This is a genomic window from Streptomyces sp. NPDC054757, from assembly GCF_053612185.1.
On record NZ_JBSHBW010000015.1, the window covers coordinates 113,393 to 168,855 of the forward strand.

The following is a 55,463-nucleotide window of genomic DNA, read 5'->3' on the forward strand; positions in this document are numbered from 1 at the left end:
GTTGGCGAACGCGGCCACCAGCACCGCGCCCAGCAGATGCGCGAGCTTCCAGCGCCTGCCGTAGCCCAGCGGACCCGGCTCGGCGTGCCCCGCGTCCAGGCAGACCTGGATGGAGGCCGAACCGCACATCATCGAGCGGCCGGCTGTCCCGTGCCGGTCGAGATACGTCTCCATCGCGTCGTAGCGCGGTTCGCGCAGCAGCCTGCGCGGCGGATGCCAGGGGTCCTGTCCGAGGCCGGTGAGCACCAGCCCCTCACCGCGCAGCGCCGCACGCACCGCGGCCAGGTCGGCCGAGACCGAGTCGACGCACTCGGTCAGTGACGCGGCGGGCTGCGAGCTGAGCTCCAGTTGCCCGCCGGGTTCGAAGGTGAGCGCGGAGACGAGCGGCAGGGCGCGCACCACCGTCTGCGCCTGCCCGATCCGGTCCTCGGAGACCGGCGAATCGGGGCGGTGCACATCGTGCACGAGCCATTCGAGTTCGACACCGACCGTACGGGGCGGTCCGGTCTTGAAGCAGATACATCGGAGCAGGTGCTCCGCGTCCACCTCGGTCAGCAGCGGCATGGTCATGATCGGCTCCTCGTGGTGAAGATACCTTCAGCCCTTGTCGGGTGCCTTTCGGAAAGCGCTCCGTACCACCTAAGCCACTGCACCCGCCGGGCACAAGAGCGCCCCGGGCGGCCCGGATCGCCGCGGCCCGCGGGGGATTTTCCAGGGCCTCGTCCGGCGGGGCCGCATCCGCCGTACGCGGCTCGGCCGGACGAGGCGAGTCCGTCATGAGCCGGGCCGGCCGCTGTCGTCACCCTGATACGCCGTCATCCGGGTCATCGAGGACCTGGACGGACCAGCCCGCGGGGCGGGACCCTGTAACCGGCGCCACCCTCTGCCCATGATCACTGCGCGTGCCTCCCGCACGGCCCGTTCGGCGACGGGCCTCGTCTGCGCCCTCGCCCTGGCGCTCCCCACGACCGCGGCCGCCGCGAGCCCGCACGCTTCTCCGGACACCGGCGGCCCCCACCGCACCGCTTCGGCCTGGCTGCCCTACTGGGACCAGGAGGCCGGTTACCAGGACGCCCTGCGCCACGCCGGTCAGCTGCACACCGTCAGCCCCTTCTGGTACAAGGCCGCGGCGGCGGACCGTACCGAAGGGCACCCCGGCGCGGGCGACACCCGCATCATCGGCGGACTGCACAGGGCCGGGATCAAGGTCGTCCCCACGGTCATGGACATGGACACCATGAAGGCAGGGGAACTGGCGGACATCCTCACCACACCCGCCCTGCGCGCCGCGCACACCGCCGCCCTGGTCCGGCTCGCCCGCGGCCACGGCTACGACGGCATCGACCTCGACTACGAGACGATCACCACCACCCCCACCGCGCGGTACCGGAGAGTGCGCTCCGCCTACGCGGCCTTCGTCACCGGCCTCTGCGCGAAGCTGCACGCCGTGCGGAAGCAGTGCGTCGTCACCGTCTCGCCCCAGACGGCCAGCACGGGCCGTATCTGGGACTACGCGGCGATCGGCCGGGCCGCCGACCGGATGCGCATCATGGCGTACGACCTGCACTGGTCAGGCGGCCCGCCGGGACCGCTCTCCAGCACGGCCTGGTACGACGAGATCCTGCGCCGGGCGACCGCACTGGTCCCCGCCGCCAAGATCGAGACGGCGCTGCCCGGTTACGGCTGGGACTGGCCGGCCGACGGCAGCCGGGCGGCCCGGCACGTGACCTGGAAGCAGGCGGAGGCGCTGCGCCGCAAGGTGGGCGCGCCCTACGCCCTCGACCCGGATTCGGGCACCCCGCACTTCACGTACCGGGACGGGAAGGAGCTCAGGACCGTCTGGTACCAGGACGCGCGGGGGGCTGCCGTGCAGCTGGCCGCCGTGCGCAGGTACGGGGTGCGCGGCACCTCGCTCTGGGCACTCGGCTTCGAGGACCCGGGCCTCTGGAAGGTGTTCGCGGGGCAGTGAGCGCCAACGGGCGTTGACAGGGCGGGAAGGCGGACAGAGACTCGGGCGGTAACCCGTCTTGAACGATCGTTCACCTGGCGAACGACCGGGTGGCTGGGAGTGGTCCGATGAGCATCCGCGACGTCTACATCGTCGACGCAGTCCGCACCCCGGTCGGGAAGTTCGCGGGGGCACTGGCCGGGGTGCGCCCCGACGACCTTGCGGCCCACGTGGTCAGGTCGCTCGTGGAACGCGCGCCGGACCTCGACCCCTCCCGTATCGACGACGTGTACTTCGGTGACGCCAACGGCGCGGGCGAGGACAACCGCGATGTGGCCAGAATGGCCGTGCTGCTGGCGGGGCTTCCGGTCTCCGTCCCCGGCGTCACCGTCAACCGGCTCTGCGGCTCCGGACTCGAAGCCGTCATCCAGGCCGCCCGCGCCATCGCGGTGGGCGACGCGTCGGTGGCCGTCGCGGGCGGGGTCGAGTCGATGTCGAGGGCCCCCTGGGTGCTGCAGAAACCCGAACGGGCCTTTCCGGCCGGGCACCAGCAGTTGCACTCCACGACGCTCGGCTGGCGGATGACCAACCCGCGGATGCCGGACGAGTGGACCGTCCCGCTCGGTGAGGGCGCCGAACTCATCGCCGACAAGCACGGCATCACCCGGGAGCAGCAGGACGCCTTCGCGCTGGCCAGCCACGCCAAGGCGGCCGCGGCCTGGAACGCGGGCCGCTACGAGGCGGAGGTCGTCCCGTACGAGGGCACCGACCTCGTACGGGACGAGTGCGTTCGCGCCGGGTCCAGCATGGAGGCGCTCGCCCGGCTCAAGCCGGCCTTCCGCACGGACGGCACCGTCACGGCGGGCAACGCGTCGCCGCTCAACGACGGTGCTGCCGCCCTGCTGCTGGTCGACGACGAGGGGCTGCGCGCCACCGGCCGGGAACCGCTCGCGCGCATCCGCGCGTCCGCGGTGACCGGTGTCGAGCCGCAGCTCTTCGGACTCGGCCCGGTCGAGGCGGTCCGCCGGGCCCTCGCCAAGGCGGACAGGGGATTCGGCGACCTCACCACCTTCGAGCTGAACGAGGCGTTCGCCGCCCAGTCGCTCGGCTGTCTGGCCGCCTGGCCGGAACTCGACCCGTCCGTCGTGAACCCGCTCGGCGGCGCCCTCGCGATCGGCCACCCGCTCGGCGCGTCGGGGGCCCGGATCGCCGGGTCGGTCGCACACCAGCTGGCCGCTGCGGGCTCGGGCACCGGCCTCGCGGCCCTGTGCATCGGCGTCGGCCAGGGGCTCGCGCTCGTACTCGAACGCTGAGCCTGCGCCGAGAGGCGCAGACGGCGCCGGGCGGGGCGAGGCACGGAGGGCGCCGGGCGGGGCGAGGCACGGAGGGCGCCGGGCGGGGCGAAGCGCAGACGGCGCCGGGCGGGACGAGGCACGGACGGCGTCAGGAGGAGCGAGCCACGGACGGCGTCGGGCCCGGGTTCCACCGGAACCCGGGCCCGACCAGTCCTTCCGACCGGGACGAGAGGCGTTACGCCTCGTTCTCCTTGGCGTCCTCCACCGACTTGCGGACCTCGTCCATGTCCAGTGCGCGGGCCTGCCCGATCACATCCTCCAGAGCGGCCTCCGGCAGAGCGCCGGGCTGCGAGAAGACCGCGACGTTGTCACGGACGATCATCAGGGTCGGGATGGAAGTGATCTCGAAGGCCGAGGCCAGTTCCTGCTGGGCCTCCGTGTCGACCTTCGCGAAGACGAGATCGTCGTGCCGCTCGGACGCGCCCTCGTAGACCGGGGCGAACTGACGGCACGGTCCGCACCAAGAAGCCCAGAAGTCGATCAGGATGAAGTCGTTCTCGGTCACGACGTCGTCGAAGTTTTCCTTCGTGAGCTCGACCGTGCTCATGCTGTGCCCGCCTTTCGTGGCTGACCGGTGTGTTCGCCCGCGTCAACCGTGATGTTCACTGTCGTATTCCGACTGCCCATGTGGCCGCACGCCACACCCCGTACCAGACTGGCTCCCATGACCGATGGCATGGAGAACACGGTGTACGACGTGGTAGTACTCGGAGCGGGCCCGGTCGGCGAGAACGTGGCGGACCGCGCCCGTGCCGGAGGCCTGAGCGCGGCGGTGGTCGAGAGCGAGCTGGTCGGCGGCGAGTGCTCGTACTGGGCATGCATGCCGAGCAAGGCCCTGCTGCGTCCGGTGACGGCGCGCGCCGACGCCCGCAGGGTCCCCGGGCTGCGCGGGGCGGTGCAGGGGCCCCTCGACGTGGCGGAGGTACTCGCCCACCGGGACGAGTACACCTCGCACTGGAAGGACGAGGGCCAGGTCAGCTGGTTGGAGAGCGTCGGGGTGGACCTCTACCGCGGCCAGGGGCGGCTGACCGGCCGCAGGACGGTCTCGGTGACGGGTCCCGGGGGCGAGCAGCGGCAGCTGACCGCACGGCACGCCGTCGCCGTGTGCACGGGGACCCGCGCCGTCGTCCCCGACATTCCCGGACTGGCCGCCGCCCGGCCCTGGACCAGCCGCGAGGCCACCAGCGCCCGCGCCGTGCCGGGACGGCTGGTGATCGTCGGCGGGGGAGTGGTGGCCACCGAGATGGCCACCGTCTGGCAGGCACTCGGCTCACGCGTGACGATGCTGGTACGCGGCGGCGGGCTGCTGCCGAGGATGGAGCCGTTCGCCGGCGAGCTGGTCGCATCGGCCCTCGGGGAGGCCGGGGCGGACATCCGGTTCCACACGTCCGCCGTCTCGGTCGAGCGCGGTGACGGGCCGGTGGCCGTGGACCTGGAGGACGGCGGGCGGATCGAGGCCGACGAGATCCTCGTCGCGACCGGCCGCGCCCCTCGCACCGATGACATCGGCCTGGACACGGTGGGGCTGGACGCGGGCTCCTGGCTGTCCGTGGACGACAGCTGCCGGGTCGATGGCACCGACTGGCTCTACGCCGTCGGAGACGTCAACCACCGGGCCCTGCTGACCCACCAGGGCAAGTACCAGGCCCGTATCGCGGGCGCCGCGATCACCGCACGCGCCCAGGGCGTCCCCCTGCTCGAAACCGACCGCTGGGGCGCCCACGCCGCGACCGCCGACCACGCTGCGGTCTCCCAGGTGGTCTTCACGGACCCGGAGGCGGCGTCCGCGGGACTCACACTCGCCGAGGCGGAGAGCGCCGGGTACCGGGTCAGGGCGGTGGACTACGACATGGCGGGCGTCGCGGGAGCCGGGCTCTACGCCGATGGGTACAAGGGCCAGGCCCGTATGGTCGTCGACCTCGACCGCGAGGTACTCGTCGGCGCCACGTTCGTGGGCCCCGCCGTCAGCGAACTGCTCCACTCGGCGTCGGTGGCGATCGCCGGGGAGGTGCCCATCGAACGGCTGTGGCACGCGGTCCCGGCGTATCCGACGATCAGCGAGGTGTGGCTGCGGCTGCTTGAGACGTATCGGGGTTAGGGGCGTGCAGATCTTTGACCTGTCTCCATGCGGGAAAGCCGTGGGTGCCGACCCGAACCGGCTCGGCCCCCGGCTCCCACTCGCTCTGGTGGCCGGGAGTTCGTTCGTTGAGTAGCGGAACCGTACGAGCCGCCGCCGATCGCTGCATCTGGTTGGTGATCACCGCCCACAGCCGACTCCGCCTCGCCCCTTGTCCGGATGGCGGATCCGGCCCCCACGCGGGCATGAACTGCACGAGGCCCTCAGTCGGCCGTCACAGTTCTCTGGGGCCTCGTGTCCCGAACGAGCTGATCCTCGCTGTTTGAAGGCGGCCTTGAGGGGCGCATGCGGACGAAGAGGCTGGTGGGGTGTCGGCCGACTGGTCGTATCTCCGTCAGCACGATCAGAAGCATGCTTGCCAAGCACTGGTCATCCAGTACCTCTTGGTGAGATCGCTGAAGTGCGGTCCGCGCTGTAGTGCGGACCGCCAGAGCAGCGGTATGCGCCTCATGGCGGCCGTAACCAAGGTGACGCCGCAGGTGAGGGAGTGCGTGCCTGGGAACGCGGCCTGTCCGGCCCGTGTTTGATGGCTGTCCATTCGGGGATGCGGTTGCGGTCCCCTGGACGGTCCTGCTGTCCCCGGTCCGATCATGCGGGGGAACCAGGTGCGGTGCGTGGATCCTCTACACGGATCAAACGTCAACATGGCCTATCCAGCCATGAGAGACCACTCTCCCTGTGGAGACTCCCGCAACTACGGGCCGGCGCTTGCTGACAGCCGGCAACCCTGCGAGCAGGGAAAACGCTTACTGCGGGAGTCGTCCGGTCTCGTACGGATGAGGCGGCAATGAAACATTGGTGCAGTTACCAAGCGGGTGTTTGACGCGGCTTAAAATCGCATGCCTTTGAGTGGCTAAATCTTGCTAGCGTGATCCGGGTCGATTATTGAAGCGACATGCGGCGCTCAGTGACGGCGAGTTTCCGCCACTGGGTGATGACAGGTCCGCTGGCCCATGCGCGTACGAGGGGGCCCGAATTGTGCGCGAGAAAGTAATCACGTCGGGAAACACACCTTCGTAGTCCGCTGCCGAGGCTCCGGAATTCCTCAATATCCGGTGCTATGACGCGCTGCTTTGCCTGCATCCTGCCGGATTCTCCGGCGGATCACTCGTGCACTCGTTCAAGTCATCTCTAGGAGCGAAGAATATGGCCGAGCTTGCTATCGTCGGAAGCCAGGATGTCGATGCCCGCGAATGGCTCGACAACGCCAGGGAAGTCCAACTGCCGACGCGCGACAGTTCGGTGAAGGCAACTGTCGGAACGCTGAACGGGTATGAGTTGATCGTGATGCCCCGCAACAGTTCCGGGCGGCCGGTTCCTCCGCACGCGATTGACTACCGGGCCAACATGGACGCCTTGTCCCGGGCCGGCGTTCGGATGGTGCTCACTACCGCCATGGTCGGCACGCTACGGCACTCGCTCCCGACCGGGAGCATGCTCGTCCTGGACCAGTTCATCGACTTCACGAGGGACCGGCAGTTCACGTTCTTCGAGGACGACCGGTTCGGCTTCGCCGACATGACCGAGCCGTACTGCCCGAACCTTCGCGCCCACATGATTCGTGCAGGAAAAGCCCTGGGTATGCACATAGCCCCGCAGGGCTGCTGCGTGTGTGTTCCTGGGCCGCGGTTCGAAACCCGGGCCGAGGTAAGGATGTTCGCGCAGCTCGGCGGTGACGTCATCGGCCACACCAACGGGACCGACTGCATCATGGCGCGCGAGGCCGGCATGTGTTTCGCGACCTTCGCCGGCGTCATCACGCTGGGTGCCGGCCTGTCGGACCATGACATGAATGCCCACGACTGGCACGAGCCGCGCAGGCAACATGCCGCCCGCTTCAGGCAGATCGTGGGCGAGATGACCCGGTCGCTGTGCGACGGCGGCTCCGAAGCCCATGTCGACTGCCGATGCGCGACGGCTGCGCCGATCGAGAAGTAGCCCTGAGCCAGTCGATCGGTCAGGAACTGTCCCAGGGCCTGGAGTAACGGCTCCAGGCCCTGCCCGGCCCGTTGGTGAATTTCATGCACAAGGAATAGAAATGACAAGTAATCCTCATATCGTGTGGGACTGGAACGGGACCCTGCTCGGTGACGGCCGCATCATGATGCGATCGGTTATCGCGGCTTTCGCTGTTGCGGGTCTCCCCGAGATCACCATCGAGGACCACCGAAAGCACTTCACGCGACCCATATCTTCCTTCTTCGAGAAACTGGCGAAGCGCTCGCTGAGTGCGGCCGATTACGGTGTCCTCCGGCAGTCCTTCGAGGCCGCCTACCGAGGGCTGGCAGTCAATTTGGCTCTGACGTCCCATGCCGACGCCGTACTCAGAAGGTGGGCCGTGGCCGGACGGACTCAGTCGCTGCTTTCCATGCACCCCCATGAGAAGCTGGTCCCGGAGATCAAAAAATACGGGATCGCAGACCTTTTCTTACGCGCCGATGGTTATAAGGGCTCGGGGGCGGACACAAAGGCAGAACACCTCAAGGCTCATCTTGCCGCTCTCGGGGGACCCTCTCCCGATGATGTGATCTTGATCGGTGATACCGTGGACGATGCACTGGCTGCGCAGGATGTGGGGCTGAGGTGCGTCATATTCCATGACGCACGCAATGCCTTGCAGGATCTGGGTCACTTCGATCATCTCATGGTGCCTGTCGTCCGGACTCTCCCGGAGATATTCCGTTATATCGAGTAGCGGAGATGAGTGATCTCGGCCTGTCAGAGATGTAGAGAATTCACCAGGTTCTACGGCATGGGGGCGGAACTTCAGTGGTTGCGAATGCTGGTCCAGTGAACGGTGATAATGGCAGGCGGTCCGCTACGAACTCGGTCGTAGCCGCTGGGTTCGAACCTGAATCTCACCCCCCGTCGAAGCTCTACGTGGGGCAGATCCAAGCCGCGGTGGAACGGATCGCCCTCCGCCAGGGCCACGGAGCCGGCCCTCTTCCCGCGGCCTTCCACCTCCTTGATCTGTGCTCCAACCTGGAGACCGCCGTCGAGCACGGCGACCTGCCAAGCGTGGGCTTATCGGTCGCCGGTCTCTACGCCACGAGCTCATGGATAGCAGACATCTACGGGGTGACCCTCAAGAAGTCATATCAGGACCTCGGCCACAATGCGACCATCAGCAAACTCATCGAAGACCGGCGTGCGACAGGAAGGCGCCGGGAAGTCAGAGAGGCCCTGGCGCTCAGCAGGACATCATTGACTGACATCATGCGAAACATCGCGCTCTACAGCCACGCCTATGGGAGCGGCAGCGAGGACACCCTCAGGCCTCTGTCAGAAGTCATAGCAGAATTCCAGATATCTCTACTGGATCTGGGCGTCTGCCTCAAACTGGATCTCGTGGAAGTCCTTGAGAACGGATTCCACGACCGAGCCCTCGACGCATTCTCTGGTGGAGACCACAATCCCAGGCAGGCTGCGGCTGTCAAGCAATTCACCCCGGTCGCCAGGCGAACCTACTGCCCTTTCGCTGCCGCGGCCAATCTGTGGGGTGCCCCTGAATATGATCCGTCCTTGTCCATCGCGGAGCACATAAGGTCTTCGGTCGGGCTGCTCCATCACTTCAGTCGCGCCGCTCTCCGTGAGACCATGGACGGGTTTATTTACTCGTTCCCCGCCAGTGAATTCGGCCGGGATACGGCGCATCTTGGCAGTCTGCTCCGCACTCTGATTGAAACCCTGATGCAGTGCGACGATGCCGAAGCCCGCCCCTTTCGGGAGGAAGACCTATTGGACGAGAAATGGCGCTTCTCCTTCGATGGTGAGGACTACTTCGTTCCCGTTTTCGCGCCTCTCTACGGCCCTGGCCACAACCGGTTCACCTACGAGGTGCGGGACCGGGTCTTCATCCTCCTGCAACCTAACAGTTCCTTTCACCGCAGGATGGGGGTAAAAGGCCGGGAAATCAGAAGTCAGATACGGCAGAGATTCCGTGACGGATTTCAGCCGTACGACAATTCCAAAGAATTGGAACCCGGGAGATTCCTGCAGGCCGAGGATATTCGCACCGGATCCCCGAAATGGTACCGAAAAGACAAAGCATAGTGAGGAACGCTGCCGCAGTGCGAAAAATTATCTTCGCGAGCACGAACCCCATCAAGCTGGAAGAGGCAAAACAGATCATCCCTGAGATTCAAGGGATACGGGTCGACATGGACGAAATCCAGTCCCCGGCCCCGGAGGTCGTCGTCAGAAACAAGTTGGAGCAGGTCGTCAAACTTTCCTGGGACGATCCGGTGATCGTCGAGGACACGGGACTTGAGATCGATTCCTGGAACTCTCTTCCAGGTGCACTTGTGAAATGGTTTGTCGACGGTATGGGTGCCCAGGAAATAGCACACATTACTGCGCTCAAGGGGGAACGCCGTGGAGCAGACGCGGTGAGTTCGGTCGGTATCGCCTACAAAGGCGAGATCAAGGTATGGACCGACCGCATTCGGGGGAAGATCGTTGCACCGCGCGGAGAATTGGGCGGCTGGACCCCCATATTCGAGGTCGAAGGATCAGGGAAAACGCTCGCGGAGATGAGCTTGACCGAAAGAATGTCAGTGACCATGCGCAGACGGCCGCTGGAGAATGCGAACGCCTGGCTGAACCAGAGGCCCGTAGCCTCGGCCGGCAGCTGCCGCCCGGCAACCCCGGGGAAACCTCACGGGCATCAACCCCGGCTGGATGGAGAAACCCAGTGACTTCCGAGCGCGTCCCCCTCGTGATAGACACCGACCCCGGCATAGACGATGCCTTCGCCATCACTCTCGCTGCCCGCAGTCCCCACGTGGACCTCCGCGCGATCACCACCGTGTTCGGGAACGCAGCCGTAGAGCAGACAACCCTCAACGCGCTCAGGGTGCTCGCGATGTGCGACCGCGACGACGTACGGGTAGCCAGGGGTGCCGAACGCCCACTCGTCTACCCACACCCCCACCGCGCCGAATACGCCCATGGCAAGGACGGCCTCGGCGGAGCGTCAGGCTCGCTTCCTGCTCCACTGGGGAGCGAACAGCCGCGCCCGGCCGTTGAAGTACTGGCCGACGTCCTGAGAACCGCACAGACGCCCGTGACGATCGCGGCGATCGGCCCCATGACCAATGTCGCACTGCTCCTGGCCGTCTACCCCGAACTCCGCTCTCGCATCGGCCGCCTGGTGGTGATGGGCGGGGCGGCATCAGGTGGCAACGTCACCGCGACTGCCGAATTCAATGTGTGGAGCGACCCGGAGGCAGCTCGACGCGTCCTCGTCGATTCCGACGTGCCGACGACGCTGGTTCCCGTCGACCTGACTCATCGGGCCTGGGTGAGTGACGAGTGGCTCAAGACCCTCGCAGCTTCCGGCCCGGTCGGAGCCTCCCTGGCCTCCGTCTGTGCCCCCTATCGTGCCCATTATCAGCGGGAACTCGGAGTGGACGGCCTTGTCCTGCATGATGCGGTGGCCGTCGCCGAGGCGATCTGGCCCGGCATACTGAAGTGCCGGCGACTGGCAGTCGATGTGGTGTGCGACTCCACGTCGGCACGCGGCGCGACTCTCATCGACACCCGCTCGGGATATGACGACGCACGGGTCGGACGCGAGATCGACGTGGCCCTCGACGCGGACATCGACGCTCTGCGCGACCTCCTGCTCGACAAGCTGAGCGGCCGCTCATGATCCCGGCCCATCCCGCGCGCTGAGCCGGTCTTCCAGGGACGGCGGTCCGAGCCCCGCACCCGCTGCCTCGTTGTTCCAGCCGCTTTGGTCAAGGGATCTGTACAGCCCTCAGCCGTCTCCGCTACGTTGACGACCAGAATCGGGCTCGTCGACGCGTTGGTGGCTGGGTGGCGCGTCCCCTTGACGCGCCCGACGGAGATCTCGTGTCCTACCGCTCCCTGCTGCATGTCGCAGGCGTCGGCTTCTTCCCTCTGGGATTCCTGGCCCGCCTGCCATACGCCACCTCAGCCCTTTCCACGCTCATTCTGCTCCAGGCCTCGACTCACAGCTACGCCTTCGCCGGGCTCGCCAGCGCGGCCCAGAGCATCGCCATCGCCATCGGCGGCCCCCTGGTCGGAGCTCTGGCCGACCGGTACGGCCACCGGACCGTCGGAGTGGCCGCAGCGATCGCCAACTTTGCGGCCTGGGCAGCAGCCCTGCTGGCCGCCGGCCACGGCAGCCGGGCGAGCATGTTCGCCGCCGCCGCGCTGGTGGGCCTGACCCAGCCTCAGGTCGGCCCCCTCGTACGGGTGCACTGGTCACGATTGGTTCAATCCCGCAATGAGCGCCACCTGCTGCCTACGGCGCTGTCCTACGAGGCGTCCGCCGATGAGCTGAGCTTCGTCACCGGCCCCGCGTTCGTCGGGCTGCTCGCATCCCTCAGCCCCCTCGCGCCCGCTGTCGCGACGATGGCTCTGATCGCAGCAACCACCCTCCCCTTTGCCCTGACCTACGCTCACCGCAGCACGCACCAGCGGCCGTCAGGTCGGCAGGAGAAGCCGCACCTGCCCCGCCGTCCCCTGGCCGTCATGTTCTTGGCGATGGTCGCGATGGGGGCGATCTTCGGCGCGGTCCAGACAGCCGTCACCGTCTACGCCAACATGATCGACAAGCCCGGTGCTTCCGGACTCGTGTACGCCGAGTTCGGCATCGGCAGCGCCCTTGCAGGCGCCGCCTGCGCTTGGCTCCCGCAGAAGTTCTCTCTTCGCGCCCGATACGTGTCGTTCGCCGCGATCCTCTGCGCGGGCATGCTGGTCCTCTTCGTCGGCGCCCAACTGGTGTCCGTCCCCGCCGCGGTCGCGGTCGCGAGCTTCACCGTCGCGCCCTACATGATCAGCCTGTACGCGCTGACCGAACGCCTCGCCCCAGTCGAACGGGCTGCGGTCGCCATGACCATCCTGTGCGCCGGCGGCCCCCTCGGCACGGCTGCCGGACAAGCCGTCTCCGGCAGTCTCGCAGACGCTCACGGTGTCAACGGCGCACTCCTGGTCGCCCTTGTCGTGGCAGCGGGGGCACTTCTCCTCGCACTCTCGGCATTCCTGGCCGACCGACAGCGCAACATCTGGATCATCGATGCTCCGGCCGTGAAGCCTCCGGTGGTCCAGGAGCTTTCCGGCACATCCACAGAACTCCATTGAGATCTGACCGGGTGTTGGCCTGGTGGCCGGCCATGAGCCGGGCGCCAGGTGTCGCGCCAGTTGAAAGCGGCTTCGCCGGTCGGAGCCGTGCACGTGGCCTGAACGCTGACCGCTGACTGCCTGGTCCGCCCGTCCGGTGGGGCGCGCGGACCAGGCACTGTGGTCGATACCTCTCATGTCGGCGGCAGGAGAGGATCCCGCAAGCTGAACCAAGTCAGCCGACTGCCAAGGTTATTGACGACGGTAATGGATCCATTGTCGCCCCATGGGAACGTGGTGGCGGCCACCCCTGGTCGCTCCGGAAAGTCTGTACCTGAAGGCGGCTCCCGGAGACCTGCCGCGGTTGACGGTGCGGACGTCCCCCTGGTGCGTCAGCAGCCGACCCGTCGGCCGGGAAGCGTGTGCAGGACGCGGGTGAAGTGCAGATAGAGGCTGACGCGGTGCTGCATCTGGGCGGGGTTGCCGCCGTCGCACTCGGCGGTTCCGTTGAGGCTGCGGATGGTCTCGCCGAATCCCGCGTGGCGCACCATGGCCTGGTGGCCGGTCATGGTGCCGGGCCCGTCCTGGGTGTTCCAGTACCAGAGTGCGGTGGCCCAGGCGACGGCCGGGTCCCGCTCGACCAGCCAGGGATCGTCCAGCAGGTCGAGCCCGAGTGCGTCACCGGCGGCCTTGTAGTTGAAGTTCCAGCTGAGCATGATCGCACCGCGCCCGTAGTACGCGTCCTGCCCGGCGGGACAGCCGTACGGCTGGGTCGTGTCGCAGAAGACCGGGTAGGTCGACTCGTCCTGGGCGACCTTGTAGTGGAGCCCGCCGGTCTCATGGCTGACGTTGGCGAGGAAGGCCGCCGCCTCCTGCCGCCGCACCAGCAGGCTCCCCGTGCGGGCGAACCCGGGATAGGAATGTGTTGCCTCGACGAGTCCGTCGTAGGTGAAGAAGGGGTCCCGGTCGGGGAACATCCGCTCGAACTGGCTCTCGCTCACGACGAACGGCGTGGGGCGCCGCCCCTCGTGCGCGCCCGCCGCGGGAGCCACGAGCCCCAGACACGCCAGCGCCATCGCGGGGGCCAGCAGGGCCCGCAGACCTCGTCGGAACATTCGCTGCCACTCTCCGTCCGTGGGGGTGGGCCGGGCACCGGGGGAGGCGCCCCTGCTCTGGTGCGGGGCCCGGCCGGAGGTACCGCACGCCCCGCGCGCGGGGCCCCGGCCGGAGGCACCGCACGCGTCCCGCGCGCGGTGGGGCCCCGGACCGTTTCGGTGAGGGACCCACCGCGCGCGACCGGCCGTGCGGAGCCGGTGCGGTACCCGTGTCAGCCGACGTTCACGTCGATGCACGTGTAGAAGGCGTTGCTGGTGTCCGCGATGTTCCACACGGCGAGGACCTTCTGCTTGCCCTTGAGGCCGCCGAAGTTCACCGAGTGGGTGACCGTGGCGCCCGGCTTCGCGCCGTGGTCGTCGAACTCGGCGATCTTCTGGCCGCCGACGAAGTACTGCCAGGTGCTGGTGGCGTGCTGTGCCGTCAGCGTCCACTTGAACTCCGTGGTGGAGCCCACCGGTGTGACGGCCCAGCCCTTGGAGTCGTCGTCCAGCTCGGCGTACTGGGAGTTGCCGCCGCTGCAGCTCTGGAGACCCTTGGGGCCCTCCACGCTCTGCGGCTCATAGGTGATGGCACCGCAGCTGACGGTGTGTGCCGCGCACTGAGCCTGCCGACTGGGAGGCGATGAGACATATCCGTGGGCGCCGGCCGACGCGGCGGGCAGGCTGATCGCGAGTACCGGAGCGAGGAACGCGCCGAGGATGGCGGCGGTCTTCCTTTTCGCGTGCATGGAGAACTCCTTCACATCAGGTCTTCCTGCGTGCGACCGGCCTGTGGGGAGACAAGGCCGCGGCAGGTCGGCCTCTCGCGGGTGGGGCCGAGAGGCGCGAAGGCGGGCGGTACGGACCTCTTCCGTCCGCTTCCGTATCACTCCGTCTCCGGTCCGTGTCCGGGGAACGGAGCGAGCGCGGCAACGGCATCAGCGGTCTGCACCGAGTTGGTCCAGACCATTTCAGCTCGACGTGTCCGCGTCAAGGGTGGGGTGAAAGGCCGGTGACGGGGCCCGGTGGCACCCGGTCGCCCGCCACAGCTTGCGCTGGTGCGTCGCTGCACGTCGTATGGGTATGCCGGTGCGTGTCTTTCGGCCTACGGTGCGTCAGCCTGTCGCCCGCCGCCGATCCGTGCCGCCGGCCGTACGTCTCAGCCCGGACCGTCTGGAGGCAGGTGTCCATGTCAAAAGGCACAAAGAGAACGGGCCTGTTGGCTGAACTGTCCGCCGAGTTCTCCGGCACCCTCATCCTCATCCTGTTCGGGGCCGGGGTGGTGGCGCAGGTGGCGGCCGCGGGTCTCGGCGACCACGACAGCATCGCCTGGGCCTGGGGATTCGGCGTCACGCTGGGGGTGTATGTCGCCGGCCGGATCAGCGGGGCCCACATCAACCCGGCGGTTACGCTCGCCTTCGCCCTCTTCAGGGGCTTCTCCTGGGCGAAGGTCGTCCCCTATGTCGTGGCACAGACCGCCGGTGCCTTCGTCGCCGCGCTGCTGGTCCGATGGAACTACACGGAGATCCTGGCCAAGTTCGACCCCGGCCACACGTTCAAGTCCCAGTTCGTCTTCTCGACGCTGCCCGGCAACGGAACCTTTCCGGTCAGTGAGTGGGGAGCCCTGCGCGACCAGATCCTCGGTACCGCGATCCTGCTCTTCGTGCTGTTCGCGCTCACCGATCTGCTCAACGACCCGCCCGGCGCCAACATGGGGCCGCTGCTCATCGGTCTGCTCATCGTGGCCATCGGTATGGCCTTCGGTGCCGACGCCGGGTACGCCATCAACCCCGCACGTGACTTCGGGCCCCGGCTGGCGAGTTTCATCACCGGTTATCACACGGCCTGGCGAGATCAGTACGGCAACCTCTACTTCTGGGTGCCGATCGTCGGACCGCTGATCGGTGGTGCGCTCGGTGCAGGGCTGTACAAGCTGATGATCGGGCGTCATCTGCCGATGCTCGGCAAACAGGAGGCGGGGAGGATTCCCGCGGCGGACTGACCGTTGGCCCGGAGAGCCCGGAGAGCCCGGAGAGCCCGGAGAGCCCGGAGAGCCCGGCGGGCCGGCTGAACCGGTGGTGGGGCCCATGTGTGCCATGGGCCCCACCACCGGTTCAGTGCGTCTGCCATCGGTTCGGCGCGTCTTTTGCCGGTTCGGCCGGTCTGCCGCCGGGCCGGGATGGACTTTCCGCAGGGACGGATGGACTCTTCTCATCCAACTCACCGGTAGGACAACAAAATTGAGAGCCTGGGCTCCGCAGAACATCGGATGAATGGACGAAGGTGTGGTCCCGCATACCCCACCCGAACCCCCTGACACCGAAGGACGTGCCCATGGCTCTCAGCCGCCGCCTCTTCGTCACCGCGCTCGCCGCCGCCACCGCATCCACCGGCTCGCCCCTGCTCGCCACGGACGCGCTGGCCGCGCCGGCCGGCCGATCCTCCGTACCCACGGGGCCCGGCCGCCCCTCCCTGCCCGTCGAACCCGGCTACCGTATCGCCATCAGCCCGGACGACACCCCCGGCGAACTGGTCGCCAAGGCCGCCCGGCTGCGCCCCACCGAGCGCCAGATAGCCTGGCAGCGGCTGGAGAAGACGGCCTTCCTGCACTTCGGCGTCAACACCTTCACCGGCCTGGAGTGGGGTACGGGAGACGAAAACCCCGACGTCTTCCAGCCGACCGGCCTCGACACCGACCAGTGGGCGCGGGCGCTGCGGGACGGCGGCTTCGAACTCGCCATCCTCACGGTCAAGCACCACGACGGCTTTGTGCTGTACCCCTCCCGCTACACGGACCACAGCGTCGCCTCCAGCAGCTGGGCGGACGGCCGGGGCGACGTGCTGCGCTCGTTCGCCGACTCGATGCGCGCCCACGGGATCAAGGTGGGCGTCTACATCTCTCCGGCCGACGAGAACCAGTATCTGCATGGGGTCTACGCCAACGGCAGCGCCCGTACCACCCGCACGGTGCCCGCACTCGTCCACGGCGACGACCGGGCCGGAAGGAGACCGCGCACCTTCCGGCTCCAGGCCACCGACTACGGCGCCCATATGCTCAACCAGCTCTACGAAGTGCTCACCGAATACGGGCCGGTGGACGAGGTGTGGTTCGACGGCGCCCAGGGCCGCATCCCCCCGGAGAAGGTCGAGCACTACGACTGGGACAGCTGGTACGAGATCGTCCGCGCCCTCGCGCCCGGCGCCTCCATCGCGGTGTCGGGCCCCGACGTGCGCTGGGTCGGCAACGAGGGCGGGCTGGCCCGGGAGGACGAGTGGAGCGCCGTCCCGGTCGCCGCCGCGGAGTACGGGCGTACCGACTACGCGCTGCCCTACGACGCCCCCGACCAGGGCAGCCGCGAGGCGCTTGCCGCCTCCCGGACGGTCGCCCAGTACCTCCAGTGGTGGCCCGCCGAGTGCGATGTCTCCATCAGGCCCGGCTGGTTCTACCACGCGGACCAGCAGCCCAAGACCGTCGACGAACTCACCGACATCTATCTGCGGTCGGTCGGGCGCAACTCCGTACTGCTGCTGAACATCCCGCCGGACCAGCAGGGGCGGCTCCCCGCGGCGGATGTCGCCGTGCTCCGCGCTTTCGACGAGCGCATCGGCAGTGAGCTGCCGATGAACCTCGCCCGTACGGCGCGGACCTGGGGCGACGGCCACCATTCGGACCTCGCGGTCGACGGCGACCCGGACACCGCGTGGACCGCGCCCGCGGCGTCGAAGGGCACCCTGTACGTCGACTTCGGCCGCCCGCGCGAGGTGGACCGGATCCGGCTCGCCGAGGACATCCGCCACGGCCAGCAGGTCGAACTGGTCGTCGTGGAGGCCCGTACGGAGAAGGGCTGGACGGAGGTGGCGAAGGCGGGGACCGTCGGCGCGAGCCGGATCGTCGTGCTGCCCGCCGCGGTGGCCGCACGGCAGTGGCGGCTGCGGGTGCTCGGCTCCCGCCGCCCGGCGCGCATCGCCGAGTTCGGCCTCTACCACTCGCTGAGCTGAACCGCGGGGCCCGCCCGGCGGCGGGCGGGCCCCGCGGGCAGGCTGGTCCTGCCGGTCGGCCCGGCTCTGCCGTCGGCGAATCTGCTGCGGGCCGAGAAAGCCCGGCAGGGCACCCGGCCGGGCCGACAGTGGGGGAAGAGCGCGGATCCCGCGTCCGCGCCCCGACAAGGAGGACCGATGCCAACTCCCCCCAGCGGCTGGGGCACCGCCCTCGCCCCCCGGGCGTCCGACGACGACAGCACCCCCGCCACCCCCTTCGACGACCATCTGGCCGCCCAGCTCCTGATGCAGCGCATCGTCCTGCTCGGCACCCAGGTGGACGACGTCTCTGCCAACCGGGTCTGTGCCCAGCTGCTCCTGCTGTCGGCCGAGGACCCGAAGACCGACATCAGTCTGTACATCAACAGCCCCGGCGGCTCGGTGACGGCCGGGCTCGCGATCTACGACACCATGCAGCTCATCCCGAACGACGTCGCCACCCTCGCGATGGGGTTCGCCGCCAGCATGGGCCAGTTCCTGCTGACGGTCGGAGAGCGCGGCAAGCGCTTCGCGCTGCCGAACGCGCGGATCATGATGCACCAGCCGTCGGCCGGTATCGGCGGGACCGCGGCCGACATCGCGATCCAGGCGGAGAACCTCGAATTCACCAAGAAGGCCATCGAGCGGATCACCGCGGACCACACCGGCCAGAGCGAGGAGACGATCTCCCGGGACGGCGACCGCGACCGCTGGTTCACCGCGGCGCAGGCCAAGGAGTACGGCATGGTCGACCGGGTCGTGGAGTCGCTGGACGACGTCCGCCCGGCCGGCCCGCGGCGACGGACGGGGCTCTGAGATGGACCACTACCCGGTGAACATGGGCCAGTACACGATCCCGAACGTCGTCGAGCGCACCCCGCACGGGGAGCGTTCCTACGACGTCTTCAGCCGGCTGCTCTCCGAGCGCATCATCTTCATCGGTACGGAGATCGACGACGGCGTGGCCAACGTCGTCATCGCGCAGCTGCTGCACCTGGAGTCGGCGAGCCAGCAGACCGAGATCTCCGTCTATCTCAACTCGCCCGGCGGATCGGTCACTTCGCTGATGGCCATCTACGACACGATGACCTTCGTCAGCTCACCCGTTTCGACCTTCTGTGTCGGCCAGGCGGCCTCGACCGCCGCGGTGCTGCTCGCGGGCGGAGACCCGGGCCGAAGGTTCGTACTGGACCACGCACGGGTCCTGCTCGGCCAGCCCGCGACCGGTGGCCGGCAGGGCACGGTCTCCGATCTCAGCCTGCAGGCCAAGGAGATGCTCCGGTTCCGCTCGGAGGTCGAAGAGGTGCTCTCCCGGCACACGCACCACGAGATCTCCGAACTCCGCGCCGACATGGACCGCGACAAGGTCTTCACCGCGCGGGAGGCGGTCGCGTACGGACTCGCCGACCAGGTGCTCAGCCGCCGGAACGTACCCGTGTAACGCATTCGCGCGGGAGAGCCGGGAACGAGACCGGCCCCCGGCACGGAACCGAGGGGGCGGAGGGCAGGACGGGCGCACCCGCCCTGCCCTCCCGCAGGCCCGACGCTCAGGCCGCCAGGCGCACTTCACCCTGGCGCGAGACCGGCGGAGCGACCGGCGGCACGACCGGGTCGGCCACCGCACGGCGGGAACTCAGCTCCGTCACGACGGTCATCGCGGTGCCGTCGTCGGCGCGGGCGTGCGGCCGCCCGGAGCCCAGAGCGTGCGCCGTGGGCGCGGGAGCGGTACGGGACCCGGCGGGGCCCGTACGGGTGAGACGGGCGACTTCGCGCTGGCCCAGAGCGAGCAGATCCCCGAGGCCGAGACCGAGCGCACGGGCGGCAGCCGCGAGGACCTCGGACGAGGCTTCCTTGCGGCCCCGCTCCAGCTCGGAGAGGTAGGGCATCGAGATTCTGGCCGTGTCGGCCACATCCTTCAGGGTGCGCTCCTGCGCGAGGCGTTCACGGCGCAGGACATCACCCACGACGTCCCGCCACAGGGGCTCTTTCGTCTCGGCCTGCGGGACCGGCGCAGCAGCGGCTGCGACCGGGCGCAGGGGAAGGGCGCGGGCTTGGTTCGGCGGGTGGCTGCTCACTCCTTCACCCTAGAAGCCCCGCGCCCGGCAGGCTGCCGGTGGCGTTCTGCCCTCGGCGAATTCCCCTGTGCCCGGCGGCGCGTGTGCCCGGTGGCGTACCGCTCAGACCAGGGGCAGCCCGGTGTAGTTCTCGGCCAGCGAGGCCGACGCCGCTTCCGACGAGACGAGGTACCGCAGATGGGAGAGCTGGAGACGGCGCTCGAAGCCGGTGGCCGCGGGGTCGGTGTGCAGCAGGGTGGTCATCGTGTACGAGAAGTGCTCGGCCCGCCAGACGCGGCGCAGCGCGGTGTCGGAGTACGCGTCGAGCAGCGACTCGTCCTGGTGGCTGTGCCAGTGCGTGAGGGCCCGCGCCAGCAGGGTGACGTCGGCGACGGCGAGGTTGAGACCCTTGGCCCCGGTGGGCGGAACGATATGGGCCGCGTCACCGGCCAGGAAGAGGCGGCCGTGGCGCATGGGTTCCGCCACGAAGCTGCGCATCGGGGTGATGGTCTTCTCGGTGATCGGGCCGCGCCGGAGCTGCCAGTCGCCTTCGGTCTCGAAGCGGGCGTCGAGTTCGCTCCAGATCCGCTCGTCCGGCCAGCTCTCGGTGCTGTCCGAGGGATCGACCTGCAGATAGAGGCGGCTGACCTGCGGGGAGCGCATGCTGTGCAGCGCGAAGCCGCGCTCGTGGTGGGCGTAGACCACCTCGTCGCAGGAGGGCGGCACATCGGCCAGGATGCCCAACCAGGCGAAGGGATAGGTGCGCTCCGATACCGTGAGCAGACCCTCGGGCACCGAGCGGCGCCCGACGCCGTGAAAGCCGTCGCAGGCGACGACGACATCACAGTCCAGAGTCTCTTCGGCCCCCTGGTGGCGGTAGCGGACCGCCGGAGCCCCGGTGCCGGTTCCCTCGACGGAGACCGCCTCGGCCCCGAAGAGCACGGCGCCGCCGTCCCGTTCGCGCAGTGCGATGAGGTCCTTCACCATCTCGGTCTGCGCGTACACCATCACCGACCGCCCACCGGTGCCCGCGCCGAGGTCGATGCGGTGCGGGCGGCGGTCGAATCTCAGCTCGACGCCCCGGTGCGGGATGCCCTCCCGGTCCATCCGCTCCCCGGCCCCGGAGGCTCGCAGGACCTCGACGGTGCCGTGTTCGAGAATGCCGGCGCGCTGACGGTGTTCGACGTGCTCACGCGTGCGGAGTTCCAGGACGACACTGGCGATGCCCTGGCGGTGGAGCAGATGGGACAGCAGCAGGCCGGCCGGGCCCGCGCCGATGATGCCGACGCATGTGCGCATGGTGCTCCTGGGACGGAGGGGTGCGAGGGGAGGGCGGGGCGGCGGGGTCAGCCGGACCCGTCGAGTCCGGCCAGCACCCGCTGGGCGGTGGCGAAGGCCGCGTTGGCCGCCGGGACACCGCAGTAGACGGCGCTCTGGAGCAGCACCTCCTCGATCTCGTCACGGGTGAGCCCGTTGCGGACCGCGGCGCCGATGTGCAGGGCCAGCTCGTCGAGGTGGCCCTGGGCGACCAGCGCCGTGAGGGTGACGCAGCTGCGCGTACGGCGGTCAAGACCGGGACGGGTCCAGATCTCGCCCCAGGCGTAGCGGGTGATGAGGTCCTGGAAGGCGGCGGTGAACGGTGTACGGCGTTCGGCGGCCCGGTCCACATGGGCATCCCCCAGTACGGCACGGCGTACAGCCGACCCGGCGGTGCGGCGCGAGGCGTCGTCGGAGGCCGGGACGGCGAAGTGCGCCCGGAGCGCGGTGAGTACGGGCCGTGGCTGCTCGACCGGAGCGAGATGGGAGGCACCGGGCAGTTCGACCAGGGCGGAGCCCGGGATGCCGTCGGCGAGTTCCCGGGCGTGCGCCGGGGGAGTCGCCCGGTCCTCGCGCCCGGCGATCACCAGAGCGGGTGCCCGGATGCGGTGGAGCTCGCCCCGCAGGTCGAAGGCGGCCAGCGCGTCGCAGCAGGCCGCATACCCGGCCGGGTCGGTGGCGAGCAGGTCCCCGACCGGACCGGCGGCGGCGGTCGACCCGGCGAAGGCGGGGGTGAACCAGCGGTCCGCCGCGCCCGGTGCGAGGGAAGCGGTGCCGTCGGCCCGGACCAGCGCGGCGCGCTCACGCCAGCCCGCCGGGGCGCCGAAGCGGGCCGATGAACAGACCAGCGCGAGCGTTCCGATCCGCTCCGGGTGGTGCACCGCGAGGTGGGCGCCGATGGCTCCCCCCAGCGAGATCCCCGCGTACCCGAAGCGGTCCCAGCCCTGGGCGTCGGCCAGCCGCAGGACGAGTCCGGCGAGTCCGGCGACGGTGGCGGAGCCGTCCTGCGGGAGCAGCCCGGCGGGCGAGCCGCCGTGGCCGGGCAGGTCGAAGCGGAGCACACGGTGGGTACGGGACAGGGCGGCGGCCTGAGCCGCCCAGACGGACACCGATGTGCCGAGGGACGGTCCGAGGACCAGGGGCGGGCCGCCGGGTGGGCCGTCCAGCAGATGGTGCGGGAGACGGTTCACGGCTGTTTCCTTACGGCAGGCAGGCAGGCAGGCAGGCAGGCAGGCGCTGTGGGGCGTGGCCGGCCAGGGCGACGGCCGAAGCCGTTGGACGGTCAGCGGAATTCAAGGAATACCGTCTCCCCGGCGCCCTGCAGACGGATGTCGAAACGGTAGGTGCGCGGCGCCGTTCCGGTGGCGATCAGGGTCTTCCGGCGGTCCGGGGCGAGAGAGTCGAGCAGCGGGTCGGCCGGCGGGCTGGTCCCGTCCGGGCCGTCGGGGAGGTAGACCCGGGTGTAGAGGTGGTGCAGCAGTCCGCGGGCGAAGACACAGACGGACAGGTACGGCACACCGCCGGGCGGCAGGGTGCGTACCACCCACCGTCCTTCGGCATCGGTGGCGACCCGGCCGAAGCCGGTGAAGGTGAGGCCGTCGCGGCCGAGATGGCCGCCGGTGACCGGGTCGCGGCGCATCGAGCCGGGCGCCCCCGTCCGGGAACCGCCGGGTGCGGGCTGCCAGAACTCCAGCAGCGCGTCGGGTACCGGCTCGCCGCCGCCGTCGAGGACCTGGCCGTGCACCGTGAGGGTGTCCGGGTGCCCGGCCGGGGCCATCTCGGGGCCGCAGGGGAACGGCAGCGCGTAACCGTAGAAGGGGCCCACGGTCTGGGACGGAGTGGGGAGCACGGTCATCGTCCCTCCTCCGTCCAGGTGGCGGTGGGGCCGTCGAGGACGATGTCCCAGCGGTAGCCCAACGACTCCTCGGGGCAGGACAGTTCATGGTCGTACCGGGCGACCAGGCGGTCCCTGGCGTCGTCGTCGGTGACGGACTGCAGGATGGGGTCGTAGGCGAAGAGCGGGTCGCCGGGGAAGTACATCTGGGTGACCAGGCGTTGAGTGAAGGCCCGCCCGAAGAGCGAGAAGTGGATGTGCGCGGGGCGCCAGGCGTTGGCGTGGTTCCGCCATGGGTAGGCGCCGGGCCTGACGGTGGTGAAGGAGTACCAGCCCCGGTCGCTCGTCAGACAGCGGCCGACGCCGGTGAAGTGGGGGTCGAGCGGCGCCGGGTGCTGGTCGCCCTGGTGCGCATAGCGCCCGGATGCGTTGGCCTGCCATATCTCCACCAGCTGACCGCACACCGGGCGGCCCGCGCGGTCGAGGACACGGCCGGTGACGGTGATGCGCTCACCCAGCGGCTCGCCCGGGTGCTGCCGCGTCAGATCGGCGTCCAGCATCGTGACATCGGTGACACCGAAGGCCGGACCCGACAGTTCCACCGCCTCCGGGTCCCGCACGACGGCCAGCGGCTGTCGCGGGTGGCGCAGCGCCGTGCTCCGGTAGGGCGGGTAGCCGCGGGACGGGTGGTGCCGGACCGTGCCGGCCTTGACATAGGTCTCGTACTCCTGGGTGATCTCACGGGAGATGTCGGGCTGGGTGAGCGCCATGGTGGACGGTTGCCTTTCCGGTACCAGGGGGTGCGGGTACAGCCTTCGGGCCCCGCCGCGCGGCGGAGTCCCGGGGCAGCTGTCAGCGGGGGGCCGTGGGGTGGTGCGGGAGGCGTACGGGTGCGGACTCGCGGCCGGACGGCAGGCGTACGGGTGCGGCCGTGCGGGCCAGGACCTCGTCCGGGCTCACCCCGGGAGCCGTCTCGGCCAGCGCGAGCCCGCCTCCGGTCACGTCGATGACGGCGAGGTCGGTGATGATCCGGTCGACGCAGCGTCGCCCGGTCAGCGGCAGTGTGCACTCCGGGAGGATCTTGGGTGAGCCGTCCCTGGCCAGGTGTTCCATCAGGACGATGACCCTGCGGGCGCCGTGGACGAGGTCCATCGCACCGCCCATTCCCTTGATCATCTTGCCGGGAACGGCCCAGTTGGCGAGGTCGCCCGTGGCGGACACCTGCATGGCGCCGAGGACCGCGGCGTCGACATGGCCGCCGCGGATCATGCCGAAGGAGAGCGCGGAGTCGAAGAAGCTCGCCCCAGGCAGCACGGTGACGGTCTCCTTGCCCGCGTTGATGAGGTCGGGATCGACCTCGTCGTCGCCGGGGTACGGGCCGACGCCCAGCAGCCCGTTCTCGGACTGGAGCACCACATCGGCCCCGGCGGGGAGGAAGTTGGCCACCAGGGTCGGAAGGCCGATGCCGAGATTGGCGTAGCAGCCGTCAGGCAGCTCACGCGCGGCGCGCGCCGCCATCCCGTTCCGTGTCCAGGCCATCAGCCGAGCACCGTCCCGTGCGCCGCCGGGGCCGCTGAGACGGTCCGCCGTTCGATGCCCTTGGCGGCTGCCTGCGCCGGGGTCAGTGCCACGACGCGCTGCACGAAGACTCCCGGGACATGGACATCGTCGGGGCCGATCTCACCCGGCTCGGCCAGCTGCTCGACCTCGGCGACGGTGATCCGTCCGGCCATCGCGGCGAGCGGATTGAAGTTTCGGGCCGCCTTGCTGAAGACGAGGTTGCCGTGCCGGTCGCCCCTGGCGGCGCGCACCAGGGCGAAGTCGGTGGTGATGGCACGTTCCAGTACGTAGTCGCGGCCGTCGTACGTCCGCACCTCCTTGGGCGGTGAGGAGACCTCGACGCTGCCGTCCGGGGCGTAACGCCAGGGCAGTCCGCCCTCGGCGACCTGGGTGCCGACACCGGCCGGGGTGAAGAAGGCCGGGATGCCGCAGCCGCCGGCCCGCAGCCGCTCGGCCAGGCTCCCCTGAGGGGTGAGTTCGAGCTCCAGCTCACCGCCGAGATAGCGGCGGGCGAACTCCTCGTTCCCGCCGACGTAGCTGCCGGTCACCCGGGCGATCCGCCCGGCCGCGAGCAAGGTGCCGAGCCCTCCGTCCGCCACCCCGCAGTTGTTGGAGACGACGCTGAGCCCGGTCGAGCCCCTGGCGTACAGGGCCTGGATCAGCACCTCGGGAACGCCGCTCAGCCCGAATCCGCCGACGGCCAGGGACGCGCCGTCCGGGATGTCCGACACCGCCTCGCCGGCGGTTGCCGTCAACTTGTCCATGCACAGCCCCTGTTCGCCCAATGAACTATCGTTCATAATCGCTGCGCTTGAGTGTCCGCCGAGCTTTCGGACCTGTCAACGCCTCCGGGTACGGTTTTCCCAGCGCCACCGGCCCGGTGGCCGCTCCGAGGAGGTAGGCCCATGCCGCAGGCCATGCGGGAGTCCGCGGCGGCGCCCGCCGCGCCCGGGGAAACGGTCGGACCGCTGGAGCGTGGCCTGACCGTGCTGCGCACGATGGCCAAAGACCCGCAGCCACGCCAGCGCGCCAGCGACCTGGCCCGCACGACCGGCCTGGCGCGCTCCACCGTCGACCGGATCGCGATCACCCTCGCCCGCCTCGGCTACCTCCGCTGCGAGGGCCGCGATCTGCTGCTCGCCCCCCGGCTGATGGAGCTCGGCAACGCCTATCTGGCCTCCTGCGGCCTGCCCGACGCGCTGGAACCGCACGCGGTGGCCCTCGCCGACGAACTGGACGAGTCCGTGTCGATCGCCGTACCCGACGGCGACGGTGTCCGATTCATCACCCAGGCCACCCGCAGACGCGCCATGTCGCTCGCCTTCCGGATCGGCGATCTGCTGCCCGCCGAGCGCTGCGCACCCGGGGCGATCTTCGCCGCCGGCTGGGACGGGGCCGACCGCGAGCGGTGGCTGGCCCGCCGCCGAGCGGACCCCCTCGACACCGGATTCCCCGCGGTGCCACCCCGCGCCGACACCACCCGCACCGACCTGGTCGAGGCGGCCTTCGACGCCCGCACCGATGAGGCGGCCGGCCGGGGCTGGTCGCTGGACGACCAGTTCATCGAACCCGGTCTCGTCGCCGTCGCCCACGCCGTCCGCGATCCGGCCGGGAGACCGCTCTGCGCGCTGAGCGTCGTCAGCCACACCAGCCGCCACAGCGCACGGACGCTCCGCGAGCACGCGCTGCCCCGTCTGCGGCGGTCCGCGGCGGCGATGGAGGAGGCGCTGCGCGCGCCGCACCGCCCCGCGCCACCGCCCCCCGCGGCCGTGCCCGGTGTGGCGGACAGCGGACTCAAGGCGGAACTGGGCCCCGAGTTCCTCCAGTCGCTCGCCAGGGGGCTCACCGTCCTGCGGGCGCTCGGCACGGCCCCCGGCGGACTGGGCCTGACCGCCGTGGCCGAGGCCGCAGCCCTCCCGCGCGCCAGCGCCCGCCGCGCCCTCATCACCCTGGAGTACCTCGGCCATGTGCGCGCCGACGGGGGTGTCTTCACCCTGCTCCCGCGCGTACTCGAACTGGGCTACGCCCGCCTCTCCAGGCTGTCCTTCGGTGAGATCGTCCGGCCCCACCTCGCCGAACTGGTCGGCCTGGTACGCGAGTCGGCGTCCGTCGCGGTCCTCGACGGTGACGAGATCCGGTACGTGGAGCGGGTGCCCACCACCCGGATCATGAGCGTGGACATCACCGTCGGCACCCGGTTCGCCGCCTATGCGACCTCGATGGGCCGGGTCCTCCTCGCGGGCCTGCCCGCACCGGAACAGGCCGCCCGGCTGGCCCGTACCGGCTTCGAACCGCTCACCCGGCACACCGTGAGATCGGCGGGCGCCCTTGCGGACATCCTTGGTTCCGTCAGCCACGACGGCCATGCCCTGGTCGACGAGGAGTTGGAGGAGGGTCTGCGCTCCGTCGCGGTACCGCTGCAGGACCGCCGGGGGGTAACGGTCGCCGCCGTCAACGTCTCACAGCACGCGGGCCGCGCCACGAGACAGCAGTTCCTCGACACCGTCCTGCCTGCTCTGAAGGCGGCCGTCGCACGGATGGAGGCGGATCTGGCCGTCGCGTCCGAGCGGCAGTACATCGGCCCGGCCTGAACACCGCGCCGACCTGAACACCGCGCCGATCCGCACAACCGCCCCGGCCTGAACGCCGGGCCCGGCCGCCTGCCGGTCCCGGCTGTCTCAGTCAGCGGCCTTGGCCTGCTGGTAGAGCGTGGCGATCCCGCTGTTGAAGTAGGACGCGTACGACACGTCGTCATCGTCACCGCCGCGCTGGTAGCCGCCCAGGACACCGATCACCGTGCCGGTCGGCGCGTTCGGGGAGCCGGACGTGACCCAGGGGCTGCCACTCGTACCGCCGGCGAAATTCGTGCAGTGGATACGCATTTGGGTGGCGCTGAACCGGGTGGTGCGGTTACGGCAGGAGATCGGTGTGTCCTTGGCGTTGGGGTAGCCGGTCACCTTGACCTTGTTGTGGAAGCCCCGGCCGATGCCGAGTGTGTTGGCGCCGAGGACGTCCTGGATCCGCTTGCCGTCGTTGCTGTCGAGGAGCAGGAAGGCGACGTCGACGTCCGGGTTCCCGTTCTTGGCCCAGCGGTCGTCCGCGACGACCTTTCTGACGTGCCACAGCCCGGCCGGTTTCTCGCCCTCCCGGTAGGCGGGCGCGAAGACGAGGTCACCCTTGGGCGAGCCGCCGCCGTCGAAGGCACAGTGGGCGGCGGTGATCAGCATGTTCCGGCCCGGACTCGCGACGACGCTCGCGGTGCAGAAGTGGTCACCGGTGTCGTCCTTCTCGAACAGCACGCCCACCCGGGCGTTCTGCTGCGTTCTGAGGGGGGTGTACGCCGTGCCGTCGGCCACCAGCGCCGCGCGCGGCTGGTCCTGGTCCCGGGCCTCGGCCCCCGGCATCCCGGTACCGGTGTCTGCATGCCGTTGCGCGCTGCTGGTCTCGGCCTGTGAGGCGTAACCCAGCAGCGCGAGCGCCCCGACGACGACGAGCGTCAGGGACGCGCGGAGTTTCCTGTCCTTCTGCGCCACACGTCATTATCAACAGCTCAGGGCCCTCATGCGTGCATTCGGCCGAACGCGTCGGGCACGGTGCGCGCGCCCTTCACCGCCCCGCCGCACTCGCTTCAGCGCCCCGCCTCCTCGGCGGCGACCGCCGGGATGATGCCGCCGAGCAGGACGGTACGGCGGCGGTGGGCGGGCAGATGGTGGTGAACCCGATAGCTCTCGTCCCGGGTGGTGTTGACGGCGACCAGGGACGGCTCGGCGTCCGGTGCGAGAGCCGCGTGCAGACCGTCGAGCCGGATCTCGTCGCCCTGCCCGACACGGTCGTAGTCGGCGGGGTCGTCGAATTCGAGCGCCAGAACCCCGAAGTTGGCCAGGTTCTGCCAGTGGATCCGCGCGTACGACTTGGCGATCACCACCCGCAGCCCCAGATACCGGGGTGTGAGCGCCGCGTGCTCACGCGAGGAACCCTGCCCGTAGTTGTCCCCGCCGACGACCAGGTGCCCGCCGGTGTCCCGGCAACCGGCCGCGCGGGACGGATAGTCGGGGTCGATGCGGGTGAAGGTGAACTCGGCGAGGCGCGGGATGTTGGAGCGGTACGGCAGCGCCTTGGCGCCGGCCGGCGAGATCTCGTCGGTCGACACGTTGTCGCCGGTCTTCAGCAGCACCGGCAGGGTCACACTGTCCGGAAGCGGATCGAGGTCGGGCAGCGCGGAGACCCCGGGGCCGCGCTCCAGCTCCACCCGGGACGCCTCTTCGGGCGGCAGCGGGGGTTCGAGCATCGCGGTGTTGACCGGCTCCGAGCGCAGCGCCCCGACCACCGGGTACGCGAGACCGGTCTCCGCGGCCCAGTCGCGCGGATCGGTGATGACTCCGTTCAGCGCCGACGCGGTCGCCGTCTCCGGAGAGCAGAGCCACACCGCGTCGTCCTGAGTGCCGGACCGGCCGGGGAAGTTGCGCGGGAACGTACGCAGTGAGTTGCGGCCGACCGCCGGGGCCTGGCCCATGCCGATACAGCCCAGACAGCCGGCCTGGTGGATCCGGGCCCCGGCCGCGATCAGATCGAAGACCGCACCGGAACGGCTGAGGTCCTGGAGGATCTCCCGGGACGTCGGATTGACGTCGAAACTCACCCCGGGCGGGGTCTGCCGGCCGCGGACCATCTCCGCGGCCATGGCGAAGTCACGCAGACCGGGATTGGCGGAGGAACCGATCACCGCCTGGCCCACCGGCTCACCCGCGACCTCGCGCACCGGCATCACGTTGCCCGGCGAGGTGGGCCGGGCGATGAGCGGTTCCAGCGTGGAGAGGTCGATCTCCTCGTCCAGGTCGTAGACCGCGTCGTCCGCCGCCCGCAGGGGCGTCCAGACCTCTTCACGCCCCTCGCTGCGCAGAAAGACCCGTACGGCGTCGTCGGAGGGGAACACCGTGGTGGTGGCGCCGAGTTCGGCCCCCATATTGGCGATCACATGCCGGTCCATCGCCGACAGCGAGGCCAGCCCGGGACCGTGGTACTCCAGGACCCGGTTCACCGCGCCCTTCACACCGTGCCGGCGCAGCATCTCCAGGACGACGTCCTTGGCGCTGACCCACTCGGGGAGGGACCCGGTCAGCCGGATGCCCCAGATGTGCGGCATGGTGATGCGCAGCGGACGGCCCGCCATGGCCAGTGCGACCTCCAGCCCCCCGGTGCCGACGGCGAACATACCGAGGGACCCGGCGGCGCAGGTGTGGGAGTCGGAACCGGCGAGTGTCCGGCCCGGGACACCGAAGTGCTGCATATGGACGGGGTGCGACACACCGTTGCCGGGCTTCGAGTACCAGACGCCGAGGCGGCGGGCGGCCGAGCGGAGGAACGCGTGGTCCTCGGCGTTCCGCTCGTCGGTCTGGATGATGTTGTGGTCCACGTACTGCACGCTCGCCTCGGTGCGTACCCGGTCGAGGCCGAGCGCCTCCAGTTCCTGCATGACCAGCGTGCCGGTGGCGTCCTGGGTGAGTGTCTGGTCCACGCGCAGCCCGATCTCGGTCCCGGGGTCCATCCGCCCTTCGACCAGGTGGTCTGCGATCAGCTGATGGGTCACCGTGCCGTGCGCGGGCCCGGCGGGCCGGCCGGCCCGCGGTGTCCGCGCCGTCTGCTCCGCCGGAGCCGTCCTCGCCGTCTGCTCCGTGCGCGCCGGGTCGCCAGTGGGCCGCTCCGGCTGTCCGCTCGCTGTCATGCCGTACCTCCGACAGTCTGCCGGGCGCCCGGCTGCCTTCTCCGGGCCCGAGTACCCCATTGTCGGTGGACATGGCCGTCCCTGCCCCTCGGCGCTGTCCGAAGCGGGAGAGGGAGGACGGGCGGCGAGGCGCCCGGCCGATGCGGCGCGGCCCGCCGGCAGGCCCTGACCGAACCCCTGTACCGGTCAGAGCCGGGCCGGTGACCCGAGTGCGATGCGCTGGTCCGCCCGGGGCGACGGTGACGTCGCAACCGCGGACGCGAAGCGATCTCCCCAGGGACGCTAGCCGCCGCTCCGGGCACGCGGAACGGCGCCGGTGCACAAGTTTTCCCCGTCACCCCTCATCGCTGCACAAGCCCGAATGCGCCGAGCCGGACCGGCGGTGAGGGAGGGACCGGACCCCCGGCCACTGCGCATCCGGTCCCTCCCAGCCCCTGCGCATCCGCCCCCCCCAGCCACCGCGCATCCGGGCTCTCAGCCGTCGAGCAGCCGGCTGTCGAGGATGCCCAGCTCGGGGGAGGCGACATGCAGTGCGAGTACGACATCGTGCGGTCCGTTGAATCCGTTCGCGCTGTCGTCGCCCTCGGTGATCCGCCGGTGGGTTTCGATGAGCGGGCGCTGCAGAACCCGCTCCGCCGTGGCCAGATGGGCCAGCACGGTCTTGGAGTGCAGCCGGAGCCGGTTCGCGGTCTCCTCCGTCCGGGCGCCGCGGAGGACCCAGGTCGTGACGGTGCGCCGGACATCCTGGCGCCGGACGGTGTCGAGCGGGGCCAGGAAACGGGCGGCCCACTCCTGGCAGAGCGGATGCCGAAGCAGCTCGCGCAGACCGGCGTCCCGGGACGGGGCTGAGGCCGGGGACGACGGGGACAGGGCCGGGGCCGCGGACGGGTGGAGGTCCGGGGCCGTGGACGGGTGGAGGCCCGGGGCCGCGGGCGCGTCCGGATCTTCCGCGTCCGCCGCCGTCCCGGACGCGCCGTCCGCCGCCAGGTCCTCGATCCGCAGCGCCAGACTCAGTACGGCGCGGTCGCCCAGGCGCCGGAGATCGAGGCCGAGCAGCTGCGCGGTGCGTGCGAGATGGGCCCGCACCGTATTGCGGTGCTGTCCGCTCAGCGTCGCCGCGCCACTGATGCCGAAAGCCAGCCCCAGACGTACGGAGTGTGCGATCTCCGGCCTTCTCCCGGCCGGGAGCCGGTCGAGCGGCTGGAGGAAACGACCGGACCAGGAGTCCGCGGCCGGCGGGAGCAGCCGGGGCAGATCGGCCTCCTCCTCGTACGCGGCGACCCGTCCCGCCCGGTTCCGTGCCACGGCGAGCGCCTGGGTCGCCTCTTCGTACGCCCCCGCGGTCGCCGCCAGCGGAGCCTGGCGGCTGGTCCCCAGGCGGTACGCGGGGGTTACGGCCACGAGGGATGCCAGGGCGTCGCGGGCCGGGTCGTCGGCCCCGTGGCCATCGGGCGCCGCGGTGATGATGATCACCTGACCGTCGTCGACCGGACACCGCACCACAAGACCCGTCTCCCGCAGTTGCTGCCTGCACTGGCCGGCGGCGGTGTCGCGCAGCCCCGGCGGGCACTGGAGGATATGGACGCGGACAGCGGGCGCCGCCATGGCCGTCCGGCTCAGCCGCAGCGCGTGAGCCGTTCTCCTGGCCCAGGTGACCAGCCCGCCCATCAGGAGCTGGAGCACCGCGACTTGGGCGCTCTCCAGACCTTCGGGCCCGGTGAGCGGATGGCGTACGGCTTCCTCAAGAAAGGGGAGCACCCGGCGCACCGACTCCGCGGCCCCGGGCGGGAAGGCGCCGGGGCGGGTCACGACGAGCACCGGATGCGGCTCCGACGTTCCGATCGCGTACATCCGGAGCTGCGTGGAACCGCTCCGCGTCCCGGAAGCGGTGGTCCGCCCCGCACGGAGGGCCTCGACCGCGTCGGGCGCCGGCCCCCGGGAAGCGTCCTCGTGGGGCGCGAGGATCCCGGCGGTGCCCTCCACGGCGGCGGACAGCCACTCCAGCAGCGGCACGGCACCGCCGTCCCTGTCCGGGCGGGCGGCCTCCAGCAGGCCGCTGAGCGATGCCGCACGCTCTTCGGCCGCTGCGTTGCGCAGGTCGCTGATGATGCGGGCGGCGCGGAGCCAGGGCAGACCGGGGACGAGGATCGCCGGGACGTCGTACCGCCGGGCGGCCGAGACCAACGCCTGGTGCGCGGAGGCCGGGAGGGGACCGTTCACCAGGAGCCCGGTGGCGCCCGCTCCGGCGAGCGCGCTCAGCCGGAGCCCGGTGGCATCCCGGTCCAGCAGCCATGGTTCGTCCGGCTCCGCGACCACCAGCAGGTCCCGGATGTCATCGCCGGTGTACGGCACACTCGCGGGCACCGCTCCGGCCACCGCCCGGCCGCCGTGGTCCGTCAGCCGCGCCGGGTCGGTGAGGTCTGCGGGCGTGGTGCGGACTGCCGGGTCTGCCGGGCTCCGGCCGGCGGTCGGCTGCGGTCCGAGGCACCGCAGAAACGCATCCAGCGTAGGCAGGGCGCCCCTGCCGCCTGCTCTGTCCACAGCCATCACCATGCTCGTCGGACTTCGTTCCCCGCACCCGCCATTCTCGCGTGCCCGGCGCGCGTACGTCGCCGGGCGTACGCCCCTCCCGTGCCGGGTGCGCCGCCCCGTTCGGGTGAACGCAGTGCCGAGAGCAATCCCGGCGAGCGGCCGCAGCGAAATACACGCACACACTGGGAGGGACAGCGGGGGGCCACGGACCGTGTTCCGCCACCCGGACTTCTGCCGAGAAAGGCGCCTCGTATGCGAACGTTCCCCAAGCTCCTGGCCGCAAGTGCCCTGGTCGCTCAGGCCGTTCTGGGAAGCGCCGCCGCCGCGGCCGCCGCATCGGGCGATGCTGCCGCCTCGGGCCATGGCGCCGCGTCGGGCCACGCGGCCGGGGAACACAAGCCGTCCGCGTCGGCGGGCGAGGCAGGTCACCGGCTCGTCTCCGAGCTGCTGGGCAGCGACTTGACGTCCTATGTGGCCGGAGGCCGCGGGCAGGGCGCCCCCGCCTGACACCCGGTCCACGCCTGGCAGTTGCCGGGCGGCGCACCGCACCCGTGATGGCTCCGCCGGCCGGTCAGATCCGCCAGGACCGGATGCGGTCGGCCGCGTCGTACGCGTCGCAGCGCCCGGTGTCGATGTCGCGGGCCAGGTCGATCAGCGCCCCGTAGGGTGCGTCGATGCCCTCGCCTGCGGCGTCCATGTACGCGACGACCAGACCCACGCCGAACAGCGCGTTGCGGGCGGGCAGTGGACGTAACCGGATGACCGCGTGCATCAGCGCGGCGGCGCGCCAGGAGTTGTCGACCGTGGCGCCGACCCTGGGGGTGTTGACGCGATGCCGGCCGACGGCGGCCACCAGGCTGGAAAAGTCGTGGATGTGCGGATGCTTGGGCAGCGCCTCCGCCTGGCGCTCCAGAAGCCAGCGGATGTCGACATGGAGCTCCACCTCAGGCGGCCCGCCCCGGTGCGTCCAGCAAGGACGGCGCGTCCTCCGGGAAGGCGCTGTCGAACGCGTCCGCGTTGTCGCTGACGAACGAGCGGAACACCTCGGCGGCGCCTTCGAGACGGGGGTCGCGGACGGCGTCGTGTGCGGCACGGGTGATGAGCGCGGTCACCGTGGTTCCCTCGGCCTCGGCCCGTTCCTTGAGCAACGCGTGCAATTCGTCATCGACCCGGATCGTCACTGGCTTCGACATGTCCCGACCGTACAGCAAGGCGTAAAGCAGCGGTACGGGGCCGCGTCAGGCCCGGCCCACGACGCTCGGACGCCGGGTCGCTGCGGGGGCGGGCGATTCTCCCGTACGGTCCCGTTCCGGGCGGGAATCGGAGGGAACCGCTCCGTGGGGCCTCGCGTCGCCTTCGACATGACAACCAGAGACATGGACCTCCGGGCCTGTCCGATGGGCACCTGGGAGGCAGCCGATGCGCTTCCGCATCCCCGATTACGGCCCGGGGTGCTCGCCTACCGGGGTTTCCGGCTGGCGCTCGACCACCCGCGCCTGCGTCTGGAAGCGCCGATCAGCGCGGCGACCCTGCTGCTCGCGTTCGAAGAACACCCGATCACACTCACGCGCTCCGACTGTCCGGAACGCCCGCTCCGCCGGATGTCCGTCCTCTCGGGGCTGCGGACCTGCGCCACCCTGGCCGAGCACGGCGGACGGCTCTACGGGATGGAGGTGAGCCTGGCCCCCTGGATGGCCTTCGCCCTCTTCGACGCGGACCAGCACGACCTGGCCGCCGAATCCGTGGATCCGCTCCAGCTGCCGGGTGGCCGGATCGCGGCGCTCACCGACGCACTGGCCGAAGTCCCCAGCTGGCAGGGGCGGTTCCGGCTCCTCGACACGGCACTGGCGGCCTGGGCCGCCACCGGACCGCGCCCCGCCCCGCAGATCGTACGGGCCTGGACCCTGCTCGGACGGTCGGGAGGGACGCTGCCGATTCCCCGGCTCGCGGACGATGTGGGCTGGGGTGTACGGCAGTTGGAGCACCGCTTCCAGCAGCAGATCGGCCAGCGCCCCAAGGCGGCGGCGCGGGTACTGCGCATGCAGCGCGCCCGTCGTCAGCTCGTCCGCGGCCGGCCGGCCGGGGAGGTCGCGGCCGCCTGCGGCTTCTACGACCAGGCCCACCTGTGCCGGGAGTTCAAAGCCATGACCGGGCTGACCGCGACGGCGTTCCTCGGCGGCCGGCTCCCGGCCCGGCGCGGCGGGCCGCCGGTGGACCGGCTGCCGGGGGAGACCACCAGCCTCGTCCTGGCCGGATAAGGCCCGAACGGAACCGGATGAGATCGGATGCGACTGGATGAGACCGGACGGTCAAGGGCGTTGCGGCGGCGGACCGTCGGGTTTTCGCCGTTGTGGAGAGGGGCGCGATTTTCTCCAATACGTGGGGGCGGTGGCGGCAGCAACGTAAAAGGGTACGGGGCCGCGACCTGACCGTCCCACCGGCCGATCCGGCTCGATCCTCTGGTCCGGCCGGGCCGAGCCCGGCCCGGGTTCCGAATCCGATTCACTTTCACTCAGTTCTACGGGGGTTCACACCATGCTGTACCGACGTGCACTGATAGCGGCGGGAGCCGTCACACTCACGGCGGGGGCGCTGCTCGTCGCGCCCACCGCACAGGCGGCCGACGCACAGCCGGCGTCGAAGACGGTCTACGTCTACGCCACCAGCGTCCACCTGCGCGAGGCACCGCGTACCAGCGCAACCGTGCTGGCGACCGTCTCGCACATCCACCTCACCGACTGGTGCCAGACCAACAAGAACACGACACCCGTGGCCGACCCCAGCGGCGGAACCAACCCCTGGTGGAGCAAGGTCACGCTGACGACAGGCAGTGACGACGCCTGGGTCAGCAACGTCTTCCTGCAGGGCGGACGCAAGATCGCAGGCGTTCCCGACTGCTGACAGTCCGAGCACCGGAGGCGCCCCGACCGCGGAAACAGGGGCGCCCCCGGCCCGCAGAGAGGAGTACGGACCATGGCTCGAATCAGGCGTACGGCGCTGGCAGCCGGTGCCGCGGCGCTGCTCGCACTCACCGGCGCGGCCACCGCGCACAGCGCGGCAGCCGCGTCATCGGACGGGATGTCACCGCAGGCGGCGTGTGCCTACTACAGCGGCAGGGCACTGACCGTCTACGGCGACCACGGATCGCATGTCTCCCAGGCCCAGTGCCTGCTCGCCAACTGGCACGATCTGCCGTGGAGCGGTGTGGACGGCGACTTCGGGGCGAAGACCCTCGCCGCGGTCAAGAAGTTCCAGAAGGTGCACGGCCTCACGGTCGACGGAGAGGTGGGCGCCCACACCTGGGCGAAGCTCTACGCGTAACGCACTGGACCGCTCCAGATGGGGGCGGTGGCGCCTCACGCCGTGTGAACCGGCTCGCCCGGAACACGCGCGGTCGGCCCGGCGAAAGCCAGAAACGTCGCACGGGTATCGAGGAGCCACCGGCCTCCGGCCTTGCGGAACGTGTCCTCGTAATGGCCCACCTGCGCCGGGAGCCGCGGGGGCTCCATGCCGTGGGTGTGGCCGTCGACGCGGTACGTCGTGAAGTAGTGGGTCGCCGTCGCGGTCGTCCCGGATGTGACGGTCACCAGGATATTCGTACAGACACGGCGCGAGAGCCTGTCGGCGGGCCGGGAACCGAAGTAGGCGCGGAGTGCTTCACGCCCCTGGATCCTGCGGTCGCCCTCGGCCCACTCCCAGACCCCGTCGGTGGTGAAGAGTTCGGCCACCTCGCCCGGGTCTCCCAGGTCGAGCCGGCGGACGAACTCGATGATCAGCCGTTCGCAGGCGCGCTCGGCGATCAGATGGTCCAGTGGGTCAAGCGATTCAGCATCGGCATCCATATGCCTGTCCTATCAGCGCGCCCGCGGGCGTCACGACCTGTTTTCGCTGGGGGAGTTCCGGTCATTCCGGGAGTTCAGGGACTCCGGGGAGTGCTGGACGCCGCGGGAGCCACGGCAGCCACATGTTTGAGTTCCCGTATGACTGACGTCGCGGTGGTGCACGTGTTCGTACGCCCGGACGGGACCGGGGGGAGCCCGCTGGGGGTGGTATGTGAGGGGGCGGCCGTGCCGGGTACGGCCGAGCGGCTGCGGGTCGCCCGGCAACTGGGCTTCTCGGAGACCGTGTTCGTGGAGGACGCAGCGCGGGGCGAGGTGGACATCTACACACCCAGCGTGCGGCTGCCTTTCGCGGGCTACCCGCTGATCGGCACGGCGTGGCTGCTGCGGGACCGCGGCACACCGGCCGACGTCCTGCGGACGGTGGCCGGGGACGTGGCCACCTGGACCGAGGGGGAGTTCACCTGGATCCGTGGCCGGGCGGAGTGGGTGTCGGGCAAGCGCACCCAGAGATTCCCGTCCGTCGAGGTGGTCGACGCCCTGCCGGCGCCGCCGCCCGGCGATGGCTGGCTGTATGCGTGGGCTTGGGCGGACGAGGCCGCGGGCACGATCCGGGCGCGCGGTTTTCCCCGGCGGGGCGACGCCATCGACGAGGACGAGGCGACCGGCGCCGCGGCGATGCTGCTCGCGGAGGAGTTGGGGCGTGATCTGCGGATCAGCCAGGGGCAGGGGTCCGACCTCGTCGTACGGGTCTCCGGTGCGGGCTGGGTCGAGATCGGCGGACGTGTCACGGCGACCGAGGTCCGCCCGCTGTCCCAGCCGTCCGGGGACTGAGGCACGCAGCGAGTGCCGGAGCGGTTCGCAGGAAGGGTGTTCTCCCGCCGGGCGGGCGATGCTCGAAGACCGCCTGGGACGGACCCAGGTGCACCTTCCGATTCCACAACCTCCGCACCACGGAGGATCGGTGAAGTGGCCACCAGGAATCCCGGGTTGTCACTCCGCCGTACATGCGCGACAGCGCGTCGAATCGCGTCGCCCCGGCCCATGTGGAAACGTGGGACGTCCAGAACTCGGGGCGGTCCTTGACCGGAGTGTCCCGTGAAAGCTCTCAGACGCGGGAGGTAGCCATGTCATCGAAACGACGCCGCAAGAAGAAGGCACGCCGTAAGCACGCGGCCAACCACGGCAAGCGACCGCAGTCCTAGGCCAGTTCCAGGCCAGTTCTCAGGCCGTGATGCCGGGGAACGGCGGGGGCCCCGGCCCGTCTCAGGACGGGTCGGGGCCCCCGCCGTATCCCGGACCCCTCACCCGTCGCGCAGCATTTCCAGAACGACCGCCGCCGACCAGGAGAAGTTCGAGGAGTTCTCTCCTTCGCCGGTCAGCGGCTGGTAGTTCTCATGGATGGGGCCGTCGCCCAGCAGGCCGTCCGCATGCTTGAGCAGCTGTTCGCCGATGGCTCGGGCATCCCGGTCGTAGCCGTAGTCGGACAGACCGCGCAGGGCGAAGTACGCCTGGTCCAGCCAGACGAGACCGCGCCAGTAACCGGTCGGGTCGAACTTCGGGTTGTCGCGCGCGACCGTCGGCAGCGGCATGGGGGTGCGGAACTGCGCGGGGTCGGTGAGCGCGGTGCGGACAGCGGCGGCCTGCCGGGCGGTCGCGACCCCGGCCCACAGCGGTACCGCTCCTTCGATGCCCTTGCCTGCCGCCGTCAGCGGGCCGCCCCCGTCCGGACCGCAGTCGTAGAAGAAGCCGGTGCCCGGGTCGTACGTCCGGGTCCTGATCCGGTCCCGCAGGGCATCCGCCTCACGGTTCCAGTCCTTTGCCTCGCCCCGCCAGCCGAGCTCGGTGGCCATCCGTGCGAGGAAGCGTTTCTCCGCGTACAGGAAGCAGTTGAGGTCGACGGACTGCTGGGCCAGCGAGTAGCCGATGGTGCGCCCCGACCGGTCGGTGTTGGTCAGCACCTGGGTGTCGTCGAACCGCGGAGCGTTGTCCATCCCGCTCTCCCAGGCGGCCGCCAGCCTCCGTTCCTTGGTGCTGTTGTTGGCCGGGTCCACCGTGGCGCCGTACTCGGCGAGGCCGTTCCGGTCGTGGTCCCGGTCGCGGTACCACCACGCGTGGTACGCCTTGAGCTTGGGGTACATCCGGCGCAGGAACGCCCGGCCGCCGCCGCGCTCGAAGACCTGCCAGGCGGCCCAGGCAGCCAGCGGGGGCTTGGAGTTGCGCTCGTTCCAGTTCAGGCCGCCCTGGCGGATGTCGTTGTAGAACAGTGCGTCCGGCACCATCCCGGCGTCCTGCGGGCGGTCCGGGGAGTCCGCGCTGATCTGGTAGTCGAACATCGACTCAAGGGTGGAGGCGGCCAGTCCGGGATCGAAGGCAGCCGTCGCGACGGCCTCCTTCCATGAGTCCCAGGCCCAGAAGCCCCCGGCGAACGAGGTGTTGGTGAGCGAGGGAGTGATGCCGTCCTTGCGGAGCGCGCCGGCCGGGCTGCGCCAGTTGGTCACCAGGGTCTGCACCGCCTTCGCCGCGACCCGGCGGCGGTCGGAGGCCACCCCGCCCAGGGCGCGGGTCAGATAGAGCTGCCACCGGCGGTCTGCCCGGTCCGCGACCCGGTCCGGGTGCGCCAGCGCCTCCCGTACCGCCGGGCTACTCGCGCGACGCTCGGCGTCGGTGAACGTGTACGACTCGGTCCAGACGAACGTGGCGGTCGCGCCCGGCGCGAGCTCCGTCGGCCGGTGTGCGGTCGTGCGGTACTCGTCGCCGTGGACGGTGGTGCGGACAGGGCCCGCGTGCACCACCTCGAACCGGGTCTGCGCGGTGGTCAGGAAGTCCTTGAACGAGCGGACCTCCGCGAACCGGACCGCGACGCCGTCACCGGTCGCGTGCAGCCGCGGCGCGCTGCGCACCGGCTCGCTGGTGTGGCGCAGCAGGGCGCCCGTCCAGCGGGCGCGCAGTTCACGGTGCCGGTGCCCCCGGTTCTGGACCGTCGCCCTGACCAGGGCGGTGCGGTGGTCGGCGTACCGGAGCTCCAGGGTCACGTGGAGCCCGTCCACGGCGTACGACTGTGTCAGGAGCCCCGGCCGGGCCTCAAGGCGGGGCGACCGGTCCGCCGACAGGTCCACGGTCCGCCCTGAGCGCTCGTCGGCCAGCCCGAAGCGGCTGAAGGCCCGGCTCAGGTACCAGGGGTACTCCTCGGCGATATACAGGGGCCCGCTGAAGCCTCCGAGATGGGCGTGGTCCTTCGCCGATGGCAGACCGTAGGCGTGCCAGGCGCCGAGGTCGGCGAAGACATTGAGCGGATTGTCCCCGGGGGGCTGGGCCGCCTCGGGAAGACCGTGCAGGTCGAGTACGTCGGAGAGCCCGTCCCGGAAGGGGTCTCCGGAACTGCGGTGGGCCGTCTGCGGAGCGGCTGTCTCCTGGGCGTGGGCGGGCGCCGCGGGCAGGAGCGCGGCGGCTCCCAGCGGTACGAGCGACGAAGCGGCGAACTGCCTCCGCGAGAGATGTTTCATCGAGAGCCTCGGAACATGAGGGGTGTCGGAATCCGGCCACGCTAACAGTTTGTTGACAGCCCGTTCAGAGTCCTGGCCTGCCCGGATGCCGTGAACGCCGACTGCGGCGACGGCCGCGTACCCATCATTTCGGTGGATTCCGCCGCTGAGTGTCCGCGCCGGGCGGGGGTAGCCGCGGGGAGCGGGGCGTCCCGGTGTCCGCCTCCCAGGAGGAGGGCGAATTGATGAATTAAGGCCATATCGTATGCATTCCCTTATGCTGACGGTGACGGATCTGGCCGGTACGGGGACGGTCTGCTGCCCGAGCGAACGAGGAGCAGAGTAGATGCAGATCGGCTACAAGCTTGCCTCCGAGGCGTACGGCCCGGACGAACTGATCCAGCAGGCGGTGCGCGCGGAGCGGGCCGGGTTCGACTTCGTGGAGATCAGCGACCATTACCACCCCTGGCTGGACAATCAGGGGCACTCTCCGTTCGTGTGGACGGTGTTGGGCGCCATCGCCGCCAGGACCGAGCGCATCGGGCTCGCCACCGGCGTGACCTGCCCCACCGTGCGCTACCACCCGGCCGTCATCGCCCAGGCCGCGGCGACGCTCGCGCTGGTGTCGGACGGCCGGTTCACCCTGGGTGTCGGCTCCGGCGAGCGGCTCAACGAGCATGTCACCGGCAGCGGATTCCCCAACTCGGTGCCGGAGCGGCACGCCCTGCTGCGTGAGGCGCTGGAGATCATCAGGCTGCTGTGGCAGGGCGGATACTGCTCGTACGACGGCCGCCATCTGCGGCTGGACGATGCCCGGGTCTTCGACCTGCCGAAGGAACTCCCGGCGATCGCGGTGGCGGCCGGTGGTCCGCACGCCGCGCGCATCGCGGCCGAACTGGGGGACGGGCTCTTCGCCACCGAGCCCAGGAGCGACCTCGTCCAGGCGTATCGGAAGGCCGGGGGCGGCGGCCCGCGGTACGTGGAGGTGCCCATGGCGTGGGCGCCCGACGAGCACACCGCGGCGCGGGCCGCACTGGACACCTCGCGCTGGGCGCTCACCGGGTGGAAGGTGATGAGCGAACTGCCCAACCCCGCCAACTTCGAAGCGGCCACCACCACCGTGCGGGAAGAGGACGTTCTGGCCCAGTTCGCCTGCGGCCCCGACCCGGCCCGCTATGTGGAAGTGGCCCAGCCGTTCGTGGACGCGGGGTTCGACCGTCTGGTGATGCAGAACGCCGGCCCGGACCCGGACGGTTTCATCGAGTTCTACCGCACTGAACTGGACCACCGTATGCGCGCGTTGACCAGCGCGAACGGGTCCGGCTGATGGCCGCCTGCCGCGCTGGTGGATCTTTACTTCACACGGCGGCGCGGGGATAATCAATGGGTCCCGTCGGCGGGATCACCGTTCACGATCCCCGCTCAATCATCGCTTTCGGCTGGAGTACCGATGTCCGGCTCCCGGCCGTCCGATACGCATCTGCCCGATTCCTGCCTGCCTGAGCGGCGCCTGCCGGATTCGCACCCGCCCGATCTGCGGCAGGCCCACGACGCCGCTCGCGCGATCGGCGCGGCGGCCCTGGGGTGTGACCCCGGCCCCATGGTCATCGTGGAGAGCAGCTCCCACCACGTGTATGTCGGATCCGGTGCCGTCGTGAAGATCATCGATGCCGCCGGACACACCCGGCTGGACCGGGAGACCGTCCTCGCGTCCCAGCTGCCCGCCGGGCTCACCGCCCCGCTGCTCGGCAGCGGCCTCCACCGGCTGGGGACGCGCGACATCCGCTACGCCTGCTACGCGCGCGCACCGGGGGCCGCCCCCGGCGTGGGGCTGCCCGGTGCGGACGGTGGGACCGTCCGCCGGTGGGCGCAGGAGGCGGTCCGGCGGCTCGGTCTCCTGCACACCTGGGCGCCGTCGGAGCGGGCCGCGCGGACGTTGGGGGAGCCGCTCGACCACGGTGGATTCGTCGGCCGGGACGCGCTCGCCGCCGAGGTGGAGCGGCTCGCCGCGCTGGACCGGCACCGGACCGTACGGCCGCGGCTGCTCGCGGGCGTGGCGGCGATCGCGGAGCGGGCTCCGCTGCCCGTACGGGCGTTGGTCCCCGTCCACGCGGACTGCCACTGGGACAACTGGCTGGCAGATGACCGGGGTGTGACGGCCCTGCTTGACTTCGAATGGGCCCGCTTCGGGGAGCCGGCCGACGACTGGTTCTTCCTGGCCCGGTTCAGCGGCCCCCATATGGAGACCGTGCTCGACGTCATCGCCCGGACGACGGGGACCTCTCCTGGCCTCCTTCGGGCCCGGTGTGAGGCCCGCGAGGCCGCCCACCTTGTCTCCGACCTCCGTATCGCGTGCGAACACCCCGCCGGCTCCGCGCGTATGGCGGCCGACCGGCTCCGTGACCTGGAGGAACTCGTCGTCGGACGCTACTGGTGGCGCCACGCACGGTGATACGGGGTGACCCTGGCGGGCCCCGGTGCCCGGCAGGCCCGGCCCGGAGCGGGTGTCACCGCTGGGCGGCGGCGTCGCCGAAGTCGGGCATCCCGGCGGCGAGCAGGTGCTCCGCGCCGCCTTCGAGGGCTTGGGCCGTCTCGGCCGAGCGGGGCAGCATGGTCTCCTCGTAGGTGCGGAGGGCCTCGTCGACGGTGCCCGACTTCGCCAGGGCGAGCGCGAGCTCGCAGGCGTCCAGCATGGCGAGATTGACGCCCTCGCCCAGCGGCGGCATGAGATGTGCGGCGTCGCCGAGCAGGGTCACCGTCGGGCTGGGCTCCCAGATGTGCGGGACGGGCAGGGCGAGAATCGGGCGGTCGACGTACCGGCCCTCGTTGTCGGTGATCATCTGGCGCATACGGGGCGACCAATGTCCGTACCGCTCCAGGAGCGCGGCACGGATTCCGTCGGTATCGCCTGCCGTCAGGCCGCTCGCGCCGATCCAGTCGGCCGGAACGCGCTGGATGAGGTAGACGCGGATGTGGTGGTCGCCGCCCCGCTGGGCGAACATGGCGCGCTCGCCGTCGGCCGCGTGGGCGCTGCCCTGCCCGACCAGTCCGGCGATGCCGGGGTGACGGTTCTCCACGTCGGAGAACCACGCTTCCAGGAAGCTCACCCCGGTGTATCCGGGAACGGCGGGGGACACGTCGGGTCGCACCCGGGAGTAGGCGCCGTCGGCGCCGATCACCAGATCCGTCTCGACGGTGGTGCCGTCAGAGAAGTGCAGCTGCCGCGGCCCGCGCGCGGGGCCGCTGACGCGTTGGAGGGCGCGGCCCCAGTGCACGGTGCCGGGCTCCAGTGAGCCGAGCAGGAGGTCGCGCAAGGTACCGCGGTCGATCTCCGGCCTGAACAGCTCGTCGGGGCCGGGGACTTCATGGGAGGTGAGCCTGCCCGCCGGGTCAAGGCGGCGCATCTCCTGCCCTTCGGGGCGGGCCAGCGCGAAGAACTCGTCGAGCAGTCCGGCGGTGCGCAGGGCGATCTGGCCGTTGTCGGCGTGCAGGTCCAGGGTGCCGCCCTGGTTGCGTGCGCCGGGGCCCGCGTCACGGTCGTGGACGGTGACGGCGACGCCGTGCTGCTGGAGGATCCGGGCGCAGGTCAGCCCGCCGGGACCGGCCCCGATGATGCTGATCCGGGCCTGTGCGGGGTTCGGTGAGGTCATGTGTGTTCCTTTCGCCGGTCGGGCGGGGGTGGGGTGAGCGGGGGCGGACGGCTCCGGTGCCGACGCTTCGCAGGGGCGGCGTACCGGTGCAGCAGGCCGGCCCGGCTCTGTGCCTGGAACCGACCCGCTTCCGCACCTAAAAGTAGAGTAGGCAAAAAAGTAGAATGTGACAACTTAAATTCAGGTTCCACCATCAGGTAGGCTCGCGCCATGACCGAACCCCCCGTCGGCCGCCGCGCACGCAAGAAGGCGGCCACCCGGCAAGCGATCGCCGACGCCGCACTCCGGCTCTTCCTGGACCGTGGCTACGACGGCGTGAGCATGCGGGACATCGCCGAAACCGCCGACGTGTCGACGGCCACGGTGTTCAAGCACTTCACCGGCAAGGAAGCGCTCGTCTTCGACCAGGAGGAGAGCAACGACGCACGTCTGATCGCCGCAGTGCGGGAGCGGGCCACGGGCCAGAGCGTGCTCGACGCCCTGCGCCAGCATGTGCTCGACACCTGGCTGCCGATCGCTGCGCACCCGCAGCGGGAGGAGTTCAACCACCTGGTGGACTCGACTCCGGCGCTGCGCGCGTACGCCGAACGCATGTGGGCCCGGCACACCGACACCCTCGGGGCGGCCATTGCCGACGAGTACGGCGTGGACCACGACAACCTCGCCTGCGCGGCGCTGGCCCGGTTCGTCCTGGAGGTTCCGGTCCTTGCCCAGGGGCGGAAGGACCACGGAGCCGCTGTCGAGGAAGTCTTCGGCATCCTCGCCAACGGCTGGCAGCCCCCGGCGGAGCCGGTCTAGGATCCCGGCGTGACGATCACGTACGAGTGGCGCGGGGACTTCGACAACGACGCCCTCGACGCCCTGCACGCCGAAGGCTTCGGCTCCCCGGCCGGTCGTACCGACTGGCGTGCACGGCTCGAACGCCACAGTCTCGGCTGGGTCTGCGCCCGCGACGACGGCTCACTGACCGGCTTCGTCAACGTGGCCTGGGACGGTGGCGCCCACGCCTTCATCCTGGACACAGTGGTGGCCCGGCACCGCCGCACCGGCGGTGTGGGCGCCGCGCTCGTCGCAGCCGCGGCCGAGGGGGCACGTCGTGCGAAGTGCGAATGGCTGCACGTCGACTTCGAGGAACATCTGCGGCCGTTCTACTTCGACGCCTGTGGCTTCAGGGAGACGACGGCCGGGCTCATCGCTCTCTGACCCCGTACGGCCGGAGACCCTGTCCTCGGTGGCAGGGACTCCGGCGGTAAGGGGCCAGCAGGGGCAGGACGGATCGGTCAGGACGGGATGTTCGGACGGTTGGTCAGAACATTTCAGGAGACGGAGAGTTCGCCCTCAGGGGTGCTGGCCGGGGTGTGTGAGGACACCCTGAGGAAGAGGGTCAGGACGGCGCCGATCGCGTAACACGCGCCGAACACCCACATGACGCCGCTCACGCCCAGCGGGCCCAGGCACAGGCTCACCAGCGCGGGTCCGGCCGCGGTGCCAAGACCGGCACCGAGGTTGAGGCCGGCCATCGCCGCACCGGTACGCCGCGGAGCGATCTGCGGCATCAGCGCCGACATGGGGGAGAAGCCGGCCAGACAGGCGCAGAAGAGGGAGCCGGTGAGCAGGGACAGCCAGAAGCTGTGCGTGGCGGTCGGTATGTAGTAGAAGGCGACGGTGGTGACGGCGCAGCCCGCGCAGCCCATCCAGCGCAGTACGGGGGTGATGCCGTAGCGGTCGCCCCAGTACCCGGCGAGCAGGTTGGCGCCCAGGTTCACCAGGTACATCACGGAGTAGATGGTGAGCCAGTCACCGAGCGGGAACCCCAGCGACTTGGTGAAGTAGACCGGCAGGAAGACCGGGAAGCCGAACTGTGAGACACCGTTGATGACACGGACGATGCCCGCCACGGCGACCTTCGGCTCCTGCCAGAGGATCGAGACGCCGTTCACCAGTCCGCGCAGCGGGTTCTCCTCCAGCTTCGAGACCGGCCGGTTCCCGCCGGGGGCCCGTACGGCCAGCGCGATCCCGGTACCGGCCGCGATCACGACCAGCCCCGCCCACAGGGTGGGCAGCGGGCCGATGGCGGCGATGCTCGCCTTGGCGACCAGCGGGCTCAGCGTGGAGAATCCGGCGATGTAGGCGAACCAGAACCAGCCGACAGCCATCCCCAGCCGGGCGGGCTGCGCCGTCTTGACGATCCACATCAGGAACCCGTAGGCGAACAGCGGATATCCGAATCCGCGCAGCCCGTAGCAGATCAGCAGCAGCGCGCCGGAGTGGTCCATCACCCCGAGCGTCACGAACAGGGCGTGGAAGATCACCCACACCACCGCGCCGGCCACCATCAGCCGGCGTGGACCGAAGACGTCGGAGAGGGCGGCGGCCATCCACGCCGAGATTCCCGCGGTGACGCCGTAGAGGGTGAACATCACCGCTATGCGGTGTGCGGCGAACCCCTCGTCGGTCAAGAACGCCGAGAGATAGCCCTGTTCGACCCCGTCTCCGATCATGAAGAGCGCCAGCGCGACATATCCCAGCGCCAGAGGTCGGGGGAGGCCGGCCTTTTCGAGGAGGTTCCTGTGTTCGCGGAGGTCCGGCATCGCTCCACCTTCCGTTTAGCTACGAGCGATCAGCAGTGGGGGACGGTCTCGGTCGGGGCTGCTTGCGTACGGGGCGTCATGCGACGTAGGCGGCGTCGTGGAAGGCCACCTCCGCCGCGAGGACCCGGCCGAAGGCCGCGACCAGTTCGGCCTCGGTCGCCGGAGTGATCTCCAGTGCGTCGATCTCGTCCTCAAGGAAGCGCACCTGGGTGGTGAAGGGCGCGACGGTGTGCAGGTGCACCCAGTCCGCGATCTCCGCACGCGCCGACGGCGTGCGTGCGGCCGCCGCGCACCACGTCCGGTACAGCGACTCCGCCGCGTACATACAGGTCACGATGGCGGGATAGCCGAGGGAGTCGGCGGCGTCCAGGACCTCCTGGGTGAGGGTGGCGGCCTGCGCGCCGGCCCGTTCGCCGGTCTCCGGCATGCCGGTGGTCTCCAGGGCCTCGGTGAAGTACGCGTACTGGTCCGTCACCAGCGCGTGCAAAGTCCTGGCATGCCCCGCCAGGGCGCCGGGGGTGGGGGCCTCGCGTACCGCCGCGCCCGCCAGCCGGGCCGCGGTGTCCACGAACTCGCGCTCGAAGTGCAGATAGCGGGCGAAGACGGCGTCGCTGACGGTGTCGGATGTGACCTCGCGGACGAAGGGCATGGCGAGCGCGCGCTCCCATTCCCCGGTGTTGCTGCTGATGAGCCGTGCGCTCAGCGGCTGTTCGGGCGCAGTGGGGTGCGGGGCGGATTCCCGTTCGGGCATGGCGGTGCCTCCAGTGTGCTGCCGGCCGGCGTGGGCCGCTGTGGGTGGTGGGCGACATCCCGGCGGATACGTCACGGGTACGTCGATGGGGCCCCGGGTGGGGCTGCGCGGTGGTACGGGGCCCGGTGGGGGCACGAGCCGTCGGGCGCGGCCCTGTTCGGCGCGGGCTCGTTCGGCGGGGCGCTCGTCGGCCGGGAGCCGCGGCGAGCGGGGGCTCGTCCGGTACTGGGTGGGGCGAGCGGGGCGGGCCGGCGGGGTGGAACCGGGTGGGGTGCGTACCAGGGGGCCCGTGCTTCTGCGTTGTGGCGTTGTGCGGGTGTGCGGGTGTGCGGGGTGGTGCGGCTGTGCGTGCCTACCGGTGTGCGAGGGTGCGGGGCGACGTTCGTCAGTCGCCCGCACGCCCCGCCCACCGGATTCGGCCACTCACGGCGAACGGGTCGTCCGCGCGGACAGCCGACTGTTTACGGGAGCTGGTACCCGGCCTTCTCGGCGTGGCGGGTGAAGGCCCGGACCTTCGCCTGGTCGACCCGGCCCCACCAGCGGCTGTTCTCCTTCAGCGCGGAGGCCACGATGGCTCCGTGGCACTGGGACAGCAGCCGCTCCGCGTTGCCGTCGTTCATACCCGAGCCGATGATCACCGGCAGCCGGGTCGCGTCCAGGATGCCCTGGACCTCGCTCTCGGCGGCTTCGTCACCCGTACGTCCGCCGGTGGCGATGAGCACGTCCGCGTCGAAGAACTCGGCGTCCTCCGTCTGTTCGGCCAGGGAGCGGTCGGCGATGATGGAGTGCGAGCCGTGCTTGACGTGCACATCGGCGAACACCTTGATGTGCTCGGCGCGCAGCTTCGCCCGGTAGCGCGTCGCCGACGGGGCGAGCCCTTCCATGAAGCCCTCGTTGGCCACATAGGCGTTGGCCCACTGGTTGACCCGGACGAAGGACGACTGGGACGCCTGGGCGGTGGCTATCGAGCAGTGCGCGCCGTTGGCCAGCACATTGACGCCGACGGGCAGTCCCACCTTCTCGCGCACGTGGTCGCCGAGCACGGCCAGCGTGGCCGCCGTCTCGAAGCCCTGGTCCTCCGGCTTGGGGAAGGGCAGGTCCCAGGCGTTCTCCACGATGAGACCGTGGACGCCGCCCTCGCGGTACGCGGTCGCCTCCTCCACGGCGAACCGGATCAGCTCGGCGACCGACTGGCCGCGGTAGTGGGGGCTGCCCGGGAGCGGAGGACAGTGGACGACGCCGATGACGACACGGTCGGTGCCGAAGATCGAGTCCAGCGCCGAGTCCTTCGGCGGGAAGACCCCTAGCGGTCGCTGGTCCTCGGTCCGGGGGGCAGGGTTGTTCATGGGTTCCTCTCTTGTGGTGCTCAGGCGGACGGGGTGGCCGGGTCGGCCAGGCCCACCTGGTTGGAGAACTCGAAGCAGGCGGTGTATCCGGCGGCCACCAGCCGGGACCAGTGGTCGAAGGCCTGCTCCGCGCTGGGGAAAGTCCAGATCTCCACATGGGAGTAGTCGCTCTGTCCGCGTACGTGGTAGCGGCCGTCGAGGCTGCCGCCGTGCCGCTCGGATGCCGCGCGCTGCTCCTGGAAGTCCCTTTCGTACTGCGCCCGTTGACCGGGCGGGAGGTCGTACCAGGTGGTACGGGGGAGGGAGTGGTGCAGCCAGACGACGTCGCTCATGTCATGTCCTCAGTCACTTCCTTCGAAGGGCGTCGTCGAGCGGTGTGCGACGACCGATGTAGTGGCGGGAGGTGGTGAACTTGAAGTCCGCCACCCGCGCGTGCTCGCGCATCGCCGCGTCCACCATCTCGACGCCCGGTACCCGCCAGACGCCGATGTGGTCCCACTGGCTCGCGCCGTCGAGACGGTGCCGGCCCGCGATGGCCGCGCCGCCGCGTACGTCGGATGCGAACGCGACGTCGCACTCCAGGTCGTAGGCGCGCCGCTCCTGCGCGGTCGCGGCCTGCCAGGCGCTGTTCCACTTCCACAGCGCGAAGAAGGCCCACCGGTCCCGCTCGGGGGAGGACGCGGAGCCCGCGACGGGCAGGAACTCCCGCGGCCCGAGCAGCCATTCGGTGCGCAGTGCGCGGTCCCAGCCGGCCCGTTCCAGCCGTACGGTGCCCGCGAGCGCCGCCGTCGGCGAGGGTGCCTCGAACATGCCGACGATGTCGACGTCATGCGAGAAACCGGCTTCGTACACCGTGGGTACGTCCCCGACCGGACTTTGCTGTCCGCCGTCACCGGTTTCCGCCACGTCGCCCGCCAGGATGCGGTCGACCGAGAGCCGCCAGCCGTCCTCCTGCAACGCCGCGCACTCCTCCCCGAGCGCATCCGCGATCCGGCCGGGGTCCGCAGGACGCGGTGTACGCCACCGCGCCAGGAACATCACGGCGCACCGCTGCCCCGGGGCCGCCTCGAAGACGTCGGTTTCTTCACTCAGCAGACTCATGACGCCACCGCCTCAGCAGCCGGGGGCACATCGGCGGGCCCGTGCAGCCGCGCCAGTTCGGCCCGGGTGGCATAGGACGCCCCGGCCCCGAACCCCGAGCAGCTGTGGGAGGCGGCCGTCACCGCGTAACGCAGGGCCGCCAGCGGATCGCCGGTCTCCAGCATCATGCCGACGAACGACCCGGCCAGGCAGTCTCCCGCCCCCGTCGTGTCGATCACGGGCGGCGGGTCGGACGGGGCGGGGACGCCGACCATGCGGCCGGAACCCTCTGCTCCGCCGGGGGTGCACCAGCGGGCGCCGCGCGAACCGTCGGTGAAGATCACCGAGCGGACGCCGAGTCCGAAGAGGACCCGCTCCGGCTCGGGGCCGATGGCCTGTGCGGCGCGGGCGTTGCAGAACACCGTTGCGGCGCCGTCGAGATGAGCGGCCAGGGTCTCGATGCCGTCGGCGAACGTCGCGGGTTCCAGATCGATCGACCAGGGCACACCGCTCTCGGCACACCGGGCCAGCAGTGTGCGGGCCGCGGCCGGATCGTAGACGGCGGTGTGCAGCCACCCCGTCCCGTCGAGCGGGAGGGTCCGGCACACCTCGTCGGACGGGTACATACGTGCGCCGGGCACGAGGACGAGGTGTTTCTCGCCGTCCTCGGCGATGGTGATGACGGCGCGGCTCGATCGTCCGTCCGTCACCTCGGGCCGGAAGTCCATACCGGCACGCTCGGCCCGTGCGACGCACTCACGGCCCGCCGTGTCGGATCCGACCGCGCTGACCAGGGCGGTGGGGGCTCCGGTGAGGGAGCAGGCCACGGCCGCGTTGGTCACCACGCCGCCGAGGGCGTCGGTGAGGTCGGTGCTCACCACCTTCTCGTCGGCCGCCGGGAGGGCGTCGACCCGTACCGTGGTGTCGAAGACCGTGTCTCCCACCAACAGCGCTGTCCTGGTGGGGCGTTGAAGAGGAGCGCCGGGATGCGGGCCTTCGGCTGCCGCGGTCATCGCCGGTGCCGTGGTGGCAAGTGTGCCCTGGGTGTCCGGTGTGTCCGGGGTGGTCGTCATGGGCGGGACAGCTCGATCCTGAAGCGGTAGCGGTCGGCGCGGTACGTGATCGCCACGTACTCCAGCGGGTCCCCGGACGCGGAGAGCGAGCGGCGGCGTGCGATGAGGATCGGGGCGCCCTTCGCGACATCAAGCCGCTCGGCCAGCTGCGCGTCGGCGAGGCCGCCGTCGATGTACTCCCGCCCCGAGCTGATCCGGGTGCCGGTGGTCCGCTCGATCCACTCGTACAGCGACCTGTCCCGCAGCGCGTCCTCGCCGGGAGGCGCCGCCGGGTCGGCGATCCGGGCCGCGAGCCATGAGACGCTGGAGGCGATCGGCTCGTCGTCGGCCAGCAGCACACGGTCGACGCAGACCGTGCGGTCGCCCTCGTCGATGCCCAGTTCCCTGGCGACGTCCGCCGGGGCGGGCTGGACGGTGACGCCGTTGAGCCGGTAGCCGGGGCGCAGGCCCCGCGCTCGCATGTCGTCCGCGAACGAGGCCAGCAGGTTCAGCGGCTGCTCGACCTTCGGCGGAAGCACGATAGTGCCCTGGCCGGACCGCCTGGTGACCAGCTGTTCGTTCTCCAGCTCGTTCAGCGCACTGCGCGCCGTGGTCCGGCTGATGCCGAAGCGCCGGGTGAGCATCGTCTCGGACGGCAGGGCATCACCGGGGGCGAACTCCCCCTTGGCGAGCGCCGAGCGCAGCCGCTCGGCGATCTGATGCCACTTCGACACCGGGCCGTCCATCAAGTCTTCGTCGTCCCAAGCCATGCCCCAAATCATGCGAACGTCATGACGTTTGGTCAACCGGTCGGATGGCGTAACTTTGTGTGACGTGCGGGAGCGGAGCGTTCGTGCCCCGGTCTGTGCCACGGGGCGCGTGCGGCGGGCGACGGATGGGAAGCCGCCCGTTGACGCGTCCGCCGTACGCGCTCTACGGTCCAGCCTCAACGACCCGGTAGGAGCTCCCGAGCAGGTGAGCGAGTGCCGCCACGAGAGCGGCGCCGGGCCGGCGGCGGCTCCTGCCGCCGGGCCGGGTCCCGGGGCCGTACGCGACCGGCCGGCCGGTGCCGACCCGGACCGGCAGGCGTGGGACGGCCGATGTCACGCCCCGTCAGAATGCCGCCGCCCGGCGGCCCGGCGGAGATTGGGTTACCTCTTCATGATTGTCTTCTGTGGGTACGGAAACAGTGATCTGACCGTGAACGTTCCGGTGCTCCCCGGCGCCGGGGACCGCGTACAGGCGCGCGACATCCGGCGGCACGACGGGGGGATGGCCGCCAACGCGGCCGCGGCCGCCGCCCGGGTGGGAGCCGATGCCAGGTTCGCCGGTGTGGTCGGGGCTGATCCGCTCAGCACCGCCTTCCTCGAAGGGCTCGGCGCGGCGGGGGTGAATGTGGAGTGGGCCTCCCGAAGCGGCAGTCTCACCACGGCGGTTCTGCTCGTCACCCCGGACGGTGAGCGCTCGGTCATCAGCCAGGACGACGAGGTCACGGAAGCGCAGGTGGCCGGGACGGTGCGACGGCTCGCCGCAGCCGGCGGCGGCTGGCTGTACCTTGACGGCTACCGCTTTCCGTGGGCCGCCCCGCTGCTGGCGGACGCACCGGGCATCCGGACCGTCGTGGACCTGGACGGCTGCGAACGGGCGGACGGCGCGCGGGCCGCACTGTCCGCCGCTGAACATGTGGTACTCGGCCGGGCGCAGGCCGAACGGCTGCTCGGCCAGGACGCCCGCGACGCGGCGGTGGCGTACGGCACCCATGTGGTGGTGACCGACGGCGCCGAGGGCTGGCGCCTGCACACGCCCACCGGCGAGACCCGCGGGGGAGCGGCACTGCGCGTGCGGGCACGCGACGCCACCGGCGCCGGCGACTGCTTCGTGGGCTGCTACCTGGCCGAACTGGAGCGCGGCTCCGACCCGTTCGACGCGGCCGGCTTCGCCTCCGCCGCCGCGGGCCTGTCCTGCACACAGGTGGGAGCCAGAGCGGGACAGCCCGGCCGGGCCGAGGTGGCCGCCGCGCTCGCCCGCGGCGATCTCCGTATCGGGTGACATGGCCCCGGGCGAACCACCGCCCGGGGCCATGTCACCCGGTGTCACTTCGGCAGAAGCTCCTGCTCGATCTGCTCCAGGCTCTTGCCCCGGGTCTCGGGGATGCAACGGACGGCGAAGAGGGTCAGCAGGGCACACACCGCCGCGTACAGGGTGAACGTGCCCGCGCCGCCGAACACGTCGAGCAGGGTGAGGAAGGTCAGCGAGACCAGGAAGTTCATCGTCCAGTTCGAGAACATCGTGGCGCTCATCGCCGTCCCGCGGATGCGCAGCGGGTAGAGCTCCGAGGGGATGATGAAGACCACCACATTGAGTGTCGTGGCGACGGCGGCGATGAAGAGGACGACGAACAGCACCGCGAGCCAGGCGGTCGACGAACCCGGGGCACCGGCCGCGAGGGTGGCGGCCAGGCCGGCCAGCGAGAGGGTCATCACCCCGGCTCCGCAGGCGAGCAGCTTCTTGCGGCCGAACCGGTCCACGGCGAACATGCCCACCGGCGTCATCAGCAGGTTGACCAGGCCGACGCCCACGGTCGCGAGGATGGACGAGGAGGAGCCGAGTCCGCTGCTCTCGAAGATCTTCGGGGCGTAGTAGATGACCGTGTTGACACCCGATGCCTGGCCGAGGATCTGGAGTCCCACACCGGCGATGATCGCCGGGCGCACCGAGCGGGCGGTCAGCGCCCGCCACCGCCCCTGACGCGGCATCCGGGCCTTCGTCTCGTCCGCGCCTGCCGTCGCCTCGGCCAGCTCCGCCTCGACCGCGTCCGGGTCGCCCGGCCCCCGCAGGCGGGTGAGGACGGCACGGGCGCGGTCGGTATGCCCGCGCAGCGCCAGCCAGCGCGGGGACTCCGGCATCGCCAGCATCCCTCCGCCGAAGAGCACGGCAGGCACAGCGGCGAGACCGAACATCCAGCGCCAGCTGTGCGTCACGTCCTCCAGCGAGTAGTTGGCGGCGTACGCCAGGACGATGCCCAGCGTGATCATCAGCTGGTTGAGGCCGACCAGCCGTCCCCGGTAGAGGGGCGGCGCGGCCTCGGCGATGAAGACCGGCACCAGATTCGATGCCACGCCGATGCCCAGGCCGAGCACCACGCGGGCCGCCGTGAGCATCGCCGCCGACGGGGCGAAGGCCGCCATGGCGGCGCCCAGCGTGAAGATGCCCGCGGCCGCGACCAGGACGGGGCGGCGGCCGTACCGGTCGGAGAGGCTGCCCGCGCCCGCCGCGCCGATCATGGCGCCGACCAGGATCGAGCTGACCACGACCCCGGAACCGAACGAGCTGAGGTGGAAGTCCGACTCGATCCTGAGCAGCGCTCCGGAGATGACCCCGGTGTCGTAGCCGAACAGCAGCCCGCCGAGCGCGGCGACCAGCGCGACGCCGATCACCGGCCGCAGACTGCCGCTGCTCCCTTGCCCGCTGCTCCCCTGCGTCACAGCGGTGTCGGGTGACGCCATGGCACTGTCCCTTCAAGACGCGGACTGCCGGAGTGGTGTGCCCTCCGTCCGGACTCTCGCACACGGCGGTCGTCCTGAGTGGGGGCGCGGCACTGCCGACTGCCCAAATTGGTTGGGACCAATCTTGCACCCAGCTTGGCCATGCGCAAGATCTGGCGTAATAATTGCTTAATTGGTTGGTACCTATCGGATGTGGGAGTGGTGCGCGTGGCCAGACAGGCCAAACACGAGGAGCTTCGGCTCGCTCTGCTGACCGATATCGCCGGGGCGTCGCCGCACACCCCACTGCCGACCGAGCGGGACATCTCCGCCCGCTACGGCGTCTCGCGCAACACCGTCCGGCAGGCCATGGACGCTCTGGAGAGCGCGGGCAACGTCTACCGGGTGCAGGGAGCCGGCACGTTCGTCTCGCCCGCCGTGGTCTCCAAGTCGCTGACCCTCACCTCTTTCTCCGAGGATATGCGCGACCGCGGCCTCGACCCCGGTACCCGGCTGCTGGCCGCCGAGACGGTACCGGCCGGGAGGCACATCGCCGAACGGCTCGGTGCCGCGCCCGACCTGGAGGTGGTCCGCATCTCCCGCCTCCGCCTCGCGGACGGCTCTCCCATGTGTCTGGAGACCGTCCACCTCCCGGCCCACCGGGTGCCCGGCCTCCTCGACGCGGACCTGACGGGATCGCTCTACGCACTGCTGAGCGAGCGCTATCAGCTCGACATCCGCTCGGCCCAGCAGATCGTGCGCGCCGCGGACCTGGGTGACACCGAGTCGGCACTCCTCGGCGTACCGCCGGGCAGCGCCGGGCTGCGGGTCCAGCGCGTCGGCCTCGACCACCGCGAGTCCCCGGTCGAGGCCACCACGACGATCTACCGTGCCGACCTCTACGACATCCGTTTCACCGTACGCAGGACACAGCCATGACCACTCCGCACCAGGCCCCCGCGGGCACCGCCGGCCCCTCCGGGGGACAGTCCTCCCCAGCGCGCTCCTTCGTCGGCGTCGACGTCGGCGGAACGAAGATCGCCGCCGGGCTCGTCGCGGCCGACGGCACCCTGCTGACCTCGCTCGTCCGGCCCACCCCCGCGGCCGACGGGCCGGCCGCTGTGCTCGACGCGATCGCCGCCGCGGTCCGTGACCTCCCCGGCCACGAACGCGCCGGGGGTCTCGGTATCGGCACCGGAGGTGTGATCGACCGCGACACCGGGGTGGTCCTCTCGGCCAACGACCTGCTTCCGGGCTGGGCGGGCACACATCTGAGCGAGGAACTGACCGCCCGGCTCGGCCTCCCGGTGGCCGCCGACAACGACGCCAATGTCTTCGCCCTGGCCGAACAGACCTTCGGCGCGGGCCGGGGCTGCCGGTCCGCGCTGTACGTCAGTGTGGGCACCGGCATCGGCGGCGGACTGGTCATCGGCGGCCGGCTGCTGCGCGGGAACCATTCGACAGCGGGCGAGTTCGGCCATATCGCCGTGCCCGAGGCGGCAGGTCTCCGCTGCAACTGCGGCCG

General features: G+C 70.6%; 52 protein-coding genes and 1 pseudogene (2 of these 53 running past the window's edge). 26 read left to right on the forward strand and 27 right to left on the reverse strand.

The window, feature by feature from the left end; all coding sequences use genetic code 11:
* Window positions 1-570, reverse strand: the beginning of a protein-coding gene (egtA, locus tag ACWGKJ_RS19325; protein WP_385033657.1) for an ergothioneine biosynthesis glutamate--cysteine ligase EgtA. The gene continues 684 nt to the left of window position 1, outside the view; only the first 570 of its 1,254 coding nucleotides appear in the window; its start codon is at window positions 568-570; its stop codon lies beyond the left edge, outside the window.
* 319 nt (window positions 571-889) lie between these two features.
* Between egtA and ACWGKJ_RS19330 the strand changes: the two genes are divergently transcribed.
* Together ACWGKJ_RS19330 and ACWGKJ_RS19335 are read left to right on the forward strand one after the other, a co-directional pair.
* Window positions 890-1,969, forward strand: a complete 1,080-nt coding sequence (locus tag ACWGKJ_RS19330; RefSeq protein ID WP_385033655.1) for a glycosyl hydrolase family 18 protein — start codon at window positions 890-892, stop codon at window positions 1,967-1,969.
* Between the two features lie 107 nt (window positions 1,970-2,076).
* Window positions 2,077-3,261, forward strand: coding sequence for a thiolase family protein (locus ACWGKJ_RS19335; RefSeq protein WP_453315772.1), 1,185 nt, complete (start codon window positions 2,077-2,079; stop codon window positions 3,259-3,261).
* A 217-nt stretch (window positions 3,262-3,478) separates the two neighbouring features.
* Here the strand turns inward: ACWGKJ_RS19335 and trxA are convergent, their stop codons facing one another.
* Window positions 3,479-3,850, reverse strand: coding sequence for a thioredoxin (trxA, locus tag ACWGKJ_RS19340; RefSeq protein WP_385033322.1), 372 nt, complete (start codon window positions 3,848-3,850; stop codon window positions 3,479-3,481).
* A 117-nt stretch (window positions 3,851-3,967) separates the two neighbouring features.
* Here trxA and ACWGKJ_RS19345 point away from each other — a divergent pair, with 117 nt between their 5' ends.
* From ACWGKJ_RS19345 to ACWGKJ_RS19375, 7 genes are all read left to right on the forward strand, one after another.
* A complete protein-coding gene (locus ACWGKJ_RS19345) occupies window positions 3,968-5,401 on the forward strand; it encodes a dihydrolipoyl dehydrogenase family protein (RefSeq protein WP_385033325.1) in 1,434 nt (477 codons plus the stop codon).
* A 1,185-nt stretch (window positions 5,402-6,586) separates the two neighbouring features.
* Window positions 6,587-7,378, forward strand: coding sequence for an MTAP family purine nucleoside phosphorylase (locus ACWGKJ_RS19350; protein ID WP_385033328.1), 792 nt, complete (start codon window positions 6,587-6,589; stop codon window positions 7,376-7,378).
* A 100-nt stretch (window positions 7,379-7,478) separates the two neighbouring features.
* The gene (locus tag ACWGKJ_RS19355; RefSeq protein WP_385033331.1) at window positions 7,479-8,135 is read left to right on the forward strand and encodes an HAD family hydrolase; all 657 of its coding nucleotides are present in this window, start codon (window positions 7,479-7,481) and stop codon (window positions 8,133-8,135) included.
* Window positions 8,136-8,320: 185 nt separating this feature from the next.
* Window positions 8,321-9,493, forward strand: coding sequence for a YqcI/YcgG family protein (locus tag ACWGKJ_RS19360; protein ID WP_453315773.1), 1,173 nt, complete (start codon window positions 8,321-8,323; stop codon window positions 9,491-9,493).
* 17 nt (window positions 9,494-9,510) lie between these two features.
* Complete coding sequence (locus ACWGKJ_RS19365; RefSeq protein WP_385033337.1) at window positions 9,511-10,137, forward strand: non-canonical purine NTP pyrophosphatase; 627 nt, start codon at window positions 9,511-9,513, stop codon at window positions 10,135-10,137.
* A complete protein-coding gene (locus ACWGKJ_RS19370) occupies window positions 10,134-11,093 on the forward strand; it encodes a nucleoside hydrolase (RefSeq protein WP_385033340.1) in 960 nt (319 codons plus the stop codon). The genes ACWGKJ_RS19365 and ACWGKJ_RS19370 overlap by 4 nt, the downstream gene beginning before the upstream one ends.
* Window positions 11,094-11,296: 203 nt before the next feature.
* A complete protein-coding gene (locus ACWGKJ_RS19375; RefSeq protein ID WP_385033343.1) occupies window positions 11,297-12,550 on the forward strand; it encodes an MFS transporter in 1,254 nt (417 codons plus the stop codon).
* A gap of 371 nt (window positions 12,551-12,921) precedes the next feature.
* Here the strand turns inward: ACWGKJ_RS19375 and ACWGKJ_RS19380 are convergent, their stop codons facing one another.
* Together ACWGKJ_RS19380 and ACWGKJ_RS19385 are read right to left on the reverse strand one after the other, a co-directional pair.
* A complete protein-coding gene (locus ACWGKJ_RS19380) occupies window positions 12,922-13,644 on the reverse strand; it encodes a chitinase (protein WP_385033346.1) in 723 nt (240 codons plus the stop codon).
* Between the two features lie 212 nt (window positions 13,645-13,856).
* Window positions 13,857-14,372 carry a lytic polysaccharide monooxygenase auxiliary activity family 9 protein gene (locus tag ACWGKJ_RS19385; RefSeq protein ID WP_385033349.1) on the reverse strand — a complete coding sequence of 172 codons (516 nt, stop codon included), beginning with the start codon at window positions 14,370-14,372 and terminating at the stop codon, window positions 13,857-13,859.
* Between the two features lie 440 nt (window positions 14,373-14,812).
* Between ACWGKJ_RS19385 and ACWGKJ_RS19390 the strand changes: the two genes are divergently transcribed.
* From ACWGKJ_RS19390 to ACWGKJ_RS19405, 4 genes are all read left to right on the forward strand, one after another.
* Window positions 14,813-15,625 carry an MIP/aquaporin family protein gene (locus ACWGKJ_RS19390; protein ID WP_385033352.1) on the forward strand — a complete coding sequence of 271 codons (813 nt, stop codon included), beginning with the start codon at window positions 14,813-14,815 and terminating at the stop codon, window positions 15,623-15,625.
* Between the two features lie 332 nt (window positions 15,626-15,957).
* Window positions 15,958-17,622, forward strand: a complete 1,665-nt coding sequence (locus ACWGKJ_RS19395; RefSeq protein ID WP_385034185.1) for an alpha-L-fucosidase — start codon at window positions 15,958-15,960, stop codon at window positions 17,620-17,622.
* A 177-nt stretch (window positions 17,623-17,799) separates the two neighbouring features.
* Window positions 17,800-18,456 carry a ClpP family protease gene (locus ACWGKJ_RS19400; RefSeq protein WP_385032384.1) on the forward strand — a complete coding sequence of 219 codons (657 nt, stop codon included), beginning with the start codon at window positions 17,800-17,802 and terminating at the stop codon, window positions 18,454-18,456.
* A 22-nt stretch (window positions 18,457-18,478) separates the two neighbouring features.
* Window positions 18,479-19,081, forward strand: coding sequence for a ClpP family protease (locus tag ACWGKJ_RS19405; protein WP_385032387.1), 603 nt, complete (start codon window positions 18,479-18,481; stop codon window positions 19,079-19,081).
* A 277-nt stretch (window positions 19,082-19,358) separates the two neighbouring features.
* On the opposite strand, the pseudogene ACWGKJ_RS19410 reads toward ACWGKJ_RS19405, so the two are convergent.
* From ACWGKJ_RS19410 to ACWGKJ_RS19440, 7 genes and pseudogenes are all read right to left on the reverse strand, one after another.
* Window positions 19,359-19,715: pseudogene (locus tag ACWGKJ_RS19410) on the reverse strand (helix-turn-helix domain-containing protein); the annotation flags it as partial.
* Between the two features lie 102 nt (window positions 19,716-19,817).
* Window positions 19,818-20,993, reverse strand: coding sequence for a 4-hydroxybenzoate 3-monooxygenase (locus ACWGKJ_RS19415; RefSeq protein WP_385032381.1), 1,176 nt, complete (start codon window positions 20,991-20,993; stop codon window positions 19,818-19,820).
* A 47-nt stretch (window positions 20,994-21,040) separates the two neighbouring features.
* Window positions 21,041-22,201 (reverse strand): bifunctional 3-oxoadipate enol-lactonase/4-carboxymuconolactone decarboxylase PcaDC, encoded by a 1,161-nt coding sequence (pcaDC, locus tag ACWGKJ_RS19420; protein WP_385032379.1) that lies wholly within the window; start codon window positions 22,199-22,201, stop codon window positions 21,041-21,043.
* Window positions 22,202-22,293: 92 nt separating this feature from the next.
* Window positions 22,294-22,866 carry a protocatechuate 3,4-dioxygenase subunit alpha gene (gene pcaG, locus ACWGKJ_RS19425; RefSeq protein ID WP_385032376.1) on the reverse strand — a complete coding sequence of 191 codons (573 nt, stop codon included), beginning with the start codon at window positions 22,864-22,866 and terminating at the stop codon, window positions 22,294-22,296.
* Window positions 22,863-23,615 carry a protocatechuate 3,4-dioxygenase subunit beta gene (gene pcaH, locus ACWGKJ_RS19430; protein ID WP_385032373.1) on the reverse strand — a complete coding sequence of 251 codons (753 nt, stop codon included), beginning with the start codon at window positions 23,613-23,615 and terminating at the stop codon, window positions 22,863-22,865. Before pcaH ends, pcaG begins: the two co-directional genes overlap by 4 nt.
* 82 nt (window positions 23,616-23,697) lie before the next feature.
* Window positions 23,698-24,384: a CoA transferase subunit B gene (locus ACWGKJ_RS19435; protein ID WP_385032370.1), complete on the reverse strand. Its 687-nt coding sequence runs from the start codon at window positions 24,382-24,384 to the stop codon at window positions 23,698-23,700.
* Window positions 24,384-25,169: a CoA transferase subunit A gene (locus tag ACWGKJ_RS19440; RefSeq protein ID WP_385032366.1), complete on the reverse strand. Its 786-nt coding sequence runs from the start codon at window positions 25,167-25,169 to the stop codon at window positions 24,384-24,386. Before ACWGKJ_RS19440 ends, ACWGKJ_RS19435 begins: the two co-directional genes overlap by 1 nt.
* A 141-nt stretch (window positions 25,170-25,310) precedes the next feature.
* On the opposite strand from ACWGKJ_RS19440, the gene ACWGKJ_RS19445 reads away from it, so the two are divergent.
* On the forward strand, window positions 25,311-26,996 hold the full coding sequence (locus ACWGKJ_RS19445) for an IclR family transcriptional regulator domain-containing protein (protein ID WP_385032363.1): 1,686 nt from the start codon (window positions 25,311-25,313) through the stop codon (window positions 26,994-26,996).
* An 87-nt stretch (window positions 26,997-27,083) separates the two neighbouring features.
* On the opposite strand, the gene ACWGKJ_RS19450 is transcribed toward ACWGKJ_RS19445, so the two are convergent.
* The 3 genes from ACWGKJ_RS19450 to ACWGKJ_RS19460 all read right to left on the reverse strand — a co-directional run bounded on the left by ACWGKJ_RS19450 (window position 27,084) and on the right by ACWGKJ_RS19460 (window position 32,668).
* Window positions 27,084-27,938 carry a trypsin-like serine peptidase gene (locus ACWGKJ_RS19450; RefSeq protein ID WP_385032360.1) on the reverse strand — a complete coding sequence of 285 codons (855 nt, stop codon included), beginning with the start codon at window positions 27,936-27,938 and terminating at the stop codon, window positions 27,084-27,086.
* A 95-nt stretch (window positions 27,939-28,033) separates the two neighbouring features.
* Window positions 28,034-30,127: an aconitate hydratase gene (locus ACWGKJ_RS19455; RefSeq protein ID WP_385032357.1), complete on the reverse strand. Its 2,094-nt coding sequence runs from the start codon at window positions 30,125-30,127 to the stop codon at window positions 28,034-28,036.
* Window positions 30,128-30,601: 474 nt separating this feature from the next.
* Window positions 30,602-32,668, reverse strand: coding sequence for a helix-turn-helix domain-containing protein (locus tag ACWGKJ_RS19460; RefSeq protein WP_385032354.1), 2,067 nt, complete (start codon window positions 32,666-32,668; stop codon window positions 30,602-30,604).
* Between the two features lie 243 nt (window positions 32,669-32,911).
* Between ACWGKJ_RS19460 and ACWGKJ_RS19465 the strand changes: the two genes are divergently transcribed.
* Window positions 32,912-33,166, forward strand: a complete 255-nt coding sequence (locus ACWGKJ_RS19465; RefSeq protein ID WP_385032351.1) for a hypothetical protein — start codon at window positions 32,912-32,914, stop codon at window positions 33,164-33,166.
* A 64-nt stretch (window positions 33,167-33,230) separates the two neighbouring features.
* Here the strand turns inward: ACWGKJ_RS19465 and ACWGKJ_RS19470 are convergent, their stop codons facing one another.
* Together ACWGKJ_RS19470 and ACWGKJ_RS19475 are read right to left on the reverse strand one after the other, a co-directional pair.
* A complete protein-coding gene (locus tag ACWGKJ_RS19470; RefSeq protein WP_164263198.1) occupies window positions 33,231-33,602 on the reverse strand; it encodes a toxin Doc in 372 nt (123 codons plus the stop codon).
* Window position 33,603: 1 nt separating this feature from the next.
* Entirely contained in the window at window positions 33,604-33,852 is a 249-nt protein-coding gene (locus tag ACWGKJ_RS19475; protein WP_385032348.1) for a ribbon-helix-helix protein, CopG family, read from the reverse strand.
* Between the two features lie 168 nt (window positions 33,853-34,020).
* Between ACWGKJ_RS19475 and ACWGKJ_RS19480 the strand changes: the two genes are divergently transcribed.
* The 3 genes from ACWGKJ_RS19480 (at window position 34,021) to ACWGKJ_RS19490 (ending at window position 35,980) form a co-directional block, all read left to right on the forward strand.
* Entirely contained in the window at window positions 34,021-34,917 is an 897-nt protein-coding gene (locus ACWGKJ_RS19480) for a helix-turn-helix domain-containing protein (protein ID WP_385032345.1), read from the forward strand.
* 277 nt (window positions 34,918-35,194) lie between these two features.
* A complete protein-coding gene (locus tag ACWGKJ_RS19485; RefSeq protein ID WP_385032342.1) occupies window positions 35,195-35,560 on the forward strand; it encodes a peptidase M23 in 366 nt (121 codons plus the stop codon).
* A 72-nt stretch (window positions 35,561-35,632) separates the two neighbouring features.
* Entirely contained in the window at window positions 35,633-35,980 is a 348-nt protein-coding gene (locus ACWGKJ_RS19490; RefSeq protein ID WP_385032339.1) for a peptidoglycan-binding domain-containing protein, read from the forward strand.
* Window positions 35,981-36,015: 35 nt separating this feature from the next.
* On the opposite strand, the gene ACWGKJ_RS19495 is transcribed toward ACWGKJ_RS19490, so the two are convergent.
* The gene (locus tag ACWGKJ_RS19495) at window positions 36,016-36,501 is read right to left on the reverse strand and encodes a nuclear transport factor 2 family protein (RefSeq protein WP_385032337.1); all 486 of its coding nucleotides are present in this window, start codon (window positions 36,499-36,501) and stop codon (window positions 36,016-36,018) included.
* A gap of 138 nt (window positions 36,502-36,639) precedes the next feature.
* Here ACWGKJ_RS19495 and ACWGKJ_RS19500 point away from each other — a divergent pair, with 138 nt between their 5' ends.
* Window positions 36,640-37,332 (forward strand): PhzF family phenazine biosynthesis protein, encoded by a 693-nt coding sequence (locus ACWGKJ_RS19500; RefSeq protein ID WP_385032334.1) that lies wholly within the window; start codon window positions 36,640-36,642, stop codon window positions 37,330-37,332.
* A gap of 470 nt (window positions 37,333-37,802) precedes the next feature.
* Here the strand turns inward: ACWGKJ_RS19500 and ACWGKJ_RS19505 are convergent, their stop codons facing one another.
* Window positions 37,803-40,004 carry an MGH1-like glycoside hydrolase domain-containing protein gene (locus ACWGKJ_RS19505; RefSeq protein WP_385031179.1) on the reverse strand — a complete coding sequence of 734 codons (2,202 nt, stop codon included), beginning with the start codon at window positions 40,002-40,004 and terminating at the stop codon, window positions 37,803-37,805.
* 325 nt (window positions 40,005-40,329) lie between these two features.
* On the opposite strand from ACWGKJ_RS19505, the gene ACWGKJ_RS19510 reads away from it, so the two are divergent.
* A complete protein-coding gene (locus ACWGKJ_RS19510) occupies window positions 40,330-41,310 on the forward strand; it encodes a TIGR03557 family F420-dependent LLM class oxidoreductase (protein WP_385031176.1) in 981 nt (326 codons plus the stop codon).
* A gap of 123 nt (window positions 41,311-41,433) precedes the next feature.
* On the forward strand, window positions 41,434-42,435 hold the full coding sequence (locus ACWGKJ_RS19515) for a phosphotransferase family protein (protein WP_385031173.1): 1,002 nt from the start codon (window positions 41,434-41,436) through the stop codon (window positions 42,433-42,435).
* 55 nt (window positions 42,436-42,490) lie between these two features.
* On the opposite strand, the gene ACWGKJ_RS19520 is transcribed toward ACWGKJ_RS19515, so the two are convergent.
* Window positions 42,491-43,633 carry an FAD-dependent oxidoreductase gene (locus ACWGKJ_RS19520; protein ID WP_385031170.1) on the reverse strand — a complete coding sequence of 381 codons (1,143 nt, stop codon included), beginning with the start codon at window positions 43,631-43,633 and terminating at the stop codon, window positions 42,491-42,493.
* A gap of 210 nt (window positions 43,634-43,843) precedes the next feature.
* Here ACWGKJ_RS19520 and ACWGKJ_RS19525 point away from each other — a divergent pair, with 210 nt between their 5' ends.
* Both ACWGKJ_RS19525 and ACWGKJ_RS19530 read left to right on the forward strand, forming a co-directional pair.
* Entirely contained in the window at window positions 43,844-44,431 is a 588-nt protein-coding gene (locus tag ACWGKJ_RS19525) for a TetR/AcrR family transcriptional regulator (protein WP_385031167.1), read from the forward strand.
* A gap of 9 nt (window positions 44,432-44,440) precedes the next feature.
* Entirely contained in the window at window positions 44,441-44,836 is a 396-nt protein-coding gene (locus ACWGKJ_RS19530; protein WP_385031164.1) for a GNAT family N-acetyltransferase, read from the forward strand.
* Between the two features lie 113 nt (window positions 44,837-44,949).
* Here ACWGKJ_RS19530 and ACWGKJ_RS19535 read toward each other — a convergent pair whose 3' ends face one another.
* From ACWGKJ_RS19535 to ACWGKJ_RS19565, 7 genes are all read right to left on the reverse strand, one after another.
* Entirely contained in the window at window positions 44,950-46,224 is a 1,275-nt protein-coding gene (locus ACWGKJ_RS19535; RefSeq protein ID WP_385031161.1) for an MFS transporter, read from the reverse strand.
* 76 nt (window positions 46,225-46,300) lie between these two features.
* Window positions 46,301-46,975: a TenA family protein gene (locus tag ACWGKJ_RS19540; protein WP_385031158.1), complete on the reverse strand. Its 675-nt coding sequence runs from the start codon at window positions 46,973-46,975 to the stop codon at window positions 46,301-46,303.
* Window positions 46,976-47,436: 461 nt separating this feature from the next.
* Entirely contained in the window at window positions 47,437-48,321 is an 885-nt protein-coding gene (locus ACWGKJ_RS19545; RefSeq protein WP_385031155.1) for a BtpA/SgcQ family protein, read from the reverse strand.
* Window positions 48,322-48,341: 20 nt separating this feature from the next.
* Window positions 48,342-48,653 (reverse strand): hypothetical protein, encoded by a 312-nt coding sequence (locus ACWGKJ_RS19550; protein WP_385031153.1) that lies wholly within the window; start codon window positions 48,651-48,653, stop codon window positions 48,342-48,344.
* Window positions 48,654-48,666: 13 nt separating this feature from the next.
* Window positions 48,667-49,422 (reverse strand): hypothetical protein, encoded by a 756-nt coding sequence (locus tag ACWGKJ_RS19555; protein WP_385031150.1) that lies wholly within the window; start codon window positions 49,420-49,422, stop codon window positions 48,667-48,669.
* On the reverse strand, window positions 49,419-50,474 hold the full coding sequence (locus tag ACWGKJ_RS19560; RefSeq protein WP_385031147.1) for a carbohydrate kinase family protein: 1,056 nt from the start codon (window positions 50,472-50,474) through the stop codon (window positions 49,419-49,421). Before ACWGKJ_RS19560 ends, ACWGKJ_RS19555 begins: the two co-directional genes overlap by 4 nt.
* Entirely contained in the window at window positions 50,471-51,223 is a 753-nt protein-coding gene (locus ACWGKJ_RS19565) for a GntR family transcriptional regulator (protein WP_385031144.1), read from the reverse strand. Before ACWGKJ_RS19565 ends, ACWGKJ_RS19560 begins: the two co-directional genes overlap by 4 nt.
* Window positions 51,224-51,614: 391 nt before the next feature.
* Between ACWGKJ_RS19565 and ACWGKJ_RS19570 the strand changes: the two genes are divergently transcribed.
* Window positions 51,615-52,502 (forward strand): carbohydrate kinase family protein, encoded by an 888-nt coding sequence (locus ACWGKJ_RS19570; RefSeq protein ID WP_385031141.1) that lies wholly within the window; start codon window positions 51,615-51,617, stop codon window positions 52,500-52,502.
* 44 nt (window positions 52,503-52,546) lie between these two features.
* Here the strand turns inward: ACWGKJ_RS19570 and ACWGKJ_RS19575 are convergent, their stop codons facing one another.
* Window positions 52,547-53,959, reverse strand: a complete 1,413-nt coding sequence (locus ACWGKJ_RS19575) for a sugar porter family MFS transporter (protein WP_385031138.1) — start codon at window positions 53,957-53,959, stop codon at window positions 52,547-52,549.
* 207 nt (window positions 53,960-54,166) lie between these two features.
* Between ACWGKJ_RS19575 and ACWGKJ_RS19580 the strand changes: the two genes are divergently transcribed.
* Both ACWGKJ_RS19580 and ACWGKJ_RS19585 read left to right on the forward strand, forming a co-directional pair.
* Window positions 54,167-54,877 (forward strand): GntR family transcriptional regulator, encoded by a 711-nt coding sequence (locus ACWGKJ_RS19580; protein ID WP_385031135.1) that lies wholly within the window; start codon window positions 54,167-54,169, stop codon window positions 54,875-54,877.
* Window positions 54,874-55,463 carry the 5' portion of an ROK family protein gene (locus ACWGKJ_RS19585; RefSeq protein ID WP_385031132.1) on the forward strand. It continues 439 nt past the right edge of the window, so 590 of the gene's 1,029 nt are visible here — the first part of the coding sequence; its start codon is at window positions 54,874-54,876; its stop codon lies beyond the right edge, outside the window. The genes ACWGKJ_RS19580 and ACWGKJ_RS19585 overlap by 4 nt, the downstream gene beginning before the upstream one ends.

What these genes read in the sequence shown, in the direction of transcription:
- ACWGKJ_RS19330 (WP_385033655.1), top strand. Translation starts at nt 890, where the DNA reads ATGATCACTGCGCGTGCCTCCCGCACGGCCCGTTCGGCGACGGGCCTC.
- ACWGKJ_RS19335 (WP_453315772.1), top strand. Translation starts at nt 2,077, where the DNA reads ATGAGCATCCGCGACGTCTACATCGTCGACGCAGTCCGCACCCCGGTC.
- trxA (WP_385033322.1), bottom strand. Translation starts at nt 3,850, where the DNA reads ATGAGCACGGTCGAGCTCACGAAGGAAAACTTCGACGACGTCGTGACC.
- ACWGKJ_RS19345 (WP_385033325.1), top strand. Translation starts at nt 3,968, where the DNA reads ATGACCGATGGCATGGAGAACACGGTGTACGACGTGGTAGTACTCGGA.
- ACWGKJ_RS19350 (WP_385033328.1), top strand. Translation starts at nt 6,587, where the DNA reads ATGGCCGAGCTTGCTATCGTCGGAAGCCAGGATGTCGATGCCCGCGAA.
- ACWGKJ_RS19355 (WP_385033331.1), top strand. Translation starts at nt 7,479, where the DNA reads ATGACAAGTAATCCTCATATCGTGTGGGACTGGAACGGGACCCTGCTC.
- ACWGKJ_RS19380 (WP_385033346.1), bottom strand. Translation starts at nt 13,644, where the DNA reads ATGTTCCGACGAGGTCTGCGGGCCCTGCTGGCCCCCGCGATGGCGCTG.
- ACWGKJ_RS19385 (WP_385033349.1), bottom strand. Translation starts at nt 14,372, where the DNA reads ATGCACGCGAAAAGGAAGACCGCCGCCATCCTCGGCGCGTTCCTCGCT.
- ACWGKJ_RS19390 (WP_385033352.1), top strand. Translation starts at nt 14,813, where the DNA reads ATGTCAAAAGGCACAAAGAGAACGGGCCTGTTGGCTGAACTGTCCGCC.
- ACWGKJ_RS19395 (WP_385034185.1), top strand. Translation starts at nt 15,958, where the DNA reads ATGGCTCTCAGCCGCCGCCTCTTCGTCACCGCGCTCGCCGCCGCCACC.
- ACWGKJ_RS19400 (WP_385032384.1), top strand. Translation starts at nt 17,800, where the DNA reads ATGCCAACTCCCCCCAGCGGCTGGGGCACCGCCCTCGCCCCCCGGGCG.
- ACWGKJ_RS19405 (WP_385032387.1), top strand. Translation starts at nt 18,479, where the DNA reads ATGGGCCAGTACACGATCCCGAACGTCGTCGAGCGCACCCCGCACGGG.
- ACWGKJ_RS19415 (WP_385032381.1), bottom strand. Translation starts at nt 20,993, where the DNA reads ATGCGCACATGCGTCGGCATCATCGGCGCGGGCCCGGCCGGCCTGCTG.
- pcaG (WP_385032376.1), bottom strand. Translation starts at nt 22,866, where the DNA reads ATGACCGTGCTCCCCACTCCGTCCCAGACCGTGGGCCCCTTCTACGGT.
- pcaH (WP_385032373.1), bottom strand. Translation starts at nt 23,615, where the DNA reads ATGGCGCTCACCCAGCCCGACATCTCCCGTGAGATCACCCAGGAGTAC.
- ACWGKJ_RS19435 (WP_385032370.1), bottom strand. Translation starts at nt 24,384, where the DNA reads ATGGCCTGGACACGGAACGGGATGGCGGCGCGCGCCGCGCGTGAGCTG.
- ACWGKJ_RS19440 (WP_385032366.1), bottom strand. Translation starts at nt 25,169, where the DNA reads ATGGACAAGTTGACGGCAACCGCCGGCGAGGCGGTGTCGGACATCCCG.
- ACWGKJ_RS19445 (WP_385032363.1), top strand. Translation starts at nt 25,311, where the DNA reads ATGCCGCAGGCCATGCGGGAGTCCGCGGCGGCGCCCGCCGCGCCCGGG.
- ACWGKJ_RS19455 (WP_385032357.1), bottom strand. Translation starts at nt 30,127, where the DNA reads ATGACAGCGAGCGGACAGCCGGAGCGGCCCACTGGCGACCCGGCGCGC.
- ACWGKJ_RS19465 (WP_385032351.1), top strand. Translation starts at nt 32,912, where the DNA reads ATGCGAACGTTCCCCAAGCTCCTGGCCGCAAGTGCCCTGGTCGCTCAG.
- ACWGKJ_RS19475 (WP_385032348.1), bottom strand. Translation starts at nt 33,852, where the DNA reads ATGTCGAAGCCAGTGACGATCCGGGTCGATGACGAATTGCACGCGTTG.
- ACWGKJ_RS19480 (WP_385032345.1), top strand. Translation starts at nt 34,021, where the DNA reads ATGACAACCAGAGACATGGACCTCCGGGCCTGTCCGATGGGCACCTGG.
- ACWGKJ_RS19485 (WP_385032342.1), top strand. Translation starts at nt 35,195, where the DNA reads ATGCTGTACCGACGTGCACTGATAGCGGCGGGAGCCGTCACACTCACG.
- ACWGKJ_RS19490 (WP_385032339.1), top strand. Translation starts at nt 35,633, where the DNA reads ATGGCTCGAATCAGGCGTACGGCGCTGGCAGCCGGTGCCGCGGCGCTG.
- ACWGKJ_RS19495 (WP_385032337.1), bottom strand. Translation starts at nt 36,501, where the DNA reads ATGGATGCCGATGCTGAATCGCTTGACCCACTGGACCATCTGATCGCC.
- ACWGKJ_RS19500 (WP_385032334.1), top strand. Translation starts at nt 36,640, where the DNA reads ATGACTGACGTCGCGGTGGTGCACGTGTTCGTACGCCCGGACGGGACC.
- ACWGKJ_RS19505 (WP_385031179.1), bottom strand. Translation starts at nt 40,004, where the DNA reads ATGAAACATCTCTCGCGGAGGCAGTTCGCCGCTTCGTCGCTCGTACCG.
- ACWGKJ_RS19510 (WP_385031176.1), top strand. Translation starts at nt 40,330, where the DNA reads ATGCAGATCGGCTACAAGCTTGCCTCCGAGGCGTACGGCCCGGACGAA.
- ACWGKJ_RS19515 (WP_385031173.1), top strand. Translation starts at nt 41,434, where the DNA reads ATGTCCGGCTCCCGGCCGTCCGATACGCATCTGCCCGATTCCTGCCTG.
- ACWGKJ_RS19520 (WP_385031170.1), bottom strand. Translation starts at nt 43,633, where the DNA reads ATGACCTCACCGAACCCCGCACAGGCCCGGATCAGCATCATCGGGGCC.
- ACWGKJ_RS19525 (WP_385031167.1), top strand. Translation starts at nt 43,844, where the DNA reads ATGACCGAACCCCCCGTCGGCCGCCGCGCACGCAAGAAGGCGGCCACC.
- ACWGKJ_RS19535 (WP_385031161.1), bottom strand. Translation starts at nt 46,224, where the DNA reads ATGCCGGACCTCCGCGAACACAGGAACCTCCTCGAAAAGGCCGGCCTC.
- ACWGKJ_RS19540 (WP_385031158.1), bottom strand. Translation starts at nt 46,975, where the DNA reads ATGCCCGAACGGGAATCCGCCCCGCACCCCACTGCGCCCGAACAGCCG.
- ACWGKJ_RS19545 (WP_385031155.1), bottom strand. Translation starts at nt 48,321, where the DNA reads ATGAACAACCCTGCCCCCCGGACCGAGGACCAGCGACCGCTAGGGGTC.
- ACWGKJ_RS19550 (WP_385031153.1), bottom strand. Translation starts at nt 48,653, where the DNA reads ATGAGCGACGTCGTCTGGCTGCACCACTCCCTCCCCCGTACCACCTGG.
- ACWGKJ_RS19555 (WP_385031150.1), bottom strand. Translation starts at nt 49,422, where the DNA reads ATGAGTCTGCTGAGTGAAGAAACCGACGTCTTCGAGGCGGCCCCGGGG.
- ACWGKJ_RS19560 (WP_385031147.1), bottom strand. Translation starts at nt 50,474, where the DNA reads ATGACGACCACCCCGGACACACCGGACACCCAGGGCACACTTGCCACC.
- ACWGKJ_RS19565 (WP_385031144.1), bottom strand. Translation starts at nt 51,223, where the DNA reads ATGGCTTGGGACGACGAAGACTTGATGGACGGCCCGGTGTCGAAGTGG.
- ACWGKJ_RS19570 (WP_385031141.1), top strand. Translation starts at nt 51,615, where the DNA reads ATGATTGTCTTCTGTGGGTACGGAAACAGTGATCTGACCGTGAACGTT.
- ACWGKJ_RS19575 (WP_385031138.1), bottom strand. Translation starts at nt 53,959, where the DNA reads ATGGCGTCACCCGACACCGCTGTGACGCAGGGGAGCAGCGGGCAAGGG.